We start from the raw sequence: 55952 nt of genomic DNA on the forward strand, positions 1-55952 counted from the left end.
CCCTCGGCCTTGGGCAGGCCGATGGCTTCGGCCACATCCTTGCCGACTTCGCCGATCTGCACGCCGACGCGGCCGCGCGTGACCTTGCCGGTGGCGCGCAGCTGGTCCACCACGCGCATGGCTTCATCGATGGGAATGGCCAGCGAAATGCCCATGAAGCCGCCGCTGCGCGAAATGATCTGGGAATTGATGCCCACCACCTCGCCCTGCAGGTTGATCAGCGGACCGCCCGAGTTGCCCGGGTTGACCGCAACGTCGGTCTGGATGAACGGCAGGTATTCGCCGGTATCGCGGCCGATGGCGCTGACGATGCCGGAGGTCACGGTGGAATCCAGGCCAAACGGCGAACCGATGGCCAGCACCCACTGTCCCTTCTTCAGCTGCTTGGGATCGCCGATGACCAGGGGGGTCATGTCCTTGGCTTCGATCTTGATCAGCGCCACGTCGGTGCGCTCGTCCGTGCCGATGACCTTGGCCTTGAACTCGCGGCCGTCGGTCAGCGTGACGTAAATGTCCGTCGCGTCCACCACCACGTGGTTATTGGTCAGGATGTAGCCGTCGTCGGAAATGAAGAAGCCGGAGCCCACGCCGCGCGGCACGGTGCGCTCTTCGGGCTGCGAAGGCTGCGGGCGCTGGCGTTGCGACGGGCCCGGCTGGCCGCCGCCGGGCGGTTGGAATTCGGGGCCGAAGAACCAACGGAACAGTTCGTAGGGATCGTTGCCACCGCCGGGACCCATGCCGCGCACCGGCACCGTGGCCGTCGTGCGGATGTTGACGACCGCAGGGTCGGCCTTTTCGACAATGCTCGTGAAATCAGGCAGCGCCACCGTCGGCGCCTGGGCGATGGCGGCAGGCGCGTAGGCGCCGGCCATCATGACGCTGGCCGCGGCCGCCACCAGAAAGCGCCGCAAAAAAGCACTCGACACTGTCATTGCTTTCATAAGTGTTACTCCGAAATTGCTGCTTGCCACACCCGGCCGATCACTTGGATTCGGCCCCGGGCGCTGCCGCCGCAGGCGCGGCGGGCACATATTCAGTGGCTTGCGCCAGCTGTTCCAACGTCGCGAGGGGCACTTCGCCCACGGCGGTCAGCCAGAAATCAGCGATGCGCGTGCCGTAGACCGTGATCGCCCCGCGCTGCGCGGCGCCATGGGGAGGACGGTGACCGCGCTGGCTGTCGTAGGGTTCGATGAACACGGAAATGGCCGCCAGTCCATCGGACAATACCATCTGGTTGACCGTGATGCCCTTCCCCATCGAACGGGCCACCTGCATGACGGCCTTGAACCCCTTGGGCGCCGGGATGCGCCAGCCTTGGGCGGCCAGATCCACCGGCTTCATGGAGGGTTCCAGCACCTTCCAGTCGCGCGTGCTCCAGCGCGAGGTCAGCAACTGGGGGTCGACTTCCGAACCCAGCCGCAGCGAGGTGAACGACACCTGCTCGACCACGCCGCGGGCGGCATTCAGCGTCTGGGCCTTGAGCAGCAGATTGGTTTCGACGTCCGCGCACAGCCGGTAGCCGTAACGCAGCTTGTCCAGCGGTTCGATCGTGATCAGGCGGCACTCGCGCCCGGCCACGCGGTGCAGGGCGGATTCGGCATGGATCTTGTAGTGTTCGGACAGGTTGGCCGCCTCGCCCAGCAGCAGGCCGGGGAAGCGGTCGCCGCGGCGGCGCTCCAGCAGCACGGTCTTGCGCTCGGGGAGGAGACACTGCACGTCTTCGTTGTGGCGCAGGTACTCGCGGGGTTGGCCGTCGAGGATTTCCAGGCGTTCGCGTTCGCCGGTGCCGTCTACCACGTGCACCAGGCGCGAGGACTGGATCGTTTCACCCTGCTGGTACATGAAGACGCCCGCGTAGTCCTGCTTGCGGGCGGCTTGTTGGATGCGCGTCAACAGCTGAACCACGTCATCGGTGGCAGCAGGCGCGGCATCGGCTGCGCGCGCGGGTTCGTGCGCAGCCAGGAAAGCGGTCAAGAGCGTTGCGGCAAACCAGCCGGCGCGGTGGGCCTGCAGCGTGGCGGCCCGGCCCAGCACCGGCCAGCGCGATGGAAGCACCAACGCCATCAGCGCCCCACCCCGGTGTCGAACGACACCTGGCGCACAGCGCTCGGGCCGGCCATCTGGCGATGCGCTTCCAGGTAGTCGCGCAAGCCCGAATCGTCGGCGGCCGCGGCCGGCGAGCTGGCATCGGCCAGTACGCGGACTTCGGTCGCCGGTTCGCCGGTCAGGTAAGGCTGCGCCACCCAGGCGACGGTCGCCACGGCGGCGGCCACCGCCAGGCCGGACAAGCCGACTCGCAATGGCGAGCGGCGCCGAGGCGCCGCAACAATGGGCAATTCCGCGTCCAGCGCCCGTGCCAGGCGGGCCTGGAAGGCCGCGCTGGGGGTCAGCGCCAGATCGGCGTTGCGCAGGGAATCACCGATCAGATGATAGGTGTCCCAGGTCTCGCGCCCCTCGCGGGACAACAAGCCGGGAAAGATGTCGTCGGATTCCTCTCCGTCCATCCAGGCGGAAACCGACTCCTCCCAGGAGGACTCGGCGATCACAACGGATTTGGCTGCTGTTTGCATGACTGCCACTCCTTACCAGCGACGCTCGGCATCGGTGCCTAGCAATGGACGCAACTTGACGGCGATGGCTTCGCGCGCACGAAAAATGCGGGAACGCACCGTACCGATCGGGCAATCCATGCTCTGGGCGATGTCTTCGTAACTCATACCTTCGATTTCACGCAGGACAATTGCGGTACGCAACTCTTCAGGCAATTCCTCAATCGCGGCGTTCACCGTCTCGGCGATTTCGCGGCTGGCGACCATGGACTCCGGCGTGCTTATATCGGTTAGGTTGTCGGTTTCGTTAAAAGTTTCACCGTCTTCCGTTTCTATCGCATTGGGCGCGCTGGGACGCCGGCCCTGCGAGGCCAGCCAATTGCGCGCCGTATTGATGGCGATCCGGTACAGCCAGGTGTAAAAGGCGCTTTCCCCGCGGAACTGGGGCAAGGCGCGGTAGGCCTTGATGAAAGCCTCCTGGGCCACGTCCTCGATTTCCGAGGGGTCGCGGATCATGCGGGCCAGCAGACGGAGAATCTTGCGCTGGTACTTGAGCACCAGCAGGTCGAAAGCCTTCTTGTCGCCCCGCTGGACGCGCGCGACAAGCTCGGCGTCGACTTCGCGCTCGCTCATGACGCCTCCCGCAGACTGGGCGCCGGACGGGCGGGCCGCACCGCGCCGGCCAGCAGGCACAGGCGCCGCCAGGACTCGGGGCGCAACGTCCGTTGCCAGACGGTGAGGGTGATTGTGCTGTTGGTAAAGGCCGTACTCCCGGTGGACAAGGGCTGCAAAGTGAGCGTCAGCCAGCGGGGACCGCGCTGTTCTTGCAACAGCCTTGCGTCCTGCCAGCCTTGCGGCAGGCGTACCTGCCAGCTCCCTGCCCCGGCTGCCGCACGCAATGCGGATACGGGGGACAGGCTGCTCCGTGCCGAGTGTAACAGCCTGGCCAGCACAAGCAGGAGCGCGATTGCCGCGCCCGCTGCCCATGCCATACCGTGCCAGAACGCCGCCATCAGCACGCAGGCGCCGGCCGCGGCCAGCGCCAGGCCCAAAAGCGCCATGGCGCTTCCTGGCCGCCTGACAGGCACGCGAAACGCCCAGCGTTCCCCGAGCGCCTCTTCCAAATCAGACCCGGCGAACGGCCATCGAGCCGTTGGTGCCGCCGAAGCCGAACGAGTTGGACAGGCCGACATCGATCTTCATCTGCCGCGCCTCGTTGGCGCAGTAATCCAGATCGCATTCGGGATCTTGATTGAAGATGTTGATCGTGGGCGGCGAGATCTGGTTGTAGACCGCCAGGGTCGTGAACACCGCCTCGATGCCGCCGGCCGCGCCGAGCAGGTGCCCGGTCATGGACTTGGTCGAATTGACCACCAGCTTCTTGGCGTGGTCGCCGAAAGCCAGCTTCAGCGCGTCGGTCTCGTTCTTGTCGCCCAGGGGCGTCGAAGTGCCGTGGGCGTTGACGTACTGCACGTCTTCGGCATTCAGGCCGCCATTGCGCAGCGCGTTCAGAACGCCGCGGCGCGGGCCGTCCTTGTCGGGAGCCGTGATGTGGTGAGCGTCCGAACTCATGCCATAGCCTGCCAGCTCGCCGTAGATGCGCGCGCCGCGCTTCTTGGCGTGTTCGTATTCTTCGAGCACCAGTACGCCTGCCCCCTCGCCCAACACGAAGCCGTCGCGGTCGCGGTCCCAGGGACGCGATGCCGTTTCAGGATCGTCATTGCGGGTCGACAAGGCGCGCATGGCGGCGAAACCGCCAATGCCCAGCGGCGACACGGTCGACTCGGCGCCGCCGGCCACCATGACGTCGGCATCGCCGTACTCGATCAAGCGCGCGGCATCGCCGATGCAATGCAGGCCAGTGGTGCAAGCCGACACCACCGCGTAGCTCGGCCCCTTCATGCCATACGTGATGGACAAGTGGCCGGAGATCAGGTTGATCAGCGAACCCGGCACGAAGAACGGCGAAATGCGGCGCGGTCCCTTGGCCAGATATTCAACCTGCGTTTCCTCGATGCGCGGCAGGCCGCCGATGCCCGAGCCCACGATCACGCCGATGCGTTCCGCGTTGGCTTCGGTGACTTCCAGACCGCAGTCGCGCCATGCCTGCATCCCGGCAGCCAGGCCGTAATGGATGAAGGTATCCATCTGGCGGGCTTCCTTGGCCGAGATATAGGTGCTGATGTCGAAGTCTTTGACTTCGCCGGCAATATGCGTGGTGATGGCCGAGGGATCGAAACGGGTGATACGGCTGATGCCAGAACGTCCGTTGACGATATTGTCCCAAGCGGTGGTCAAGTCGTTCCCGACGGGAGAAACGATACCCAGGCCAGTGATGACGACACGTCGCTTCACGGATGACTCCTCAAACAGACAAAAGAAAGGCGGTTTTCGGGATGCGCTGCACGTGCGGCCCACGCGAAAGCGGGTCGGGCATTACAACGCCCTTCCCGCATGCGGACCGCACGGCAAATTCCTGAAACCGCCCCGATTTCCCGGTTGGCTGCGACGGACGCCGCAAGGCAACCAGAAGGGTAAAAGCCCAGCTTACTGCTTGCCGTGCGAATTGATGTAGTCAATCGCTTGTTGCACGGTCGTGATCTTTTCGGCCTCTTCGTCGGGGATCTCGGTCTCGAATTCGTCTTCGAGCGCCATGACCAGTTCGACCATGTCGAGCGAATCGGCACCGAGGTCGTCAAGGAAGGAGGATTCGTTCTTGATCTCGGCTTCGTTGACGCCAAGTTGTTCAGCGACGATCTTCTTGACGCGCTGTTCGATGCTTTCCATGCAGATCTCCAATTGGGAAAAATCCCGCGAATTATAGCCAAGCGCGGAGTTTTGCGACGCCTGGCCGTGACAAAAATAACACCGCGCACTTGATCTGTCGCCGGGAGTGGCGCAGGAAACCGGTGTGCGGCGTTTCCGGTTGAACCTCGCGTTGCCTCGCCGTTTGTATCCGGCGACGGCTTGGCGGAACTGGCCGCCTACGCGCGATTCGTGACTTATTGCATGTACATCCCGCCGTTGACGTGCAGGGTGGTGCCGGTAATGTAACCCGCCTGCGGCCCGGACAAAAACGCCACGGCGTGGGCGATGTCGGCGGGCGAACCCAGGCGGCCCAGCGGAATCTGCTGCAGCAAGGCGGCAGTTTGATTTTCGCCCAGCGCGCGCGTCATGTCGGTATCGATGAAACCAGGCGCGACGCAGTTCACGGTGATATTGCGGCTGCCCAGTTCACGCGCCAGGGCGCGCGACATGCCTGCCACGCCGGCCTTGGCCGCCGCGTAGTTGGCTTGGCCCGGGTTGCCGCTGGAACCCACCACGGACGTAACGTTGATGATGCGTCCCCAGCGGGCCTTCATCATGCTGCGCAGCACGGCGCGCGACAGACGGAAAACCGAAGCCAGGTTGGTGTCGATGACGGCCGACCAGTCCTCATCCTTCATGCGCATTGCCAGCGTATCACGGGTGATGCCGGCGTTATTGACGAGGATGTGGGGACCGCCGCCTTCCCTGCCCAGCGCGTCGATCAGCGCATCGCAGGCAGCTGCGTCGGTCACGTCCAGCACCACGCCGCGGCCGCCCAGGGGCGCCAGCGCTTCGGTGATGGCGGCAGCGCCCGACTCGGACGTGGCGGTGCCGACGACGGTCGCGCCGCGCGCGGCCAGTTCCTGGGCGATGGCGCGGCCGATGCCGCGCGTGGCGCCGGTCACCAGCGCGATCTTGCCCTGCAGTTCGATCGAGGTGTTGTCCATGTTCTTAATTTCCGTTGACGGCGACCAACGCCGCTTCAAGCGAAGCAGGATCGGTAATGGCCATGCCCGTGAGTTCGGGGTCGATGCGCTTGGTCAGGCCGGCCAGCACCTTGCCGGGACCGCATTCGATGACGTGCGTGACGCCTTGCGCCTTCATCGCGCGCAGGGTTTCCACCCAGCGCACAGGATGCCACGCCTGACGCACCAGCGCATCCCGAATTGCATCAGGTTCGACAGGCGAAGCCACGTCGACGTTGTTGATCACTTGCACCTGCGGCGCGGACACCGTCACGCCGGCCAGCGCGCCGGCCAGCACGTCGGCGGCGGGCTTGAGCAGACTGGAGTGGAACGGCGCGGACACCGGCAGCAGCAGCGCGCGCTTGGCGCCTGCAGCCTTGGCCAGTTCGCATGCGCGCTCGACGGCGGCCTTGTGGCCCGCGATCACGACTTGCGCGGGCGCGTTGAAATTCACGGCTTCGACAACCTCGCCCTGGGCGGCGGCTTCGCAGGCGGCGCGCACGGCGTCGTCGTCCAGGCCCAGGATGGCGGCCATGGCGCCGGTGCCTACCGGCACGGCGGCCTGCATGGCGTCGGCGCGCACGCGCACCAGGCGCACGGCATCTTCAAGTGCGAGCGAGCCCGCAGCCGTCAGCGCGGCGTACTCGCCCAGGCTGTGGCCGGCCACGACGTCGGGCTTGCGGCCGCCGGCGGCACACCAGGCTGCGTAGAACGCGGCGCCGGCGGTCAGCATGGCGGGCTGGGTATTGGTGGTCAGGTTGAGCTGTTCCGCGGGGCCTTGCGCGATCAGCGCGCCCAGGTCCTGGCCCAGCGCCTGCGAAGCGCGCGCCACGGTGTCCGTGACCGCCGCGACGCCGGACCAGGCGTCCAGCATGCCGACAGCTTGGGAACCTTGGCCAGGGAAGACAAAAGCGATTTTCATGTTTGACCGTTTGGATTGATTCAGTGTCTGTGTGGAATGCCAGGCACATCGTTCCGGCGGCCGCGGCGCCAAGCGCCACGCCGCGCCGGAGCGCGCCCTTACATGCGGGCCAGTACCGAGCCCCAGGTGAATCCGCCGCCCACGCCTTGCATCAGGATCAACTGGCCCGGCTTGACGCGGCCGTCGCGACGCGCGGCGTCCAGGGCCAGCGGCACGCTGGCGGCGGACGTGTTGGCGTGGCTGTCGACGGTGACGACGACCTTCTCGACCGGCACGGCAAGCTTGCGCGCCAGGAAATTCAGGATGCGCACGTTGGCCTGGTGCGGGATCAGCCAATCGACGTCGGCGATCTCGATGCCCGCCTCGGCGCAGGTGTCGCGCGCGGAACGGTCCAGCACGGTGACGGCCTGCTTGAATACGGCCTGCCCGTCCATGCGCAGGAACGGATCGCCGGTCACGTCGCCGTAGGCAACGTTGCCCGCGGCGTTCAGGATCTTGGCCTGGCTGCCGTCGGCGTGCAGTTGCGCGGCCAGGATGCCGGGCTTGTCGGAAGCCTTGAGCACCACGGCGCCAGCGCCGTCGCCGAACAGCACGCAGGTGGAGCGGTCGTTCCAGTCCAGGATGCGCGAGAAGACTTCAGCGCCGATGACCAGCGCGCAACGCGCGCGGCCGGCCCGGATGAAGCTGTCGGCGGTGGTCATCGCGTAGACGAAACCGCTGCACACGGCCTGCACGTCGAATGCCGCCGACCCCTTGGCGCCGATATTGGACTGCACGATGCAGGCGGTGCTCGGGAACACGAAGTCGGGCGTCGAGGTGGCCAGGACGATCAGGTCGACCTCGGAGGCGTCCACGCCGGCGTCAGCCAGCGCGCGGCGCGAAGCCTCGGTCGCCAGCATGCTGGTGGTCACGCCGCGCTCAGCCAGATGGCGCTGGCGGATGCCGGTGCGTTCGACGATCCATTCGTCGGAGGTGGCGATGTCGCGCGTCGCCAGCTCCGCCGCCAGTTCGTCATTCGAAACCACGCGTTCCGGCAGGAAGCTGCCGGTGCCCGCGATCACGGAATATTTCATTGCGGTATCCATCAAGCGGTGTCCCCAGCCACGTTGGGCGACGACACCGAGGGGCCTTCGCCAGATTGAACGCGCTTGGTAATCTGAGCGACCGTCTCGGCGGTGCGCTCCAGCAGTTTACTCACTACGGCTTCGCGGGCGCGCTGCAACGCAAATCCATAGGCGTAGACGTCCGCGGAACCATGGCTCTTGATGACCACGCCGCGCAGGCCCAGCAGCGCGGCGCCGTTATAGCGCCGGTTGTCGACGCGGGTGCGCAGGCGGTTGAGCACCGGCTTGGCCACCGCGCCAGCCAGCAGCGTGATCAGATTGCGTTTGAACTCTTCGCGAATGACGCTGGACAACATCTTCGCCAGCCCTTCGACGGACTTGAGCACGACGTTGCCGACGAAACCGTCGCAGACGACGACGTCGACCGTGCCTTTGAATATGTCATTGCCTTCCACGTTGCCGTAGAAGTTGAGCGGGCTGTTGCGCAGAAGCTCGGCGGCTTCCTTGACGACTTCGTTGCCCTTGATGACTTCTTCGCCGATGTTGAGCAGGCCCACCGAGGGGCGCTCGCGATGGTCCACCGCCTGCGACAGCGCGGCGCCCATGATGGCGAACTGGAGCAGGTGCTCGGCCGTGCAGTCCACATTCGCGCCCAGGTCCAGCACCGTGGTGGCGCGGCCAGTCTGGTTCGGAATGGACGTGGCGATCGCGGGGCGGTCTATGCCGTCCAGCGTCTTGAGCACATAGCGTGAAATGGCCATCCACGCGCCGGTATTGCCCGCGGAAACGCAGGCGTCGGCGCGCCCGTCCTTGACGGACTGGGCGGCCAGGCGCATGGAGGAGTCTTTTTTGCGGCGCAGGGCGACCTCGACCGGGTCGTCCATGGTGACGACTTCGGAAGCCGCCACGATCTCAATGCGATCACGCGCCACGCCGCGGTGCTCGGAGAGCGCCGCTTCAATAGCGTCGGGAAGCCCGACCAGCAATAGCCGGGTATCCGGAAATTGCCGGGCGAACTCGATCGCAGCCGGAATCGTGACGGGCAGACCGAAGTCTCCGCCCATACAGTCTATGGCGATGCGTATCACGGGTGCCAGGTATCAGCGCTCAGCCGAAATGGTCCGAGTACGAGTTCGGCCCGGGGGCCTTATTCGTCGGCCTTGGTCTTCAGGACCTTGCGGCCGCGGTAGAAGCCGTTGGGGCTGATGTGGTGACGCAGATGCGCTTCGCCCGTGTTGGGTTCGATCGCGGTCGGCGGGTTCACCAGAAAATCGTGCGAGCGGTGCATACCGCGCTTGGACGGGGACTTCTTGTTTTGTTGAACGGCCATGATGACTCCTAGAAACGGGGCGCATTGTACGCGATGCGGCCCGATGTTGATCTCAATCTTTGTGCTTCAGTTGTTCCAGCACCGCAAACGGCGACGGACGCTTGACAGCGGGCTCCTCGGGAGAAGCTTCGCTGACCTTGGCCAGCGCGCCCGGGCATACATCATGCTTGGGCACATACGGAACGCTCAGAATGAGCTCATCTTCGATCTGGGCCAGCAGATCAAAATGATGCGAACCCACCACCTTTTCAGGCAGGTTGGACACAAAACCATTTCCTTCTTCGTCCTCGTCGCCCTCGCCGGATGGATCCCCGTAGGAAGCATCGTCGTCGAGATCGGCTTCGGACTTGACCAGCTGCAAAAGGACTTCGCTGTCGATCGGATACACGAACGGTTCATTGCACCGTTGGCACACCAGCACCGGATTCGCCTGCACGTGAATATGCAGGAGCGGCCGGCCCATCAGAAGACCAGTCCTACCCATTTCGCCGCGCACGGACCACGTCACGAGTCCGGCATCGCCCTGCGGTTGTTCGGGCAGCCCGTCAACCACGCGCGTAAGCCGCACAAGAGGTATGGTTCCTTGCGCTTCCTTGCCCATCTGGGCAAATGCGTATGCATCGATGCGCTTGATGTTCAGTCCTTTGCATTCGCGGGGCTGCTCATGGGGACTACTCATACCCATGATTTTGCCGAGGTCGCTAAGCTTCGCCATCGGCTTGCTCGCGCGCCCATTCATGCAAAAATCCCGCAAAACGTTAGATAATACTGTGACTTACGCTTTAACGTCAAATATCGCATGCCTTCCAAGCCCAGCCTGATCCTCGCGTCCAGCTCGCGTTACCGCAAAGAACTGCTGTCCCGCCTGCGCCTGCCTTTCACGGCGATTTCCCCCGATGTAGACGAAACGCCACACTCCGGTGAAACGCCCGAAGCCCTGGCGTTGCGCCTGTCCGTGGCCAAAGCCATGGCGGTCGCGGTCAATCACCCCGGCAGCATCGTGATCGGCTCGGACCAGGTGGCCACCGTGGACGGACAGCCCATCGGCAAACCGGGGGATTTCCCGCGCGCCTTGGCGCAATTGCGGGCCCTGTCGGGTCAAATCGTGGAATTCCACAGCGCCTTGGCGGTCACCGACGGCCAGCGGGTGGAAAAAGCCGACATCGTCACGCGCTGCCGTTTCCGGGCATTGTCGGACCGCGCAATCGAGGCCTATCTGCACGCCGAAGAACCCTACGATACCGCAGGCAGCGCCAAGGCGGAAAGCCTGGGCATCGCCCTGATGGAAAGCATCCAGAGCGACGATCCCACCGCCATCATCGGCCTGCCGTTGATCGCGCTGACCGGCATGCTGGCGCAGTTCGGCCTGGATCCGCTGGACGCCCTCGGAGCACCCGCATGAGCGGCGCGCTGCACCTGATCCCGGTCGGCCTGGGCGACGCCCCGCCCGAGCGCTGGCTCCCCGCCGAGGTCCGTACCCTGGCAGGCCGGCTGGACACCTACATCGCCGAAAACGCCAAGACCGCCCGCGCCTTCCTCAAGCTGATCGGCACCACCCGGCCGCTGCAGGAAATCACCATCCACACCCTGAACGACAAGGTCGACGCCGCCCAGATCAAGGCTTGGCTTGAGCCGGCGCTCAAGGGCGCCGAAATCGGCCTGGTCTCGGAGGCCGGCTGCCCCGCGGTCGCGGATCCAGGCGCCAAGGTCGCGGACGCCGCCCACCGCCTGGGCATCACGGTGAAGCCCTGGGTCGGCCCCTCCTCCATCCTGCTGGGGCTGATGGCCAGCGGACTGGACGGCCAGCGCTTCGCCTTCCACGGCTACGCGCCGGTGGACCCGGCGGAACGCGCCAAGCAACTGCGCGCCTGGGAGCAGCACTCGGCCAAGCACAACCAGACCCAGCTGCTGATCGAGACCCCCTATCGCAATGCCGCCATGTACGCCACGCTGCTGGCCAGCCTGAAAGGCGACACCAAGCTGTGCGTGGCGCGCTCGGTCACGACTGCCGACGAATGGATCGCCACCCGCAGCGTGGCGGACTGGAAGAAGCAGCCGGCGCCCCAGCTCGACAAGCTGCCGACACTGTTTCTCTTCCTGGCGCGCTGACCCATGCGCCGCCTATTGCTTGCGCCGCTTGCCGCGGCCGTTCTGGCAGGATGCGCCGCGCGCGGCCCCGCCGGCCTGGACCTGGACACCTCGATCACCGCGGTCGGCCAGGCCAGCCGGGTGCGCAGCATCGTGCTGCACTACACCAGCGTCGATGACGCCCGTTCGATGGAATTGCTCTCCAAGGGCAAGGTCAGCTCCCATTACCTGGTGTACGACTCCGGCCGCGTCTACCGGCTGGTCGACGAGAACCGCGCCGCCTGGCATGCCGGCGCCAGTTCCTGGTATGGCAACATCGCCATGAACAGCACGTCCATCGGCATAGAAATCGTCAACCCGGGCTGGACGGAGGGCCCCGACGGCAAGCCCGTCTGGCATCCCTATAACGACCGCCAATTGCGCGCATTGACCATATTGCTACGTGATATTGCGCAGCGCCACGGCATCACACCCGAAAACATCGTAGGCCATAGCGATATCGCGCCTCAGCGCAAGGTGGATCCCGGACCTCTATTCCCGTGGAAAATGCTGGCCGAGGCGGGAATCGGGCGCTGGTACGACGAAACCGGGGCTGCCGAGCACCTCGCGCGCCTGCAGGCCCAGGGCATCCCGGACGTGGCGTGGTTCCAGAAACAGTTGGCGCGGCTAGGCTATGCATGTCCACAGGACGGCACGCTGAACCCGGCCACGATCGGTGCGCTGGCGGCCTTCCAGATGCACTACCGGCCGGCGCTGTACGACGGCCAGCCGGACGCGGAGACCGCCGCCATCATGCTGGCGATGCTGTAGCAACGCGCGGCGCTATCGCCTGCCGCGCAGCCAGGCGACCAGCCGCCAGCCCAGCAGCAAGGCCAGCACCGCGGCGTACAGCGCGGGCTGCGCCAGGTCGTTCTTGCCGGCCTTGTGCCACCAGTAATGCAGCACCGCCAGCAGGCCGATGACATAGATGGCGCGATGCAGGCTTTGCCAGCGCTTGCCCAGCTTGCGCATGGCCCACTGCGTGGAGGTGGCCGCCAGAGCGGCCATCAGCACGAACGCCGCGAATCCCGCCATGATGAAGGGGCGTTCGCCAATATCGCGCAGCATGCCGGCCGGATCGAAGCCGCGGTCCCACCAGACCCAGGCCATGAAGTGCATGGAGCCATAGAAGAACGCGAACAGCCCGCACATGCGCCGCAGACGCACCAAGGCAGGTTGGCCTGTCAGCCGGCGCAGCGGCGTGATAGCCAGGGTCACGAGCAGGCAGACCAGGGTCCAGGTGCCCGATGAACGGGTCAGGAACTCGACCGGGTTCGCCGTCAGCCCGTTGTTCGCGCCCAGCCAGATCCAGCGCACGAACGGCGCCAGCCCCAGCAGGAACAGGAACGGTTTGAAGCGCCCCACGGTCTTGGCGGAAAGCGGGGTTTTGCGCGGCGGCGCGGCCGGAGCCGCCTGCGGAGTGCCGTCAGGCATGGAATCGCCTCAGTAGTTCGCCTTCAGGTCCATCCCCTGGTAGAGCGACGCCACCTGCTCGGCATAACCGTTGAACATCAAGGTCTTGCGCTTGGGCGAGAACAGCCCGTCCTCGCCGATGCGGCGCTCCGTGGCCTGGCTCCAGCGCGGATGTGGCACGTCGGGATTCACGTTGGCGTAAAAGCCATACTCCTGCGGCGCGGCCTTGATCCAGGACGACACGGGCGGCTTTTCAACCAGGCGGATCTTGACCAGGGACTTGGCCGACTTGAAACCGTACTTCCAGGGCACCGCCAACCTGAGCGGCGCGCCATTCTGGTTCGGTAGCACTTTTCCGTAGACGCCGAACACCAGCATGGCCAGGGGATTCATGGCCTCGTCGATGCGCAGGCCTTCCACATAAGGCCATTCCAGGATCGCGGCGCGCACGCCTGGCATGTTCTCGCGCTGCACCGCAGTCACGAATTCGACGTACTTGGCGTTGCCCGTGGGCTCGACCTGCTTGAGCAGCGCCGACAGCGAATAGCCCACCCACGGAATCACCATGGACCAGCCCTCGACGCAACGCAGCCGATAGACGCGCTCTTCCATCGGCGCCAGCTTGAGCAGTTCTTCGATGGAAAAGGTGCGCGGCTTGCCGACTTCGCCCTCAACGCTCACGCTCCAGGGGCGTGTCTGCAACTTGCCGGCATTGGCGGCCGGATCGCCCTTATCCACGCCGAACTCATAGTAGTTGTTGTAGGACGTTACGTCGGCCAGCGTCGTCTGCTTATCCATGACGCTCAAGCCTGCGTTGAGCTTGCCCGGCAGGGCGCCGGCCTCCTGGGCGTGCGCGCTGCGCATGCCCCACCCCGGCAGGCTCGCTGCGGCCGCGACCATCCCGGCGCGCAGCATCAATTCGCGGCGCGAACGCCAGACGGCCTCGGAGGTGATCTCTGACGGAAGAATATCGTCGGGCTTGCGTATCAACATCATGGTCTCCGGCGTGGCGCCCGCAGGATCATGGACGCGCCCTGCGCAAGCCATGGACGCCGCGCCGCCCCATGATATTCCGCAGCAGCCGGCGCTTGCGGGTATTTTCTATAGACCCGCACGGACGGCCGGCGTTCCGCGCCCGGACGGTGTGCGCCCGGAGAATCCCGGGCGCCAGGCGGCTAGACGCGCGGCAGCAGCCATTCGCGCACCTTGGGCACGCTCTCGAGCACCGCCTGCGGCGAACAACCCTCAAGTTCCTTCAGCGTATGAGCGCCATAGGTCACGCCCAGACCGTGTACGCCGGCATTGATCGCCATCTGCAGGTCGTGCGAGGTGTCGCCCACCATCACCACCCGGTCCGGCTCCACGTCCAGTTCCTGCATCAGTTCGTGCAGCATCGCGGGATGCGGCTTGCTGAAGGTTTCGTCGGCGGTGCGGGTGGCATCGAACAACGGCCCCAGGCCGGTCGCGGCCAGCGCGCGCGTCAGGCCCACCCGGCTCTTGCCGGTAGCCACCGCCAGGCGCACGTTCTGCCCCGCCAGTTCAGTCAGCAGTTCCTGCACGCCTTCGAACAGGCGCAATTCCGGATCGCGCAGCAGATAGTGCGTGCGGTAGCGCTCCAGGAAGCGCGGCAGCATCGCCTGGGTCAGTTCCGGCACCGCGCGGCGCAGGGCGCTTTCCAGGGACAGGCCTATCACCCAGCTGGCGTCGGATGCCGAAGGCACCGCCAGCTCCAGGTCGCGGCAGGCGCCCTGGATGGCGGCCACGATGCTATGCGTGGAATCCATCAGGGTGCCATCCCAGTCAAAAACGACCAGCGAATACGACATAATCAGACCGACTCCAGTTGTTTCAGTATTTTCCGGCAAGCTGGAGGCAGCTCGGCCGTAAGCGTCAGGGGCTCGCCCGTCACCGGGTGGGCCAGCGTCAATTGGTGGGCGTGCAGAAACATCCTGCCGAAGCCCATGCGCGCGAACTGCGCCCGCACTTCGTCGTGGCCGTACTTGTCGTCGCCCACGATGGGGAAGCCGCTGGCGGCCAGGTGCACCCGGATCTGATGGGTGCGGCCGGTGCGCAATTCGGCGTCGACCAGACTATAGCCACCAAACCGCTGCTTGAGCGTGACGATGGTGTGCGCCGACTGGCCGTCCGGGTCGACCTTGACCCGGCGTTCGCCGGACTGGGTGGTCCACTTGGACAGGCCCAGCTTGATGTGCTGCCGGTCATTGACCCAATCGCCCTCGACCAGCGCCAGGTAGTGTTTGTCCCCTTTTCCTTCTCGCAGCATGGCGTGCAAGGCCAGCAGGGCGCTGCGCTTCTTGGCCACCATCAAGAGACCCGAGGTCTCCCGGTCCAGACGATGGACCAGCTCCAGGAACTTGGCGCCGGGCCGGGCCGCCCGCAGCTGTTCGATCACGCCGAAGGACACGCCGCTGCCGCCGTGGACCGCCACCCCGGCGGGCTTGTCCACCACCAGCAGCGCCTCGTCCTCGAACACCACGGGGAATTCTGCGCCAGGCACTGGACGGGGCCTGCCCGGATCCGGCAAACGCAGGGGCGGAACGCGGACCACGTCCCCCTCGGCGACGCGGTAGTCGGCCGAAGTGCGTCCCTTGTTTACCCGCACTTCGCCGCCGCGTATGGCTTTGTAGATATGGGTTTTGGGGACGCCCTTGCACAAGCGCGCAAGATAGTTGTCCAGACGCTGGCCGGCATGCTCGGCGTCGACTTCCACCAGCCGGACGGCAGGGGGAGCTTTAGAGAGGGAAAGCGAGGGGGAAGTTTCTTTGCGCATTGCGAAAAGCGACATATAATCGGGACAGCCTAAAGGGGCTGAACTAGCCGCCTGACGTAGAGATGCAACGTTACGCAACTCCGTCGAGCGCGCGGGCCGCCATTGTACTGCCTGCTCATTCAACCCCCGGGGTCATTTGGTCGCCGGCGCAACCGCGCCCTGCCGGATAGTGGTGTGGCATTCATTTTGCCCGCTGTCCCAGCAGGTCCGTTGCATGCCGCAAGCGGCTCTGAAGCACCGCAAGAATCGTCGCATATTTAAAGCACCAGCTGCGCGTGGGCAACCAATCCGACCGCAACTGCCGTTCACAGCACTTTTCCGTCAAACCACATTCAGTGAAGCTGACCCTCCTGCTGACAGAACCCCGAGCCCCACGGCTCGACGTGCCCGCCTGACCCGCGGCGGATACGCCTGGGCGCCGCCCAGGTACGGTCCGCAACTCTTGCCCGCTTCAGCCCGCAGCCCGAGTGACCCGAGGTCACGCGCCGATATCGGCGCGTCATGACAACGGAGAACCCCTCTCATGAAGCGCATGCTGTTCAATGCGACGCATCAGGAAGAATTACGCGTCGCTATCGTCGATGGGCAAAAACTCATCGACCTCGACATCGAGACTGCCGGCCGCGAACAACGCAAAGGCAATATCTACAAAGGTGTCATCACCCGGATCGAACCCGGCCTCGAAGCCTGCTTCGTCAACTACGGTGAAGACCGTCACGGTTTCCTGCCTTTCAAGGAAGTGGCCCGCAGCTACTTCAAGGAAGGCGTGGACGTCCGCAGCGCCCGCATCCAGGACGCCCTGCGCGAAGGCCAGGAACTGATCGTCCAGGTTGAAAAGGAAGAGCGCGGCAACAAGGGCGCCGCCCTGACCACGTTCATCTCGCTGGCCGGCCGCTACCTGGTCCTGATGCCCAACAACCCCCGTGGCGGTGGCGTTTCGCGCCGCGTCGAGGGCGAGGACCGCCAGGAACTGCGCGACACGATGGAGCAGCTCGATCTGCCCCAGGGCATGAGCATCATCGCGCGCACCGCCGGCATCGGCCGCAACGTCGAAGAGCTCCAGTGGGACCTGTCCTACCTGTTGCAGCTCTGGACCGCGATCGACGGCGCCGCGCGCGACAACTCCGCGCCGATCCTGATCTACCTGGAATCCAGCCTGGTCATCCGGGCCATCCGCGACTACTTCTCCCCGGAAATCGGCGAGATCCTCATCGATACCGACGAGATCGCCGACCAGGCCACGGCCTTCATGAGCGTGGTGATGCCGGACAACGTCCAGCGCGTCAAACGCTACCGCGACGATATCCCGCTCTTCTCCCGCTTCCAGATCGAACACCAGATCGAGACGGCCTACTCGCGCACGGTCACGCTGCCCTCGGGCGGCGCCATCGTCATCGACCACACCGAAGCCCTGGTTTCCGTGGACGTCAACTCGGCCCGCTCCACGCGCGGCGCCGATATCGAGGAAACTGCGCTGCGCACCAACTCGGAAGCCGCCGACGAAGTGGCCCGTCAGTTGCGCCTGCGCGACCTGGGCGGCCTGATCGTCATCGACTTCATCGACATGGAGGACAGCAAGAACCAGCGCGCCGTCGAACAGCGCCTGCGTGACGCCCTCCACTTCGACCGCGCCCGCGTCCAGATGGGCAAGATTTCGCGCTTCGGCCTGATGGAACTGTCGCGCCAGCGCCTGCGCCCCGCCCTGAACGAAGGCTCGCACATCACCTGCCCGCGCTGCAACGGCACCGGCGTGATCCGCGACGCCGAGTCCAGCGCCCTGCACGTGCTGCGCCTGCTGCAGGAAGAGGCCATGAAGGAAAACACTGCCGCCGTGCACGCCCAAGTGCCGGTCGACGTTGCGACCTATCTGTTGAACGAAAAGCGCGCCGACATCACCAAGATGGAAGCCCGCCTCAAGGTCAACCTGATGCTGATCCCCAACAAGCATCTGGAAACGCCGCACCACCACATCGAGCGCCTGCGCCACGACGATCCGCGCCTGGAAGAACTGAAGACCAGCTTCGAACTGGTTGAAGCCCCGGCCACGGACGCTCCCTGGCAGCCGCGCGAGCACGAAATCAAGTCGCGTCCGGAAGCGCTGGTCAAGGGCATCACGCCCTCGCAGCCCGCTCCGGTTTCGACGCCCGCCCCCGCGCCGGCTCCCGCGCCGGCGGCAACCGGCGGCCTGGGCGGCCTGTTCAAGCGCCTGTTCGGCTGGCTGGGCGGCAGCTCCGAAGCGGCCAAGCCCGCTCCCGCCGCCCAGGAAGACAGCGCCAAGCGCGCCAGCTCCGGCCGCGGCAAGGGCCGCAGCGGCCATGACGGCCAGGAACGCCGTGGCGAACGCCATGGTTCGGACCGCAACCGCAACCGCCGCGGCGAATCGCGCGGCGAAGGCGCCGAGGCCAGCGAAGGCGGCCGCCACCACGTGCGCGGCAACCGCCGCGCCGAGGGCGACCGCCAGGAACGCGGCGACCGCAACAACCGCAACGACGCCCGCGGCGAACGCGACACCCAGGCCACGCAAGCGGCCCTGGCGTCCAACCGTCCCGAGCAAGCCGTGGAAGCCGGCGGCGAGGACAGCGGCGCCGGCCGCAACCGCCGCCGCGGCCGTGGCCGCAACCGCCGCGAGGAAGGCCAGTCCGACGCCCCGATGAGCGAACAGGAAAGCATGGTCGCCGCCCTGGCTCAAACGGTCGCCACTGCCCTGCCCGAGACCAAACCGGCTCCTGAAGCCGCCGCGGTGACCGCCGAGGCTGTCGAAGCCGAAGCCGTGGCCGAACAGACCGCCGATGGCGTACCCGCCGTGGAAGGCGCCGAAGGCGCTGCCGATCCCGAGCGCAAGCGCCGCCGCCGCCGCAGCCGCCGCGGCCGCCGCAGCCAGGAAGAAGCAGGTTTGGCCGGCAGCGACGATCAGCAGGAAGATGGCGCCGACGACGACAGCATCGATCAGCCGGAAGAAGCTGCCGCTCAACCCGCCGTGACCGCTGCGCAAGCCGTGGAACCTGCCGTACAGGTCCAAGCCGCTCCGGTGCAAGCCCAGCAGCCCGAAACCGCTAAGGCCGTGCCCGCCCAGGTTGCGGCTGCCCCGGTTGCGGCTGCTCCGGTTGAAGCCCAGCCGGCAACGCCCGTGCAGGTCCAAGCCGAGCAAGCCGTCGAACCCGTGGCCCAGCCCGTGCAGACGGCTGCCGCCGAGGTGACCCAGCCTGTGTCCGTGCAGGCCGCGAGCGAGGCTTCCGCCCCCGCAGCGACCGAGACGACGCCGGTGGAAGCCGCCGCCGTCGAGCCCGTGGTTGCTCCCGCCGCCGCGCCGGCCGCCCCGGTTGCTCCTGCCGCGCCTGTGGCACAGGAAGCGGCTGCCCCGGCGCCCGCAGCCAGCCAGCCCATCGTGCTGCCGGCTGCCGCCCCGTCGGCCAAGGCTCAGGCCCTGCACGACGTGGTGAACGCCGCCGGCCTGCAGTGGGTGGAGACCGATCCGGACCGCCACGCCCAGACCCAGCTGCGTATCGCCGCTGCACACACGCCGGTCCGCCTGGGCCGCGAGCGCAAGCCGGTCGCGCCCGTTTCCAACGAACCGCTGGTTCAGGTCGAAACGCGCCACTAAGCCGCAGGCCCGCAAGGGCTTGCGACCGGCAGCACGCCGCACCCCGGACGCTGGATACCGATCCAGCGTCCGGGGTGTTTTTCATGGAGGCTTGGCAGCGCGGCGGCGCCCGACGCGATCCGCAGCGCGCACGTCCTGGACGTTCACTCGTCCTCTATCGGCTCCGCAGGCAGGTTCAAGGCCAGACCGGCCTCTTCAACGAATGCTTCCGCCAACGCCGAATGCGGCATATGCCGGGCCCAGATGATCCCCATGCAGCGCAGCGGCGCGCGCCCCGGCAGCGGCACGCGCTTGACGCGCCGGCTGTCCACCCAATCGGGCGCCCAATCGGGCACCAGCGACACGCCCAGCCCTTCCGACACCATGCAGGCGATGCCCATCAGGCCATCGACCTCCAGACGCTCGCGCGGCACGATGCCGTGCTGGCGCAGGTACTGGTCCGCCAGCCGGCCGCCCCAGACATTGCGGTCATAGCGTATGAAAGGCTGCGTGCTCATGAGTTCGTGGGCGTCATTGCTCACGGTATCGGGCGGCGCCAGCACCACCAGCGGCTCTTCCGCCACCAATTTCCAGGCGTAGCCCTTGGACAGGTTGAATTGCGGTTTGACGATGAAGGCCGCGTCCAGGTCGCCGTTGATCACGCGGTGGTACAGGTGATTGGAGGTGCCCGGCTCCACGAACACCGCCAGTTTGGGCAGGCGCCGGTACAGGCGCGCCAGCACGGTGGGCATGATGCCCGTCAGCGCCGACACCGACACGCCCAGCCGCAATTCGCCCAGCGGCGCGTCGTCGCTGGCGCTGGCGCGCAGGTCCCGCACTTCGCGCAATACGCTGCGGGCCCGCTCCAGCACCTTCAGGCCCGCCTCGGTCGCCTTGACGCTGCGGCCGACGCGCTTGATGAGGGTGGCGCCCAGCTCCTCTTCCAGGGTGCGCACCCGCGCCGCGATCGCGGCGGGGGTCAGGTCCAGCCGGCGCGCGGCCTCCGCCAGCGATCCGCATTCGACCACCGACACAAAGCTCTGCACATATCGCGTATCCAAAGCGTCCCCCCTTTTTTCTGCATGCACGATTTGCGCCAGGGCAAACCACAACAATTTTATGGATTGAAGCAATTAAACAGCAGATGTTCAGCGGCCGCTTCGGTGCCAGAATCAGACGTTGCCGCCGCGCCGCCCGGCGCGTCCTTTTCATTCATCAGAAATCGAGTAGAGACAATGAGCACCCAAGCCAGCATTCCCGGCGTTTTTTCTCCGGTCCTGACGCCGTTCGACGCAGCCTATCGCCCGGCCCTGGGCCGCTATGTGAAGCACTGCCGCTGGCTGCGCGAACAATCCGTCGGGCTGGCCATATTCGGCACCAACTCGGAAGCCAACTCGCTGGCCCTGTCGGAAAAGCGCAGTCTGCTGGACGCGCTGCTGGAAGCGGGCGTGGAACCGTCCGCGCTGATGCCCGGCACTGGCGCCTGCGCGCTGCCCGATGCGATCGAACTGACCCGCCACGCCGTGCGCAGCGGCAGCATGGGCGTGCTGGTCCTGCCCCCCTTCTATTACAAGGGCGTAAGCGACGAAGGCCTGTTCCGCTACTACGCCGAACTGATCGAAGGCGTGGGCGATGACCGGTTGCGCATGTACCTGTATCACATCCCTCCCGTGAGCCAGGTGCCGCTGAGCCTGGACCTGATCAATCGGCTGCTGGACCGCTATCCTGACCAGGTCGCCGGCGTGAAGGACAGCGGCGGGGACTGGAACAACACGGCCGCCATGATCGAACGCTTCGCGCCGCGCGGCTTCAAAGTCTATGCGGGCAGCGAAGCCTTCCTGCTGCAAACCCTGCGCGCCGGCGGCGTGGGCTGCATCACCGCCACCGGCAACGTCAATCCTGGCCCCATCGTCGCCCTGCAACAGCGCTGGCAGGAAGCCGACGCCGACGCCCGCCAGGCCGGACTGAACGCGACCCGCAACGTGTTCGGTAAATTCCCCATGATTCCCGCGATGAAAGCCGCTATTGCCTGGAAATCCGGCGATCCGGCCTGGGCGACCGTGCGCCCGCCCCTGGTGGAACTGAACGCAGAGCAGCGCTCTGCCCTGCAGGCCGCGCTGGACGACAATGGCTTTGACATGCCGGGCGCGCAGACCCTGGCAGACAACTAGCCCCGGGCCCGCGGGCGCACCCGCGCCTGCGGCATCGAACGACGGAACAGCCCCGGCGCACGGCAACCTGAAGCCGTGCGCCGGGGCGCTTTCTTTGGCAGTGCCGCTCAGCTCACCACGCCGATGTTCCAGGGCACGAACTCGTGATCACCCAGTCCCAGGAGTTCGCTCTTGCTGCGCGTGCCGGAAGCCACCAGCAGGATTTCCTCGAAGATGCGCTGCGCCACTTCCTGCAGGGTCGCGGTGCCGTCCAGGATGTCGCCGCAATTGACGTCCATGTCCTCCGTCAGCCTTTCGTACATCGGCGTGTTGGTCGCCAGCTTGATCGAAGGCACGGGCTTGGCGCCGAACATCGAGCCGCGCCCGGTGGTGAAACAGATCATGTTGGCCCCGCCGGCGATCTGTCCGGTTGCGGACACCGGGTCGAAGCCCGGCGTATCCATGAACACCATGCCGGGCTGGCGCACCGGCTCCGCGTAGCGGTAGACCTCCATCAACGCCGTGGTGCCGCCCTTCATCGAGGAGCCCAGCGACTTCTCGAAGATGTTGGCCAATCCGCCCATCTGGTTGCCCGGGCTGACCTTGCCATTGATCTGCACATCGCGCCCCGGCGAATACTCTTCCTTCCACCAGCGGATGCGCTGCACCAGCTTTTCGCCGACCTCGCGGTTGCGGGCGCGCGAGGTCAAGGTGTGTTCCACGCCGTAGATCTCGGGCGTTTCGGACAGGATGGCGGTGCCGCCGTGGCGCACCAGGATGTCCATGGCCGCCCCCAATGCCGGATTGGCGGTAATGGACGAAAAGCCGTCCGAGCCGCCGCATTGCAGGCCCACCGTCAGGTGCCGCGCCGGCACCGGCACGCGCTCGACGTCATTGGCCTCGGGCAGCAGCGCCTGCACGGCGGCGACGCCCGCTTCGATGGTTTTGCGCGTGCCGCCGGTCTCCTGCATGATGAAAGTCTTCAGCCGCGCGCCCGCCTCCAAGCCCTGGTCCTTGAGCAAGGCATCCAGCTGGTTGCGCTCGCAGCCCAGCCCGACGATCAGCACGGCGGCAAAGTTGGCGTGGCAGGCGTAGCCGCCCATCGTCCGGCGCAACAGGTCCATGGGTTCGCCGGACATCTCCATGCCGCAGCCCATGCCATGGCTCAGCGCCACCACGCCGTCCACATTGGGATAGGCGGCCATCAGCTGCGGCGTGAAGGCCTCGGCGATGCGGTGCACCACCGTCGCCGAACAATTGACCGTCGCCATGACGCCGATGTAGTTGCGCGTGGCGACCTGTCCATTGGCGCGCACGATGCCGAGAAAGCGCGCCTGCTCGGACTCGGGCAGGACCGGCGTGGCCACGTAGTCGCGCGCATGCGCGTAGTCGCGGTCGAACTCCTGGAAGTCCATGTTGTGCGAATGGACGTAGGTGCCCGCCGGAATATCGCTCGCCGCAAAGCCGATACAGACGTTGTACTTGAGGATGGGCTCGCCGGCGCGCAGGTCGCGGGCCGCGATCTTATGCCCGGCCGGGATCTGGCTGCGGCTGACGATGCCTTCGGAGGGCACGGCCATGCCTATGCCGATGGGCACGCGCGCCACCACGACGTTGTCCGCGGAATGCAGCCGGATCACGGGTCCGGCCGCGCGTTTTTCAGTGAAATCGATCATGTCTGGATCTCGTAGAGAAAGGCCGCCCGCTCGGGCTGGCCGCTTATTCGGGTTTGATGCCTATGTCGCGGATCAGCACCGACCAGCGCGGCAGCTCCGTACCCACGAAACGCGTGAAGGCGTCGGAATCGCTGCCCACCACCGTGAAACCCTGCTCGCTGAGCTTGGCCTGCATATCGCTCTGCTGCACGGCGGCGCGAATGGAATCGGAGAGCTTGGCCACCACGGGCTTGGGCGTATTGGCCGGCGCAAACACGCCATACCAGGTCGACACTTCGAAGTCCTTGAAGCCGGACTCGGCCAGGGTCGGGATCTGCGGCGCCTTGGGGTCGCGCTTCAGGCTGGTGATGGCCAGCGGCCGGACCTTGCCCGAATTGATGTGCGGCAACGCCACCGGCAGATTGGCGAACATGTACGGCACATGGCCACCCAGCACGTCGGCCATGGCCGCCGATTCGCCCTTGTACGGCACGTGCGTCACCTTGGTACCCACCATGTGCGCAAACAGCTCGCCGGCAATGTGCTGCGGACCGCCCTGGCCCGACGAGGCATAGCTCATTGCGCCATCGCCGGCCTTGCGGATCTGTTCGGTCAGTTGCTGCACGGTCTTGGCGTCCACCAGGGCCGGATTGACCACCAGGATCAGCGGCATGGTCACGATCTGCGAAACCGGCGCAAAGTCCTTCTCGGGCTTGAACGGCAGGGACGGAAACAGCGAAGGCGCCACCACCATGGTGGACTGCGAACCCAGGAACAGCGAATAGCCGTCGGCAGGCGAACGCGCGACGTTGTCGGCGGCGATAGTGCCCGTGGCGCCCGCCCGGTTTTCGACCACCACCTGCTGCCCCAGGCTTTCGGCCATCTTGGCGCCAACCAGGCGCGCCACGATGTCCGCCCCGCCTCCCGGCGCAAAGCCCACGACCATGCGCAGCGGCTTATTCGGAAACTCCTCGGCCATGACGGCGGACGAGCCGCAGGAAAATGCGAGGGCCAGGCCTATGGCAACAGTCATGCGCGTCAGCGGACGCGCGGGCGTACAGGGGGTGTTCATGCGTTGGTCTCCGTATGCCATCGTCGCGCCCCTCCCCGGCCGCAGCGATGCGTGCCGGGATCGGAGCCGCGCGGCGGCTCGTTGTGTGTTGTGCGGTGCCAGAGCATTCTGGCCATTGCACTCCCTACCAACAAGTATGTATACGCAGCGTCAGCACATAATATTTTTGTGGTTTCAGATCGAGCCGGAAAGCACGGCGCGCGGCGCGCCCAAAAAAAAATCCACCCCGAGGGGTGGATCTGTCTGTGTGGCGCGCCCTGTGGCCGCGCCCCGTTCGCCGCAGGCGCGGCGCAATCAGAACTGGTAGGTGTAGGTCAGCTGCAGCACGTCCAGGCCCGGGTTCGGGCGCTTGATGCTGGCGTTCGAGAAGTGCGAATAGCGCAGGCCGATGCGGTTGTTCGGCGTCACGAGAAAGCCCATGCCGATGTGGTCGCCAAACTGGAAAGCGGTGCTGATGTTCTCGTCGGCGAAACGCGTGCTGGAGAAGAGCGTGGCGCCGATACCCGCTTCAATGTAGAAGCGTTCGCCAGTCCACCAGCGGAACATCGGGATGGCATTGAGCTGCCAGACATGGCCCGGGGAGCGCGAGCCGTTCGCCTTCCAGTAGGACGCGCCCAGTTCGGGCGTCAGGTCCAGGCGGCCCCAATTGCCGCCGAACTGGTAGGTCCAGACGGAAGCCGTTTCGTAGTTGATCGTCAGGCGCTGGTAGTGGTCGCCAATGCCGTAATGCATGCTGACACCGCCCTGGGTGCCCTCGGACGATTGGGCGCTTGCCAGCGACGCGGTTGCAGCCAGGGCAAGCCCCACAAGGCCGATAAGCATCTTCTTCTTGATCAACTGCATCGAAAAACTCCGTAGATTTCAAACCTAGTACGCAACATAGCAAAATCCGGGGCGGAAGGCTCACGCTTTGTCGCACGCAGGCAACATCGTGGATGGAAAACACTGTTCCGCAAATCATTCGCCATGGGCCGCCGCGGGGCCGCATATGACAATGCCGCCGGCAGCCCTGGGCTACCGGCGGCATCTTGGCGCAGTTGGCCCGGCCCGCCCCGAGGGCACGGGCCGGCGCAAACTCAAGCCGTAACCACGTCCGCCGGTTGATTGGTCAGCAAGGCCAGCAGGCGGGCGATTTCCTCGCGCAGTTGGCGGCGGTCCACGACCATGTCGATGGCGCCCTTCTGCAGCAGGAACTCGGCGCGCTGGAAGCCTTCTGGCAGCTTTTCGCGCACGGTCTGTTCGATCACGCGCGGGCCGGCAAAGCCGATCAGCGCCTTGGGCTCGGCAATGACCACGTCGCCCATGAAGGCGAAGCTGGCCGACACGCCGCCCATGGTGGGGTCGGTCAACACGCTGATGAACGGCAGGCCGGCCGCCGACAGGCGAGTCAGCATGGCGTTGGTCTTGGCCATCTGCATCAGCGACAGCAGGCTTTCCTGCATGCGCGCGCCGCCCGAGGCAGCCACGCAGATGAAGGGCGTCTTGTTGTCCAGCGCGGCCTGGGCGCCGCGCGCGAAGCGCTCGCCCACCACCGAGCCCATGGAGCCGCCCATGAATTCGAATTCAAAGCAGGCCAGCGTAGCGGATACGCCGCGGATCGAACCGCTCATGACCACCAGCGCGTCGGTTTCGCCGGTTTGCTTGACCGCTTCCTGCAGGCGCTCGGGGTACTTGCGCGTGTCCTTGAACTTCAGCGTATCGACCGAACGCGTGGTCTGGCCGATCTCGACGCGGCCCTCGACATCCAGCAGCGAATCGATGCGGGCACGGGCCCCGATGCGCATGTGGTGGTCGCACTTGGGGCAGACGTGCAGATTGGCCGCCAGGTCTTCGCTGTACAGCACCGATTCGCACGACGGGCATTTCACCCATAGGCCTTCGGGAACGCGGCGGGGGCCGCTTTCGCTGGTTTTATTGATGCGAGGAGGCAGGAGTTTTTCGATCCAGCTCATTGATTATTCATCCCGTATGAGGTCACGCCCGCCGCTCAGGCCGACGCGCTTGCTCGTTTTACTTGATCCAGCGCTTGCCGGATGGTGCGCAGCCAGCCGCTGGCGGCGGTGACTGCGGCGTCTGTTTTCTGGGCCGCGGGGGCATTCGCCGCCGCCTGCTCCATGGTTTCAATCAGCTTGCTGCCGATCACGACGGCGTCGGCCGCGCGCGCCACGCGCTGGGCGCTTTCGGCGTCGCGGATGCCGAAGCCCACGCCGACCGGAATGTCGCGCACGTGGCGGCGGATCACGGCCAGACGCTCGGCGACGTCGTCGGTGTTGAGCGAGCCCGAACCCGTGACGCCCTTGAGCGACACGTAGTACACGTAACCCCGCGCCACTTCGGCGACGGCCTTGATGCGCGCTTCCGTGGACGTGGGCGCCAACAGGAAGATCGGCGCAATGCCGTGCTCACCCAGCGTGGCGGCGAACTCGACGACCTCTTCGGGCGGATAGTCCACCACCAGCACGCCGTCCACGCCCGCCTGCTCGGCGCGGCGCGCGAAATCGGCCTGGCCCATGCGTTCGATGGGGTTGGCATAACCCATGAGCACCACCGGCGTGGATGCGTCGCGCTGGCGGAATTCAGCCACCAGCTCCAGCACGCGGGCCAGGCCCACGCCCTGCGCGATGGCGCGGTCGGCGGCACGCTGGATCACCGGGCCGTCGGCCATGGGATCCGAGAACGGCACACCCAGCTCGATGACGTCGGCGCCGGCCTCGACCAGCGCGTGCATCAGGGGTACGGTCGCGGCGGGCGAAGGGTCGCCCGCGGCAATATAGGGAATCAGCGCCGCGGCGCGGCCGGATTCGGCGGTGCGCGCAAAAGCGGCGGCGATGCGGTCGGTGCGAGTGGTCATGGACAGGGCCTCAGAGCTCGATGCCGGCCTGTTCGGCCACGGTATGCATGTCTTTGTCGCCACGGCCCGACAAATTGACCAGGATGACGGCGTCGCGCGGCAGCGTGGCGGCCATCTTCACGGCTTGCGCGATGGCGTGCGACGACTCCAGCGCGGGCATGATGCCTTCGATGCGGCAGCAGTCGTGGAAAGCCTTGAGGGCTTCCGCGTCGGTGATGCCGACGTACTCGGCGCGGCCGGAGTCCTTCAGCCAGGCATGTTCCGGACCGACGCCCGGGTAGTCCAGGCCGGCGGAGACAGAATGGGTTTCCTGGACCTGGCCATCGGCGTCCTGCATGACGTAGGTGCGGTTGCCGTGCAGCACGCCCACCTGGCCCGCGGCCAGGGAGGCGGCGTGGCGGCCGCTGTCCATGCCCTCGCCCGCCGCCTCGACGCCGATCAGGCGCACGTTTTCGTACGGGATGTAGGGATGGAAGATGCCCATGGCGTTGGAGCCGCCGCCCACCGCCGCCACGACGTAGTCGGGCTGGCGGCCGGTGGCTTCGGGCATCTGCGTCAGGCATTCGTTGCCGATGACGGTCTGGAAATCGCGCACCATGCGGGGATAGGGGTCGGGACCCGCCACCGTGCCGATGATGTAGAAAGTGTTCTCGATGTTGGTGACCCAGTCGCGCATGGCTTCGTTCAACGCGTCCTTCAGGGTGCGCGAACCGGACGTGACCGGCACCACCGTCGCGCCCAACAGCTTCATGCGGTAGACATTCGACGCTTGGCGACGGACGTCCTCGCTGCCCATGTAGACCACGCATTCCATGCCATAGCGGGCCGCCACCGTGGCGGTGGCCACGCCGTGCTGGCCGGCGCCGGTTTCAGCGATGACGCGGGGCTTGCCCATGCGCTTGGCCAGCAATGCCTGGCCGATGCAATTGTTGACCTTGTGGGCGCCGGTGTGGTTCAGGTCTTCGCGCTTGAACCAGATCTGGGCGCCGCCCACCATTTCCGACCAGCGGCGTGCGTGGTAGACCGGGCTGGGCCGGCCGACGAAATGCTTGAGTTCATAGTTGAACTCTTCCTGGAAGGCGGGGTCGACACGGTAATGGTCATAGGCCGCGCGCAGCTCGTCGAGCGCGTGCATCAGCGTTTCCGCCACGAAAACACCGCCATAAGGGCCGAAATGGCCCTGGGCATCCGGAAAGTCGTAAGGTTTCACCAAGCATCTCCCCCGGGTATCGCGGCAGGCCACTGCCGGCCGCAAATCCGGTTTGCAACCCGTCATTTTACCTGACGCCGGCAGCGGCCGGGGGCACCGCCCCAGCCGCCCCGGGAACCGTCAGCCTGCGCTCAGAGCGACTGCCCCAGGCGGCGCAGGAAGGTGTCGCAGGCGGCCAGCTGGTCCAGCGCGACGTACTCGTTGGGCTTGTGGGCCTGTTCGATATGGCCGGGGCCGCAGACCACGGTGGGGATGCCGATGCCCTGGAACAGGCCGGCCTCGGTGCCGTAGGCGACCTTGCGGGTGGCGCGGTCTTCGGTCAGGGCGCGCACCAGCTGGGTGATGGCGGCTTCCTCGGACGCTTCCAGGGCGGGAGCAGCGGCGCCGGTTTCGATTTCGATGCTGGCGCCGTCGAACTCGGCCTTCATGCGCGGCAGGAGCTCTTCGCGCACGTATTTTTCAACTTCTGCCTGGATCTCGTCGGGTTGCATGCCGGGCAGGTTGCGGAATTCGTAGGTGAATTCGCACAGTTCGGGGATGGTATTGACCGCGATGCCGCCCCGGATCTGGTTGGTGGTCATCGTGGAGAACGGCACGTCGTAGAACTGATCGTAGGGACCGTTGGCCTTGAAGCTGTCGGCCAGGTCGCGGATGCGGCAGATCAGGCGGGCGGCATATTCGATGGCGTTGCAGCCACGCGGAGTCAGCGACGAGTGCGCCGCCTTGCCGTGCACCTTGCAGCGGAACAGGTTGATGCCCTTGTGCGCCACCACCACCTGCATGCCGGTGGGCTCGCCCACCACGCAGCCTTCGGGGCGGATGCCGCGTTCGTGCAGGTCGGCCAGCATGTAGGGCGCGCCGGCGCAGCCGACTTCCTCGTCATACGAGAACGCCAGGTGCATCGGCTTCTTGCGCGGCATGGCCAGGAATTCCGGCACCATCGCCAGCGAACTGGCGATGAAACCCTTCATGTCGCAACTGCCGCGGCCGTAGAGCAGGCCGTCTTTTTCAACGAGCTTGAACGGATCCGTGCTCCATTCCTGGCCGTCGACCGGCACCACGTCGGTGTGGCCGGACAGCACGATGCCGCCCTGCATGCCGCCGTCCTGGGCGGGCAAGGTCGCGAACAGGTTGGCCTTGGTGCGCTCCGGATTGTGCGCCAGCCATGCGTCGACGCCCTGGCCCTTGAGCCAATCCCGTACGGTTTCGATCAGGGCAAGATTGGAATTGCGGCTGGTGGTGTCAAAGCCAACCAGCGTTTCCAGCCAGGTGCGCGCGTTCATGTCACTACTCTCTTGGGGAAAAACAGGAGTGTAAGGCCAGCGCGCCTCCGCGTCTCGGCGTGGTCCGGCGCGCGAAGCGCCTAGAATGTCGCCCGGATAGGAAAACCCCAAGGAGAAACCGTGCAGCACAAAGCAGTTCCCACACGCAACATCGTGGCGGCAGTAATAGGCAATGCCCTCGAATGGTATGACTTCCTGGTGTTCGCGTTCATGACGCCGATCATCTCGAAGCTGTTCTTCCCCACCGATCCCAGCGTTCCCGGCAGCGAGCTGAACGCCATCCTGATGACCACCGCCATTTTCGGCGTCGGCTTCTTCATGCGCCCCGTGGGCGGCATCATCCTCGGCCTGTACGGCGACAAGAAAGGCCGCAAGGCCGCCATGGTCATGGTGACCTCGCTGATGGCCGTGTCGATCGCGCTGATCACCGTGGCCCCGACCTACCACGCGGCCGGCATCCTGGCCCCGATCTTCATCCTGATCGCGCGCCTCCTGCAGGGTTTCTCCGCCGGCGGCGAATTCGGCACCTCGACCGCGCTGCTGATCGAGATGGCGCCCAACGGCAAGCGTGGCTTCTATGGTTCCTGGCAGATGGCCGGCCAGATGCTGGCGCTGCTGATCGGCGCGGCCTGCGGCACGCTCATCACCGAGTTCTTCACCCCGCAACAGATCGCCGACTGGGCATGGCGCCTGCCGTTCGCCTTCGGCCTGGTCATTGTCCCCATCGCCATCTACATCCGCCGCAACGTCGATGAAACCGACGCTTTCAAGCAGATCAAGGAAGAAGAGCGCCAGGCCGCCGCCCGCGGCGACGTGCAGCGCCTGAGCCTGGGCCAGATGCTGAAGACGCATACCCGCGAAGCGCTGATCGGCGTGGGCCTGGTCGTGACCGCGACCGTGTCCATCTACATCACCTTCACGTATCTGGTGACCTACTCCACGCAGATCCTGAAGCTGCCGCTGAACCAGACCTTCCTGGTGCAGATGGCGGGCGCGGCGCTGATGGTGCTGCTGACGCCCTTCATGGGTGCCTGGTCCGACCGCATCGGCCGCCGCCCCCTGGTGATCGGCTCGCTCATCGGCTACCTGATCGTGCTGTATCCGCTGTACTACTGGCTGTCGGATGCGCCCTCCATCGGCCGCCTGCTGGCCGTGCAGGTCGTGGTCTGCCTGTTCGTATCGGCGTTCTTCGGCGTGTTCAGCACGGTGATGGCGGAACTGTTCCCCGCGCGCGTGCGCTCGGTGGGCCTGTCGCTGGCCTATAACGTGGCGGTGATGATCTTCGGCGGCTTCGCACAGTTCATCGTGACCTGGCTGATCAAGACCACCGGCTCGCCGATGGCTCCCGCCTACTACGTGATGTTCGGCGTGGCGCTGGGCCTGATCGCCGCCTTCTACATGCGCGACCGCGCGCACGAAGAGCTGGACAACTGAGTTCCGCTCCCACCCGGGCCGCCCGGCCCGGGTTTCCCGCCTAGCGGCGTGTCGCCGACGACACGCCCGGCACTTCGGCCAGGGCGTCCAGCGCGCGGGACAGCGATTCCCCCCCGCGCACTTCCACCGTGAACACCATATGAGCCAGCGACTGCTTGCTTTGCGTGTTCACGCCCACCACGTTCAGGCGCAGCCGCGCAAAGACTTCGGACAGGTCCCGCAACAGGCCGGAACGGTCGTGCGCGCGCACGCTGATGTCCACGGGGTAGAACGTGTCGCCGGTCTCGCCCCAGGCCACCTCGATGACGCGCTCCGGCTCGCGGGCGGCCAGCGCCAGATAGCTGTGGCAATCGCTGCGGTGGATCGACACGCCGCGTCCGCGCGTGACAAAGCCCGCGATGGGGTCCGGCGGCGCCGGACGGCAGCAGCGCGCAAGCTGCGTCAGGAGCGACCCCACCCCCACCACCAGCACGCCGCTCTTGCCGCTTTTCTCGGCGCTGCCGGCGCTGGCGTGGCGCAAAGCGGCCGGTTGCGGCTCGACGGCCGGTCCGGGCTGCTGGAACAGGGTATCGATCTGCCGCAGGCTGAATTCTTCCTTGGCCGCCGCCACGTACAGGTCGTCGGCGCGGGCGAACCCCAGGTTCTGCGCCAACTGCTCCAGGTTGACGGCGGTCTTGCCCAGGCGCTGCAATTCCTTTTCGACCAGGGTCTGGCCCTGGGTGATGCGCTGCTGCAGTTCGATCGCGTTGAACCACATGCGCACCTTGGCGCGGGCCCGCGGACTGGCCAGAAAGCCGAGCTGCGGGTTGAGCCAGTCGCGCGAGGGCCCGCCGGACTTGGCGGAGATGATCTCCACGGTCTGGCCGGTGGACAGATGCGTCTGCAGCGGCACCATCTGCCCGTCGACGCGGGCGCCGCGGCAGCGGTGGCCCAGGTCGGTATGCAGGTGATAGGCGAAATCCACCGGCGTGGCGCCGGCTGGCAGTTCGATCACGCGCGCCTGCGGCGTCAGCACGTAGATGCGCTCATCGGTATGGACCGGCGCCGTCGCCGCGCCGCGCTGCTTGCCCGATGCCGGCTTGGCGGGCGCGGGCTGGGCGGGTTCGCCGCCACCCTCGACATCGCTGTTCCAGGCCAGCAGCTGGCGCATCCACGCCAGTTGCCGGTCGTATTCGCTGGAGGCCGCCACCTGGCCGCCCTTGGCGCCCGCTTCCTTGTAGCGCCAATGCGCAGCCATGCCGTATTCGGCGAACTGGTGCATCTCGCGTGTGCGGATCTGCACTTCGAAGGGACGGCCGTCGTCGTCGGCCACCACTGTGTGCAGCGAGCGGTAGCCGTTGGGTTTGGGCCGGGAAATATAGTCGTCGAACTCCTCGGAGATCGGCGTCCACATTTCGTGCACCATGCCCAGCGCCGTATAGCAGGCGCGCACGTCATCAACGATGATGCGCAGCGCGCGCAGGTCGTACATCTGCGAGAAATCCAGCCGTTTCACGCGCATCTTGTTCCAGATGCTGTAGATGTGCTTGGGCCGGCCGCTGACCTCGGCCTCGACGCCCGCCTTGGCCAGTCCCGTCTGCAGGCGCTCGATGGCGCCGGCGATGAAGGCTTCGCGCTCCACCCGCTTCTCTTCCAGCAGGCGGGCGATCTGCTTGTACTTGTCGGGCTCCAGGAAGCGGAACGCCAGATCTTCCATTTCCCACTTGATCTGCCAGATCCCCAGGCGGTTCGCCAGCGGCGCATACAGGTCCAGGGTTTCGCGGGCGAAATCGGTGGAGCACGGCGCCTTGCTTTCCGCGTGCCAGCGCAAGGTGCGCAGGCGCGAGGCCAGCCGCATCAGCACGATGCGCAGGTCGGCCGCCATGGCCAGCAGCATCTTGCGCTGCATCTCCTTTTGCGAGCCGCTTTCGGCGGCGGCGTCGCTTGCCTGCCGCGCCACCACGCCCAGGCGCAGCAGCGCGCGCGTGCCCTGCACCAGCCGCGCGATTTCAGGGCCGAATGCCGCCGCGACCGGATCGCTGCGCAGGGACGGCGCGGGCGCCATCAGGTCGGTCGGCAAGGCAGCCAGCAGCGCCGCGGCGCGGGTGGCGGCATCGGTATGCAGAGCCGCCAGGATGCGGACCACGCCCGCGCCATGCCCGGCCAGGGGTTCGCCGGTCAGCGCCTGCTGCCCTTCGAAACGCGGTTCGGCCCAGGCCACGGCCTGGTCGATCAGCGCCATGCCGTCGGCATCCAGGCCGGCGCCTACCTCCTGGCGCCAGGTAGCGTCGAAAGGCGTAGGCGCGTCGGGAACAGGCGGGGCGGACATGACGGACGGCAGGCGGAGGTAGTTTGATATCCCGACACTCTACACTAGGGTTTGTAGACACCAAAAGCAGCCGCTAGCCCCGGCATATGGAAGGAACCGAAGCTTATGTTGCGCTGGCTCAAGGGCCGGGGCGCCCGCCCCTCCGCGGTGGCCGAAATGCAGGCCCGCATCTCCCCGGAACTGTGGCAACGGGTGCTGGACGCCCACCCGTTCCTGGCGGCTTTGAACGCCGATGAAGCCGCCCAGCTGCAGGCGCGCTCGGCCTGGCTGCTGGCCAGCAAGCACATCAATGGCGCGCAAGGACTGGAGGTCTCGGACTTCATGCGCCTGAGCATCGCGGCCCAGGCCAGCCTGCCCATCCTCAACCTGGCGCCCGAACTGTACGAAGGCTGGGACGAGATCATCGTGTACCCGGCCAGCTTCCGCATCCCGCGCTCGCGCCAGGACGATGACGGCGTGGTGCACGAATACCTGGAGGACGCCGCCGGCGAAGCCTGGGAAGGCGGGCCGCTGGTGCTGTCCTGGGAAGACACGCAGTTCTCCGAGGGCGGCTTCAACGTGGTCATCCACGAGTTCGCCCACAAGCTGGACCTGCGGTCGGGCCATGCCGACGGCATGCCCTCGCTGGCCGCGCACCCCGAACTCAAGCCCCAGGCATGGCGCCGCATCCTGGACGACAGCCTGGACCGCTTCATCGCGGCCGTGGACGCGGTCGAAGCCGCCATCCCGCACGACGTGGATCCGGAAAGCGAGGCCGCCGACGCCTGGTACGGCCAACTGCCGATGGACCCGTATGCCGCCACCGACGAAGCCGAGTTCTTCGCGGTCAGCTCGGAACACTTCTTCGTGGATCCCTATCCCATGCACGAAGCACTGCCGCAATGGTATGGACTGCTGCGGGCCTACTACCGGCAGGATCCCCTGGAACGCTACGCATGAAACAGCTGCTGATCGTGTGGCATTCGCGTACCGGCGCCGCGCGGCAGATGGCCGAAGCCGCGGCGCGCGGCGCGCTCGCGGCCGCCGCGCAGCTGGAACAGGCGGCAGACCTGAACGTGGTCCTGCGGCGGGCCGCCGATACGCAGGCTGATGCAATGCTCGCCAGCCAGGCCTACCTGTTCTGCGCCCCCGAAAACCTGGCCTCGCTGAGCGGCGAGATGAAGGAGTTCTTCGACCGCAACTACTACGCCGTGCTGGACCGGATACAAGGGCTGCCCTACGCCTGCGCCATCAGCGCGGGCAGCGACGGCTCGGGCGCGGCGCGGCAGGTGGAACGCATCTGCACCGGCTGGCGGCTCAACGCGCTGGCGCCGCCGCTCATCGTCAATATGGGCGCGCAGACGGCGCAGCAGATCCTGGCGCCCAAGACCGTGGCCAGTGCGGAACTTGCGAAATGCGAGGAATTGGGCGGCCTGCTGGCCGCGACGCTGTTGCTCGGGCAGTAGCCGGCACAACGCGGGAAGAAGAGACGGATGGCGGACGCGATGGCCCGCCACCCGCGCACGCGTCGGACGCCCAGGGCGCCCAACGCGGCAAACATCTCAGACGGCAGCCGTCACGACGATTTCGACCTTGAAATCCGGGTTGGCCAAACGGGCCTCGACGGTGGCGCGCGGAGGCGAATTGCCGTCGGCGACCCAGGCGTCCCAGGCCTTGTTCATGCCATCGAATTCCTTCATGTTGGCCACATAGATCTGGGCCATCAGGATCTTGGTCTTGTCGGTGCCGGCTTCGGCCAGCAGGCGGTCGATCGTGGCGAGCACCTGTTCGGTCTGGCCGGTGATGTCCAGCGTGGAATCGTCCGGCACCTGGCCGGCCAGGTACGCGACGCCGTTGTACACGGCCATGTCGGACAGGCGCTTGGCCACGTGGAAGCGCTTGATGCTGCTCATGAATAGTCCCCTAGATTCGAGTGGGTTGGGTGGAACAATGCAGAAGAACCCGCAATTTACCCCGAGCCGCCGTCAGGCGGGAGGCAGCTGGAACACCTGGCGCAGATAGGCCAGGTAGGCCGGATCGTCGCACATGGTCTTTTCCGGCGCGTCGGACACCTTTGCCACCGGCTGGCCATTGCAGCGGACCATCTTCATGACGATCTGCAAGGGCTCGTGGCCCAGGTCGTTGGTCAGGTTGGTGCCGATGCCGAAGGACACCTTGCAGCGGCCGGAAAACTGGCGGGCCAGCTCGATGGCGCGCGGGAAGGTCAACGAATCCGAAAACACCAGCGTCTTGGCGCGCGGATCCACGCGGTTCTTGCGGTAGTGCTCGAGCAGGCGTTCGCCCCAGACGAAGGGATCGCCGGAATCATGCCGCGCGCCGTCGAACAGCTTGCAGAAATACATGTCGAAATCGCGCAGGAAGGCATCCATACCATAGACGTCCGACAGCGCAATGCCCAGGTCGCCACGGTATTCCTTGGCCCACACCTCCAGCGCGTACACCTGCGAATCGCGCAGCCGCGGACCCAGCGCCTGGCAGGCTTGCAGGTATTCGTGGCCCATGGTTCCCAGGGGTAGCACCTCGTGCTGCTTGGCCAGCAGCACATTGCTGGTGCCGGCGAAATGCACGCCCATCTGCGACTTCATGGTGGACACGATTTCTTCGTGCCAGATCTTGGAAAAGCGGCGCCGCGTGCCGTATTCGGCCACGCGGAAATCGGCCAGCGCCGGATCGTCCAGCACCAGGTGCATCTTGGAATGCAGGCGCTTGCGGCCCTCTTCCCAGTCGGGATTCTTGCGCGTGTTGCGGAAATAGACCTCGTTGACGATGGCCAGCACCGGGATCTCGAACAGGATCGTATGCAGCCACGGGCCTTTGACCTCGATGCTGATTTCGCCCGGCCCCTCGCCTACGCCGATGTGGATGCAGCGCTCCGGCAGATGGAAGAGTTCGAGGAAATCGACGAAGTCGCTTTTGATAAAGCGCAAGCCGCCCAGATATTTAAGTTCGTCCTCGGTGAAGCGCAGCTGGCATAGCTGATGCACTTCCTCGCGGATTTCGTCCAGGTAGGGACGCAGGTCGACCCCGGGCGTGCGGCATTTGTAACGGTACTCGACCTGGGCAGCGGGAAAATGATGCAGAACCACCTGCATCATGCTGAATTTATACAGATCGGTGTCGAGCAGCGAAGTGATTATCATGATGGCGCGTTTCGTTTCGCGACACCATAGCATAGAGCCCCCGCTGTTCAGGGCGAAGGGCCACTATGTCAATACGGGTATTGCCGGCACATCGGCGCGGCATTGGGTAAAATCCGCCCAACAAGACACAAAAGCCGCCGCTCCCGGAGTTCCTGAATGACCCACGTTGTCACCGAAAACTGTATTAAGTGCAAGTACACCGATTGCGTAGACGTGTGCCCGGTGGACTGTTTTCGTGAGGGTCCGAACTTCCTCGTGATCGATCCCGACGAATGCATCGACTGCGCCGTCTGCATCCCGGAATGCCCGGCCAATGCCATCTACGCCGAAGAAGACGTGCCGCAGGACCAGCTGAATTTCATCGCCCTGAATGCCGAACTCTCGCCCGAGTTCGCCAGCATCAGCCGTGCCAAGAAGCCCCTGCCCGACGCCGACGAATGGAACGGCAAGCAGGACAAGCTGCAATACCTGGAAAAATAATCCGCGAACGCCGGCCCCACCCTGGCGGCCGGCTTCGCGCGATGTACCGATGACCGACGACTCCAAATACACGCGCCAGACCGTTACCCACGTCCATACCTGGGTGCCTGACAAGCTGTTCTCCGTGCGCGTGACGCGCGACGACGCGTATACGTTCCAGCCGGGCCAGTTCGCCCGGGTCGGTCTGCCGGAAGCCGGCGCCTCGGAAGGCGAACCCACGTTGTGGCGCGCCTATTCCATGGTGTCGGCGCCGCACGAACCCTGGCTGGAGTTCTATTCCATCGTGGTCCCCGAAGGCCTGTTCAGTCCGCGCATGGCGCGGCTGCAGCCCGGCGACTCCCTGTATGTGGAGAAGACGCCCTACGGGTTTCTGACCCTGGAGCGCTTCGCGCCCGGCGGCGATCTCTGGCTATTGGCTTCGGGTACCGGCCTGTCTGCCTATCTGTCGATCCTGCGCGACCCGGCAGTTTGGCGGGCCTACCGCCGCATCATCCTGGTGCACGGGGTGCGCACCGCCGCGGAGCTCGCCTACCGCACCGAAATCGAATCCTGGCGCAACCAGCCGGCCCTGGCCGAGTTTTTCGCGGCGGATCCGCAGAAACTCGTCTACCTGCCCATCGCCACCCGCGAAGCCCTGCCCGGCATGCCGCAGGAACGCCTGACCACGCTGATCGCCGACGGCCGCCTTGAGCAGTTGGCCGGCCAGCCGCTGGATCCCGAGCAGGCCAAGATCATGCTTTGCGGCAACCCCGACATGCTGGCCGACGCCCGCAAGCTGCTGGGCGAACGCGGCTTCAAGCCTGGACGCCGCGGCATTCCCGGCAATCTGGCGGTAGAAAACTACTGGTAGTTCTCTCCGTCCGACTTAGTGCATAAATCCTCCCTTTGATATGGCTTCCGGGTGTAAAAAGCGCCCTAAACTGGTGCCCAATGGGTAGTCGGGTCGCTTTTTAGCAACAGATTTGCTTTTTTTGTCGGCGTTTCTTCAGGCTGTTTAGAAATATCGTTAGTGCCCGGAGCAATAATCGGGACACACGCACGACCCAGAAGGACTTTTCTCAAATGCTGTATCAATTGCACGAAATGCAGCGCGCCTTCCTGACTCCGTTCGCTGCATTCACGGACGCCGGTTCCCAGCTGTTTTCCAGTCCCTACAGCCCTCTCGCCTATACCCCGATTTCGCGCCAGATGGCAGCCGGGTATGAGCTGATGACCCGCATCGGCAAGGAATACCAGAAGCCTGCCTGGCACCTGCCCACCACCGAAATCAACGGCAAGTCCGTCCGCGTCATCGAAGGCGTGGCCATGGACAAGCCGTTCTGCCGCCTGCTGCATTTCCAGCGCGATGTCCGCCACACGGGCCGCGACGATCCCAAGGTCCTGCTGGTCGCGCCGCTGTCCGGCCACCACGCCACCCTGCTGCGCGACACCGTGCGCGCCCTGCTGCCGGCCCACGACGTCTACGTCACCGACTGGGTCGACGCCCGCATGGTGCCGCTGTCGGCCGGTCCGTTCCATCTGAACGACTACGTGCGCTACGTGCAGGACTTCATCCGCCACCTGGGTCCGGACGTCCACGTGATTTCCGTGTGCCAGCCCACGGTGCCGGTGCTGGCCGCCGTCTCGCTGATGGCCTCCGCCAACGATCCCTGTCAGCCGCGCAGCATGGTGATGATGGGCGGCCCCATCGACCCGCGCCAGTCGCCCACGCAGGTCAACCGCCTGGCCACGACCAAGCCCTACAGCTGGTTCGAGAACCAGGTCATCCATCCGGTGCCGCCCCGCTATCCGGGCGCTGGCCGCAAGGTGTACCCGGGTTTCCTGCAGCACGCGGGGTTCATGGCCATGAACCCCGACCGCCACATGAAGTCGCATTACGACTTCTACCTGGACCTGCTGCGCGGCGACGACAGCGACGCCGAAGCGCACCGCCGCTTCTACGACGAATACAACGCCGTGCTGGACATGCCGGCCGAGTTCTACCTGGACACGATCCGCATGGTGTTCCAGGAATTCCAGCTGCCCAACGGCACCTGGGAAGTGGACGGCAAGCTGGTGCGGCCGGCTGACATCAAGAAGGTCGCCCTGCTCACCATCGAAGGCGAACTGGACGACATCTCGGGCCAGGGCCAGACTCGCGCCGCCATCAAGCTGTGCAAGAACATTCCGGCCGAGCGCAAGACGCATTACACGGCGCCCAATTGCGGCCACTACGGCATTTTCTCGGGCCGCCGCTGGCGCGAAATGATCTGTCCTAAAATTGCCGAGTTCATCCGGCAATCTGCGTAGGATGGGTGTAGCGCGGGTCAAGCCGGCCTAGAATCCGGACCTCCGACGCGCGCAACCCTTCAAACAGCGGTGGCTAGAAATATCACTGCTGTCTGAACGGTTGCGCGCGATTCGCATTTGGAGCCCCTGGTTCCTGTCTTGCACGCCCTCCCCCCGTCCCACGATTTCTTCTACACATTCATGTCCTGTCGCTCATTAGCCGACCGCATCGATGCCTTGCTGCCCCAGACGCAATGCACCAAGTGCGGGTACGACGGCTGCCGGCCCTACGCCGACGCCATCGCGGACGGCTCCGCTCCAATCAACCGCTGCCCGCCCGGAGGCGATGACGGTATCGCCGCGCTGGCGGTCCTGCTTGATACCCCCATCCTGCCGTTGGACGCCACCCGCGGCGAACCCGGCCCGCTGCTGGTCGCGCGCATCGACGAAGCGCACTGCATCGGCTGTACGCTGTGCATCCAGGCCTGTCCCGTGGATGCCATCGTCGGCGCCAACAAGCACATGCACACCGTGCTGGCCGACTGGTGCACCGGCTGCGACCTGTGCGTGGCGCCCTGTCCGGTCGACTGCATCCAGATGGTGCCGGCCGGCCGCGCCTGGAGCGCGCAAGACGCCACGATCAGCCGCCAGCGCCACCGCAGCCATCTGGCGCGCACCGAACGCCTGGCCGCCGACAACGCGCGCCTGATGGCGCCCGAAGCGGCTGCCGCGCCCAGCGCTCCCGCCGTCGACGAGGCGCGCAACGAGGACCGCAAGCGTTCCGCCATTGAATCCGCGCTGGCCCGCGCCCGGGCCCGCCGCAACCCCACGCAATCATGAACGCCGCCAAACGCCGAGAGATCTTCGCCCGCCTGCAGGCCGCCAACCCGCATCCGACCACCGAGCTCGAGTACGACACGCCGTTCCAGCTGCTGATCGCCGTGCTGCTGTCGGCGCAGGCGACCGACAAATCGGTCAACATCGCCACGCGCAAGTTCTTCCCCGCCTACGGCACGCCGCAAGCCCTGCTGGCCCTGGGCGAAGAAGGCCTGGCGGATTACATCAAGACCATCGGCCTGTACCGCACCAAGGCGAAGAACACCATCGCCACCTGCAAGATCCTGATCGAGCAGCACGGCGGCGAAGTGCCGCAGACGCGCGAAGCGCTCGAAGCCCTGCCCGGCGTGGGGCGCAAGACCGCCAACGTGGTGCTCAACACGGCGTTCGGACAACCCACGATGGCCGTGGACACGCACATCTTCCGCGTATCGAACCGCACCGGCATCGCGCCCGGCAAGAACGTGCTGGAAGTCGAACAGAAACTCGAAAAGTTCGTGCCGCGCGAATACATGCAGGACGCTCACCACTGGCTGATCCTGCTGGGCCGCTACGTCTGCGTGGCGCGCAAACCCAAATGCCCTCAATGCGGCATTTCCGATCTCTGCGAATTCAAGCAGAAAACACCCGCCTGATCGCGCACAAGCTTATGCGCCGGCGCGGCATTCGGCGCGCCGCAAACCGGGTTTTCCCTCGCCAATAAATCCATGACGCGTTGATGACGATCAACGCGTATTTGCTGCATTGCGTTTCCATTATGGAAAGCCTCTATTCCCTTGTGGCGCAAGCATTGTCAGCCTGCCGACAATTGCCCATTCCGCACTGCAAAACCTATGACAAACCCTCATGGAATTTTGATAAATAGGTGCGCATACTCGCCGGCAACTCAGAAGAAAACTGCGATTTCCTGAACAGTTTTCCGGACCCTGCGGGGACCTGGCGCAACGACGGCAGGTGGAGACCGAAATAAATACAACGCCGGTGCAGCGAACATGGACGACACGATCCTGGAGACAAAAGGCCTCACCAAGGAATTCCGCGGATTCGTCGCGGTCAATGGGGTCGATTTGCGTATCAAGCGGGGCGAGATTCATGCCTTGATCGGGCCGAACGGCGCGGGCAAGACCACTTGCTTCAACCTGCTTACCAAGTTTCTTTCTCCCACGTCGGGAAGCATCAAGTTCAACGGTATCGACATTACCGGCGAGCGCCCCGCGCAGATCGCGCGCCGCGGCGTGATCCGTTCATTCCAGATCTCGGCAGTGTTCCCGCACCTGACCGTGCTGGAGAACGTGCGCATCGGGCTGCAGCGCAGGACCGGCCTGTCGTTCCATTTCTGGAAAAGCGACAAGCAGCTCGCCGTGCTGAATCAGCCGGCGCGCGACCTGCTGGAACAAGTGGACCTGGGCGCCTTCGCCAACGAAACCACCGTCAACCTGCCCTATGGCCGCAAGCGCGCGCTTGAAATCGCCACCACGCTGGCGATGGAACCCGAACTGATGCTGCTTGACGAGCCCACGCAGGGCATGGGCCACGAGGACGTGGACCGCGTCACGCAACTGATCAAGCGCGTCAGCGCCGGACGCACCATCCTGATGGTGGAACACAACATGAATGTCGTGTCCTCCATCGCCAACACCATTACTGTGCTGGCGCGCGGCAGCGTGCTGGCCGAAGGATCGTACGCCGAAGTCTCCCGCCATCCGGCCGTGATGCAGGCTTACATGGGCACCACCGAGGGCGAACTTCAAGGAGCGCACGCATGAGCACCCCGGCACTGGAAATTTCGGGCCTGCAGGCCTGGTACGGGGAATCGCATATCCTGCACGGCGTGGATATGCGCGTTGGACAAGGCGAAGTGGTCACGCTGCTCGGACGCAACGGCGCCGGGCGCACCACCACCCTGCGGGCCATCCTGGGCCTGACGGGATCGCGCAAGGGTTCGGTACGCATCCATGGCACCGAAGCCATCGACCTGCCCACCTACAAGATCGCCCACCTGGGCGTGGGCTATTGCCCCGAGGAACGCGGCATCTTCGCCAGCCTGTCCTGCGAAGAAAACCTGCTGCTGCCTCCGGTCGTCGGTTCGCTGGGCGGCGGCATGTCGCTGGCCGAAATCTACGACATGTTCCCCAATCTGCAGGAGCGCCGGAATTCTCCCGGCACGCGCCTGTCTGGCGGCGAACAGCAAATGCTGGCCGTGGCGCGCATCCTGCGCACCGGCGCCAACCTGCTGCTGCTCGACGAAATCTCCGAAGGCCTCGCCCCTGTCATCGTGCAGGCGCTGGCTCGCATGATCACGGCGCTGAAGCAGCGCGGCTACACCATCGTCATGGTGGAGCAGAACTTCCGCTTCGCAGCGCCCTTGGCCGACCGCTTCTACGTCATGGAGCACGGCCAGATCGTCGAGCACTTCGAAGCCGCAGAACTTTCAGAAAAACAGGACACGCTCAACGAACTGCTGGGCGTCTAGAACCTGTGTCATCCGCCGGAATTCCGGCAACACTACACCGTAGGGAAGAGAGGAGTCATCCCATGAAGCTGCACACCATCACTGCTGCACTGGCCATGGCGGGCCTGGGATTTGCTGGGGCACCCGCCCACGCGCAAGGTATCTCCGACGATGTCATCCGCATCGGCTTCATCACTGACATGTCCGGCGTGTATTCGGACATCGACGGCAAGGCCGGTCTGGAAGCCGTGCGCATGGCGATCGAGGACGCCGGCGGTTCGATCAACGGCAAGAAGATCGAAGTCGTCTCCGCGGACCACCAGAACAAGGCCGACGTTGCCTCGGCGCGCGTGCGCGAATGGTTCGACGAGCAGAAGGTGGACGTCATCATCGCCGGCACCAACTCGTCGACCAGCCTGGCCATGGCCGGCGTGGCCGCCGCGAAGAAGAAGCCCTTCATGGCGATCGGCGCGGGCGCGTCGGACCTGACCAACGCCCAGTGTTCGCCCTATACCGTGCACTACGCCTACGACACCGTCGCCCTGGCGCGCGGCACCGGTTCCGCCGTGGTGAAAGACGGCGGCAAGAGCTGGTTCTTCCTGACCGCCGACTATGCCTTCGGCCATGCGCTGGAGCGCGACACCATGGCCGTGGTCAAGGCCGCGGGCGGCGAGGTCAAGGGCCAGGTGCGGGCGCCGCTGGGCGCCTCGGACTTCTCGTCCTTCCTGCTGCAGGCGCAAGCCTCCAAGGCGCAGATCCTGGGCCTGGCCAACGCGGGCGGCGACACCATCAACTCGATCAAGGCCGCCAATGAATTCGGCGTGACCAAGACCATGAAGATGGCCGGCCTGCTGGTCTTCATCAACGACGTCCACGCACTGGGCCTGCAAGCCACGCAAGGCATGTACCTGACCGACGGCTGGTACTGGGACCAATCCGACGCCTCGCGCGCCTGGTCCAAGAAGTTCGAAGCCAAGGTCGGCCGCAAGCCTTCCATGCTGCAGGCGGGCGACTATTCGGCCACGGCCTTCTATCTGAACGCCATCAAGGCCACCGGCACGGACGACGGCGACGCCGTCATGAAGTGGATGAAGTCGAACAAGGTCAACGACTTCTTCGCGCAAGGCGGTTACGTGCGCGAAGACGGCCGCATGATCCACGACATGTATCTGATGCAGGTCAAGACGCCGGCCGAATCCAAGGCCCCGTGGGACTACTACAAGGTCGTGGCGACGCTGCCTGGCGACGAGGTCTACACCAAGTTGTCCGAGTCCACCTGCAAGCTGGTCAAGAAGTAATCCAGCCCACGTGCCCCCAGACGCGACCCGGCGAACCTATGCGCCGGGCCGCGTTTTGGCCGGGCCGCGTCTTGGCCGAGCCACGTTTTGGCCGGGCCGCGTTTTGATTAGCTCGCTTCCCTCCGTACGCGCAGGATTTTCATAAGATGACTGACATTTTCGGCATCCCCATACAGGCCTTGTTCGGCCAGCTATTGCTAGGCCTGGTCAACGGCTCCTTCTACGCCATGCTGTCGCTCGGGCTGGCCGTCATCTTCGGGCTGCTGAACGTCATCAACTTCGCGCACGGCGCGCTCTACATGCTGGGCGCGTTCATCGCCTGGATGGGGCTGTCGTACCTGGGGTTGAACTATTGGATCATGCTGATCCTGGCGCCGCTGGTCGTCGGGCTGTTCGGCATCATCATAGAAAAGCTGTTGCTGCGGCACCTGTACAAGCTGGATCACCTGTACGGGCTGCTGCTGACCTTCGGCCTGACGCTGCTGATAGAAGGCCTGTTCCGCAGCTTCTACGGCGTCTCGGGTCAGCCCTACCCCACGCCTGACGCGCTGCGCGGCGCCACCAACCTGGGCTTCATGATCCTGCCGAATTACCGCGGCTGGGTCGTGGCAGCCTCCCTGACAGTGTGTCTGGCAACCTGGTTCGTCATCGAACGCACCCGCCTTGGCGCCCTGCTGCGCGCCGGCACCGAAAACCCCCGCCTGGTCGAGGCCTTCGGCGTGAACGTGCCGCGCATGATCACCCTGACCTATGGCTTCGGGGTGGCGCTGGCGGGCTTTGCCGGCGTGCTGGCCGCGCCCGTGCTGCAGATTTCTCCGCTGATGGGCTCCAACCTCATCATCGTCGTGTTCGCCGTGGTCGTGATCGGTGGCATGGGGTCCATCATGGGCGCCATCGTGACCGGTCTGGGCCTGGGCGTGATCGAAGGACTGACCAAGGTGTTCTGGCCCGAGGCCTCCAGCACGGTCGTGTTCATCATCATGGCCATCGTTCTGTTGATCCGCCCGGCCGGGCTGTTCGGAAAAGAAAAATGAATCGTCAATTCCTGGGCTATGCGGTACTGGCCATCGTGGTGGCCATTCTTCCCTTCATCGGGGTCTATCCGATCTTCGCCATGAAGATCATGTGCTACGCGCTCTTCGCCTGCGCATTCAACCTGCTGCTGGGTTTCACCGGGCTGCTGTCGTTCGGCCACGCCGCCTTCCTGGGCAGCGCGGCCTACGCCACCGGCCACGCGCTCAAGGTGTGGGGCTTCCCCACCGAGATCGGCCTGCTGTTCGGCGTGGCCGTGGCGGGGCTGCTGGGTCTGGCGATGGGCGCCATCGCTATCCGCCGCAGCGGCATCTATTTCGCCATGATCACCCTGGCCCTGTCGCAGATGGTGTTCTTCTTCTTCCTCCAGGCGAAGTTCACCGGCGGCGAGGACGGCCTGCAGAGCGTGCCGCGCGGCACCCTGTTCGGGCTGATCGACCTGTCCAAGGACCTGAACCTGTACTACGTGGTGATGGCCATCTTCATCATTGGCTACTTCATCATCTGGCGCACGGTGAACTCGCCCTTCGGCCAGGTGCTGCAGGCGCTGCGCGAAAACGAACCACGCGCCATCTCGCTGGGCTACGACGTCGACCGCTTCAAGCTGCTGGCCTTCGTGCTGTCGGCAGCGCTGGCCGGCCTGGCGGGCGCCACCAAGACCCTGGTCTTCGTGTCGGCCACCTTGTCCGATGCCACCTGGCAGATGTCCGGCCTGGTCATCCTGATGACGCTGATCGGCGGACTCGGCACCTTGACCGGTCCCATCCTCGGCGCCTTCATCGTGGTGCTGATGGAAAACAAGGTGGGCGACTTCGGCCAGATGATGGCCAACCTGACCGGCGTGGACTGGTTCCTGCGCCTGGGCGAATCGGTCACCATCGTGATCGGCCTGATCTTCGTGATCTGCGTGCTGGCCTTCCGCCGCGGCATCGTGGGCGAGGTCGGCGCCTTCATCGATCGCCGGCGCGCCGCCCGCGCCTGATCCTGGCAGCGCAAGCACGGGGCCGCGTTATGCGGCCCCGTTTCATTTGGCGAGGCCGCTGCCGCCCGTACAATGAACGGCACCCAACCAAACAGGTGCCTGACCATGCGCAAACCGCATCCGCTCGCCCCCGTCCTTGGCGCCCTGGCGCTGGCCGCCGCCCTTCTTCCCCCGGCTGCGCAAGCCGCGGATGCCGCCGCGCCCGTATGCGAAGTCAAACGGCCGGTCCGCTTCAGCGGCCTGAACTGGGAATCCAACCTGGTGCTGGCCGGCATCGAACGCTACGTGCTGGAACACGGCTACGGCTGCAAGACCACGGTCGAAATCGGCGAAACCCTGCCCATGCTGGCGGCGCTGCAACGCGGTGACGTCGACGTCACCCCGGAAGTGTGGCCCGGCCAGATCGAGGGCGCATGGAAGAAGGCCCTGGCCAGCGGCAAGGTGCTGGGCGTGGGCCACGTCTACGACGCCGGCGAAGGCTGGTACGTGCCCCGCTACACCGTCGAGCGCCATCCCGGCTTGAAGTCGGCAGCCGACCTGGCACGCTTCAAGGACGTCTTCGCCGATCCCGAGGAACCCGGCCGCGGCCGGATCTACGGTTGTCCGGCAGGATGGGCCTGCGGCACCCTGAACGAGAACCTGCTGCGCGCCTTGAAGCTTGAAAAGGACTATGCGATGTTCGCGCCCGGCTCCGGCGCTGCGCAGAAAGCCGCCATCGTGTCCGCCTACAAGCGCAAGCGCGACATCGTTTTCTACTACTGGACGCCCACTTCGCTGGTCGGCGCGCTGGATCTGGTGAAGCTGGAACTGCCCGCGTTCGACCAGGCCGCCTACACCTGCATGACCGATCCCAAGTGCGCGAATCCCGTGCCCACCGAGTTCAAACCCAACCCCGTCGTCACGGGCGTGAATGCCGAGTTCGCGAAACAGGCGCCGCAGATCGCCGAATTCCTGGGCAAGCTGACGGTACCCGGCGACGCCATCGACGCCACCCTGGGCTGGCTGGAAAACGAAGGCAAAGAACCCGAGGACGCCGCGCGCTATTTCCTCAAGCAATACGGCCCGGTCTGGCGGCAATGGATGCCGGCCCAGGCAGCCGACCGCGTGCAAGCGGCGCTGGCGCGCGAATGATGCCGGGAAGCCGGCAGCCGCCTCATGTATCCTGACGTTTCGGCGCGCCGATAGCGCCACCCCAATTCAAGTGAAGGAAGACAACCATGGATGCCTTGTTCTGGCACAACGGTCACTGGACCACTGAAAACCCCAAACTGCTCGGCCCCGCCGACCACGCCTTCTGGATGGCCAGCATGGTGTTCGACGGCGCGCGCGCATTCCGCGGCCTGACGCCCGACCTGGATCTGCACTGCCAACGCGTGGTGCGCTCGGCCGAAAAAATGCTGATGAAGCCCCAGATCGGCTGGGAAGAGATCCAAAAGCTCTGCCTGCAGGCGGTGGCGAAGTTCCCGCAGGGCAGCGAACTCTACATCAAACCGATGTTCTATTGCGCCGACGGCTTCCTGCTGCCGGACGCCGACAAGACCCAGTTCGTGCTGCACGTGTTCAAGGTGCCGATGCCGGGCGACCAGGGCTTCTCCGCCTGCTTCTCCAGCTTTGCGCGTTCCTGGCCCAACATGGCGCCCACCGACGCCAAGGCGTCCTGCCTGTACCCCAACGGCCAGCGCGCCATCCGCGAAGCCGCCGAGAAGGGTTTCGACAACGCCATCATGCTGGACGGCGCGGGCAACATCGCCGAGTTCGCCACCAGCAACCTGTGGATCGCCAAGAACGGCGTGGTGTCCACGCCGGCCGACAACGGCACCTTTCTGAATGGCATCACGCGCCGCCGCGTGCTGGCGCTGCTGAAGGCCGACGGCGTCGACGTGCAGGAACGCAGCCTGACCCGCGCCGACATCGAGGAAGCCGACGAAGTATTCTCGTCCGGCAACTACGGCAAGGTGGTGCACGTGAACCGCGTGGAAGACCGCAAGCTCGAATACGGCCCCATGGCCCGCCGCGCGCACAAGCTGTATATGGATTACGCGGAGCAAACCGGCCGTCATTGAGGCTCGCGGCTCACGCCACGGGCGGGATCAGGGCTGGAATCAGTCCGCCCGTGGCGGCAGATGCAGCGCCGCCACATGCGGCGAACCCTGCCAGGAAGGATAGCGCTCCAGCACCTGAGGATCATGGCCCGGAACGACGTGTTCCTCCGATTGCGCAGCCCCGACCAGCCTGGCGTATCCCGACAACATTTCCGCTGTGTTGTAGACGATGGGAAAAGGGCGGCCCGCGTCCATGTTCTCGTAGTAGTGGCTGGCATCCGATGCCAGCACCACCCAGCCTCTCGCGGTGTGCACCCGCACGGCCTGCAAGCCCTTGGTATGGCCGCCGATCTTCAGCAGCCCGATGCCGGGCAACAGCGCTGAATCGCCATCGTGGAATACGACCCTGTCCTCGTAGACATGCCGGACCAGGCTGACCACGTCCTCGACGGCATAGGCATGCCGCAACGGTTCAAAGCACATGCAGCGGCCGGTCGCGTAGTCCATTTCGCCATCCTGCACATGGAAACGCGCCCGCGGCAAACGATCCAGATTGCCGGCATGGTCGTAATGCAGATGGGTCAGGACCACGTGCTGAACGTCCTCGGGCCGCACGCCCAGCGGCGCCAAGGCCGCTATCGGACAATGGATCAGCTCGCGGTGGCGCTTATGCGCCGTCTCGGCATTGAATCCGGTGTCGACCAGCACGACGCGTCCGGCGCCACGCACCAGCCAGACGAAGAAGTCCATCGGCATGTCGGCGTCGTGGGGGTCGCCACCCAGAAAATTGTCGCGCCGCCGACGCGGCATGCGCGCGTAGCGGATGGCGTACACCTCGTACTCCGGCAGCACATCCCGCCTTGGATCGCCCATATCAAACTCCCAAATAGGCTTTCTGCACGAACGGATCCTCCAGCAGTTCGGACCCCTTGCCGCTGCGCACCACGACGCCATGCTCGAATGCGTGCGCCTGGTGAGCCAGGCGCAGCGCCAGGCGGGCGTTCTGCTCCACCAGAACGATGGCAATGCCGCTGTCCCGGTTGATGCGCTCGATGGCGCCGGCGATCTCCGCCACGATCTTGGGCGCGATGCCCAACGAGGGTTCATCCAACATCAACAGCCGCGGCTGCGCCATCAGCGCCCGCCCGATGGCGACCATCTGCTGCTCTCCGCCCGACAACGACCCCGCCAGTTGCGAACGCCGCTCCCGCACTCTGGGAAACAGAGCATAGATTTCGTCCAGCCGGCGACGTATTGCCGGGCGCGAACGCACCGCATGTGCACCCGCCATCAGGTTGTCCAACACGCTCATGCGCCCGAACAGGCGGCGTCCTTCGGGCGACAACGACAGGCCGGCGGCGACACGGGCGGCAGAGCCTTGCCGCGCCAGATCCCGGCCATCGAGGAGAATGCGGCCGCCAGCAACCGGCGCCAACCCGATGAGCGCCTTCAAGGTCGAACTTTTGCCCGCGCCGTTGGAACCGACCAGCGCCACGATCTGGCCTGTCTCCACCGCAAAGCTGACACCACGCACGGCCTCCAACTGGCCGTAGCGCACGCTCATATCCTGGACTTCAAGCATGGGCATAATCGGGCGCTCCCAGATAGGCTTCAATGACGGCGGGATTTTCGCGGATGGCCTGCGGCGCGCCTTCGGCGATCTTCTCGCCCTGGACCAGCACCACGATGCGGTGGCAGAGTTCCATGACCAGCGCCATATGGTGCTCCACCAGCAGCATGGTCAACCCCTCTTCCGACTGCAGGCGGCGCAACAGCCTTCCCAACTCGTTGCATTCCTCGTGATTCAGCCCGGCGGCTGGCTCATCCAGCAGCAGCATGCGCGGGCGGCAAGCCAGCGCCACGGCGATCCCCAACTTCTTCTGCAAGCCATAGGCCAGCGCCCCAGCCGGCGCATCGCGCCAGGCCTGCAGGTCCAGCAGGCTCAACAGCCGGTTGACCTCCTGTGCGATCTGCTTGTCGGTAAGCAGGTCGTGGCTGCGCCCTGCCAAGCGGCGCAACCATGATTGCCGCGCGCGCGCCAGCATGCCGCGGCGGATGTTCTCGGCCACCGAGACGTCGGGATAAGTCGAGGTGGACTGGAACGTGCGTGCCAGCCCTTGCACGACCACTCGGCTGGGTGGACCGCCAGCGATATCGCGGCCATCGAACCGCACGCTACCGGAGGTCGGCGGCATGGTGCCGCTGATGACGTTGAACGCCGTGGTCTTGCCCGCCCCATTAGGACCGATCAACCCGACGATCTCGCCCTGAGAGACGGAAAAGCTCAACTCCCTCAGGGCGGCCAGGCCGCCGAAACTGCGCGACAGGCCCTGCACTTGCAGCAGCGCTTGGTTCATTGGGACTCCTTGCGGCGACGCGCCTGCCAGGGCCCCGGCAAGCTGGCCAGGCCCGCGGGCAGAAAGCGCAGGATGAGGATCAACGCCGCGCCGTAGAAAATATGCTGCGTCTGCACCGCGCCACGAAACAGCTCAGGCAGCGGAGTCAACACCATGGCGCCGATCAGGCCTCCCCACACCGAACGTCGTCCGCCGATGACCAGCATGATGATGAAGCCGATGGAAATGCTGGCGTTGAAGGATTCCGGCGACACGTAGCCGACATAGCGCGCCAGCAACGAGCCTCCTGCCGCAGCCAGGGCGCAGCCGGCAATGAAAGCGCATAGCTGGATGCGGCGCACGCTCAGGCCGGTGGATTCGGCCAGTGCCGGGTTGTCGGCCACGGCGTCGATGGCATGTCCGAATGGCCGTCGCGCCAAGGCGCTCAGCAGTGCCACCGAGCCCAGCGCAGCGCACAGCGCCAATCCGTAGAAACGCGCGCGAGAGTCGAACACCAGGCCCGCCAACGCGGCAGGCTCGATCCCGGCGATGCCATTGGCACCGCCCGACCACGATGAACCGTCGAGCAGGATCAGGCGCAGCAGCTCGCCAAACGCGAAAGTGACCAGCACGAAATACACGCCTTTGAGCCGCAGGATCACCGCTCCGAGAGCCAGCGCAACCAACGCCGTCAAGGCGATTCCCGCCAACGCGGCGGGCAAAAAGCTCCAACCCAGGTAGCGTCCCGCCAGCACCGAACCATAGGCGCCTATGGCGACAAAAGCGGCATGTCCCAGCGACAGCTGGCCGCAACGCGAGATCAGCGCCAGACCGTTGACGATGAGCACGTTCAGGCAGGTCAGCACCGCCAGATGCTGAACAAAGGGCCCGGCGAACCAGGGCGCCGCCGCCACCGCGGCCAGCATGGCCCACAGCAGCCAACGCAACGGCGCGGGCCGCGGCAAGCCGGATTCAAGCGATAGTTCTGTCATGGCCTATGCCTCCCCGCGGCCTAGCAGCCCCTTGGGCCGCACCACCAGCATCACGATGACCACGGCGAAGATGAGCATGTCCGCCGTGCTGCTTTCAAACAGCAGGCTGCCGTAGCTCTCCGCCAGCCCCAGCGCCAGTCCGGCGACCGCCGCGCCCGGGATGCTGCCCAGCCCACCCAGGATCACCACGATGAACGCCTTGAGCAACGGTGTTGCGCCCACGAACGGCGACACCGAGAACAAGGGCGCCATCAACGCGCCCGCCACCGCCGCCAGCCCTACGCCCAAGCCGAAACCCAGGGGGTAATACATGCGCGAGCGTATGCCCTGGATCGCCGCGATTTCGAAATCCTCCACCACCGCGCGCAGCGCCCGTCCCGGCCGTGAATAACGCAGGAACCCATATAGCAGCGCCAGCGCCAACAAGGCGAAAGCGACGACGTAGACGCGCGACAGCGGCACGACCAGCTTGTCCAGGCGCACCGTGCCCCGCGCCACGGCCGGCATGGAAAGCGGATCCGGGCCGAAGAACATCAGCGCCAGGTTCTGCAGGATCATCGCCAGCCCGATGGTCGCGATCATGCCGTTGAGTTCATCGCGCCGAAACGGCTTCAGCACGCCCCATTCCAGCGCCGCGCCACCGGCCACCGCAAACACGAAGGTCAGCGCCACGGCCGGCAGGAACGAGAAGCCCGCCTGGGTCGTCAGGTAGTACGCGCCGAATGCCCCCAGCATGTAGAACTCGCCATGAGCGAAGTTCACCATCCGCATCACGCCGAACACCAGCGTGAAACCCACGGCCATCAACAGATACAGCAGCCCCACGATCAAGCCGTTGACCGTGGCCTGCGCCAGCAAAATGCTCCAATCCACGTCGCGCTCCCCCCGGGCCGCGCTAGCGGCACTCCGCCACGGTGCAGCGCGCGCGGATCACCTCGAGGCCGTCCTTGACCTCGGCTACGTAGAACGGCGCGTTGAGCTGGTGATCGATCCCGTACATGGCCCGCCCAGTCCAGCTCAGTTTTCCCAGCGCACCCTCGAAGCCATCGAGCTTTTCCAATTCGACACGGACGCGCTCGGTGTCTTCCACGCTGCCGGCGCGGCGCATGGCCTCGAACAGCATCTGCGTGCCATCGTAGAAAGCCGGGCTGAAGCCGTTCATCGGATGCTTGTACTTGGCCGCATAGCGGTCCGCGTAGGCCTTGGTGGCGGCCAGTTGCGGGTCGATCGGCGTATGCACCAGCATGCCTTCGGCCGCCTGTTTGCCCGCCACGTTCACGATTTCCTGCGTGGCCGGTCCGCCCGTGCGCACGATGCGCCCCTCGAAACCGAGTTCGCGCGCCTGCTTGACGATGAGACCCGCGGTGGCGGGCGAATTGCCGTCCAGCTCGATGGCGTCGATGCCGCGAGCCATCATGCGGGTCAGCAGCGGCACGAAATCCACTCGGTCGCGTTCGAAGAATTCCTTGGCGGACAGCGCCGCGCCCGCCTTCTTGTAGGCGGCCTCCAGATCGAGGGCGATCTGCTGCCCGGTTTCATCATTCGGAAACAAGGCCCCCACCTTGCGCAGCCCCTGCGACTTGACCAGCCAGTCTATCTGCGGCTGCGAAACCTCGGCGGTGGTGACGTTGGGACGGAAGGTATAGGGCTTGTCCGCGGCCAACGCCTTGGCGGTAAAGCCCAGCGTCAGCAGAATGACCTTGTTCTTCTCCGTAATCGGCTGGATGGCAAGCACGGGCGCCGAACCGACGGGCCCGACGATGTAGCGGACCTTGTCCTCGAATACCAAGCGATTGGCGACGGTCACGGCCTCGTTGGCCTGGTACTTGTCATCGTAGGCGACAACCTGCACCCGATACTTCTTGCCACCGACGTCCAGGCCGCCGGCCTCATTGACCTGGTCCGCCGCGACCTCGGCGGCGTTCTTCATGCCTTGCCCCCACGCGGCCCCGGCGCCGGACAGCGTAACCAGCGCGCCCAGTTTCAGGGTCTCCTGGGCCTGTGCCGCGGACGCGGTCCCCAAGGCAACGAGGCCAGCCAGAATGATCGGATAACGCATGATGTCTCCTGTGAGTACGCGGGCAGTGCCTGCCCGTCTGTTGCGCCCGCTCTACAGGCGGGCGATGGCGTCAAGCACCGGCAGCACGTAGCGACGGAACTGCCGCGGGTTTTCGCTCATCGGGAAATGTCCCAATTCGCGCATCACGGCGACCTGCGCGCCGGGTATGCCAGCGGCCGTGCGCAAGGTGTCTTCGGGCGTGCAGGAGAAGTCGTATTCCCCCGTCAGCAGATAGAGCGGACACAGATCGGCGCGGATGCCTTCGAGCTTTCCCCGCAGGTCCGCGTCGACGCGATAGAAGTACAGGTCCCCGCGGAATACGCCTGGCCCGCCTTGCATGTATTGCCAGAGCGTTTCGTGCCGATGCACGGCCGGCGATTGCGGCGCAACCAGACCGGACACCAGAGCGGCGCATACCTCGCCGCCATGCACGTCGCCGCGGTGCAGCCAGGCGGTGTCGTACCACGGCTCCTGAAAGTCCGCGGCTTCAACGCCGATCAGCGCGCGAAAGCGCTCGGCATGTTGGTGGGCAAGCTGCAGCACGATGCGACCGCCTATCGAGCAGCCAATCAGGGCGGGCCGCGGCAGCGCCAGCGCGTCGCAAAAGGCGAGTATGGTTGCCACGTAGAGTTCAGTGGAAAGCCGGTATTCCTCGTCCTGCCAACCTTCGGGGGGATAGGACTTGCCATGCCATGGCAGGTCGAACGCGATGACCCGGTAACGCGAGGTGATGTCGGGATCGCACATCATGTGACGGTATTGCCGGCTGTCCGCGCCCGCCGTATGCAAGCAGACCAGCGGTATGCCCTCGCCCGCCTCTTCGAAGTAGACACGGTTGCTCCTGCCGGCGATGTTCAACGACACATAACGGCCGACGATGGGTTCCAGAGCGGCGCTCATGCTTGCGTCTCCCGGCCCGTGGCCAGCAGGTCCTTGATGAATTGCAGATGCGCCATCAGCGGCTGGAGGTTGCCTTCGATGGTCAGCTCGCGCCGCTTGCTGAGCGCGAAGAGGTCATGCCAGCCTGCCGGCGGCACCGGCTGCCAGAAGCGCGACCAGGCATCCGCGGACGCGCTCAAGGAAAAATCGCAGGACGGCATGGGTGTGGCGGGCGCGGCGGCCGCTACCACCCGCCCGCCGCGCACGCCCACCAGCACGGGGCTGGCCCCGAAGCGCAGCAGCAGATTCATATCGACCTGGCGCTGACGCGAAAACGACAGCGCGCGAGCACTGAAGCGCTGCGCCAGCCGCGCGCCATCGGCAGGTTTGGCAACTGGTTCCATTGTCTCTCCGCTTTCTTTTTTGTTCTTATAGACAGAACATTTGTTCTTTCTGTAAGAACATTCTATATATTGAAAAGTCCCGGTGTCAACATGGCGAGAATCCGGAGAAATGCCTATCTGACCGTCAGCGTCCGGCAATCAGCGGCCAGCCTCAGCGGGCATCCGGTCAGTCCCTGCAAGACCTCGAAATCCAGGCCCGCCACCATCGCCCTCACCGACAGCCCGGCAGGCGAAACGTCGATGATCGCCAGATCGGAATAGATGCGATCCACCACCCCTGTGCCCGTCAGCGGATAGGAGCATTCGCGGACTATCTTGGGCTGGCCGTCCTTGGTGACGTGTTCCATGGTGATGTAGACCTGCCGGGCGCCCGCCACCAGGTCCATCGCGCCGCCCACGGCGGGTATCGTGCCCGGCGCGCCCGTGTCCCAGTTGGCCAGATCGCCCCGCTCCGACACCTGAAATGCCCCCAGCACCGTCAAATCCAGATGGCCGCCACGCATCATGGCGAACGACACCACGTGATCGGTGATGGACGCTCCCGGCAGCAGGGTGACAGGCTCTTTGCTGGCGTTGATCAGATCCAGGTCCAGCGGCGCCTCGGCGTCGCCCGGCCCCATGCCCACAATGCCGTTCTCGGTATGCAGGATCACGTCGCGGCCGGGCGGTAGAAACGCCGACACCAGCGTGGGGATGCCGATGCCCAGATTGACGTAGGCGCCATCCTCGATATCGGCCGCGACCAGCCGCGCGATCTGCTGCCGCGTGAGTTTTTCAAATGCCATGGCCAGCTCCTGTCCGCACCACCCGCTTGACGAAGATGCCCGGCGTCATGACGTGCTCGGGCGCAATGCCGCCCAGGTCCACGATGTCGTCGACCTGCGCCACCGTGGTGGCGGCGGCCATGCACATGACCGGGGAAAAATTGCGGCCCGCGTAGCGGTACATCAGGTTGCCCCAACGGTCCGCGACGCGGGCCTTGACGAAGGCATAGTCCCCCTTCAAAGGCGCTTCCAGCACATAGCCCACGCCATCTATGACGCGCGTCTCCTTGCCGGCCGCCAGCGGCGTGCCGTAGGCGGTGGGCGTGAAAAACGGTCCCAGCCCGGCGCCCGCGGCGCGCATGCGCTCGGCCATGGTGCCCTGGGGCACGCACTCCAGCTCGATTCTCCCGGCGCGGTAGGCGTCCGCGAAAGCCGCCGCATTCGGGTTCTTGCGGTCGGAGGAACGCGCGAAGGA

The 55952-nt window shown here is 65.5% G+C and carries 58 protein-coding genes (2 of these 58 running past the window's edge); 20 read left to right on the plus strand and 38 right to left on the minus strand.

Annotated elements, in window-relative coordinates:
- From NGK62_RS03115 to NGK62_RS03175, 13 genes are all read right to left on the minus strand, one after another.
- On the minus strand, window positions 1-875 hold the 5' portion of the coding sequence (locus NGK62_RS03115; protein ID WP_373429154.1) for a DegQ family serine endoprotease. 544 nt of this gene lie to the left of the window's left edge; only the first 875 of its 1419 coding nucleotides appear in the window; its start codon is at window positions 873-875; its stop codon lies beyond the left edge, outside the window.
- Window positions 876-981: 106 nt separating this feature from the next.
- On the minus strand, window positions 982-2064 hold the full coding sequence (locus NGK62_RS03120) for a MucB/RseB C-terminal domain-containing protein (protein ID WP_251877384.1): 1083 nt from the start codon (window positions 2062-2064) through the stop codon (window positions 982-984).
- The gene (locus NGK62_RS03125; RefSeq protein ID WP_054450617.1) at window positions 2064-2570 is read right to left on the minus strand and encodes a sigma-E factor negative regulatory protein; all 507 of its coding nucleotides are present in this window, start codon (window positions 2568-2570) and stop codon (window positions 2064-2066) included. Before NGK62_RS03125 ends, NGK62_RS03120 begins: the two co-directional genes overlap by 1 nt.
- A gap of 12 nt (window positions 2571-2582) precedes the next feature.
- Window positions 2583-3182: an RNA polymerase sigma factor RpoE gene (gene rpoE / locus NGK62_RS03130; protein WP_013392230.1), complete on the minus strand. Its 600-nt coding sequence runs from the start codon at window positions 3180-3182 to the stop codon at window positions 2583-2585.
- Entirely contained in the window at window positions 3179-3610 is a 432-nt protein-coding gene (locus tag NGK62_RS03135) for a hypothetical protein (protein WP_251877386.1), read from the minus strand. The genes rpoE and NGK62_RS03135 overlap by 4 nt, the downstream gene beginning before the upstream one ends.
- A gap of 64 nt (window positions 3611-3674) precedes the next feature.
- Window positions 3675-4904, minus strand: coding sequence for a beta-ketoacyl-ACP synthase II (gene fabF / locus NGK62_RS03140; RefSeq protein WP_059374776.1), 1230 nt, complete (start codon window positions 4902-4904; stop codon window positions 3675-3677).
- A gap of 192 nt (window positions 4905-5096) precedes the next feature.
- The gene (acpP, locus tag NGK62_RS03145) at window positions 5097-5336 is read right to left on the minus strand and encodes an acyl carrier protein (RefSeq protein WP_003813816.1); all 240 of its coding nucleotides are present in this window, start codon (window positions 5334-5336) and stop codon (window positions 5097-5099) included.
- 215 nt (window positions 5337-5551) lie between these two features.
- The gene (gene fabG, locus NGK62_RS03150; protein WP_251877389.1) at window positions 5552-6304 is read right to left on the minus strand and encodes a 3-oxoacyl-ACP reductase FabG; all 753 of its coding nucleotides are present in this window, start codon (window positions 6302-6304) and stop codon (window positions 5552-5554) included.
- Between the two features lie 4 nt (window positions 6305-6308).
- A complete protein-coding gene (gene fabD / locus NGK62_RS03155) occupies window positions 6309-7244 on the minus strand; it encodes an ACP S-malonyltransferase (protein WP_251877391.1) in 936 nt (311 codons plus the stop codon).
- Window positions 7245-7342: 98 nt separating this feature from the next.
- The gene (locus NGK62_RS03160) at window positions 7343-8329 is read right to left on the minus strand and encodes a beta-ketoacyl-ACP synthase III (protein WP_118931844.1); all 987 of its coding nucleotides are present in this window, start codon (window positions 8327-8329) and stop codon (window positions 7343-7345) included.
- Window positions 8329-9396: a phosphate acyltransferase PlsX gene (gene plsX / locus NGK62_RS03165; protein ID WP_059374784.1), complete on the minus strand. Its 1068-nt coding sequence runs from the start codon at window positions 9394-9396 to the stop codon at window positions 8329-8331. The genes NGK62_RS03160 and plsX overlap by 1 nt, the downstream gene beginning before the upstream one ends.
- 59 nt (window positions 9397-9455) lie before the next feature.
- The gene (gene rpmF / locus NGK62_RS03170) at window positions 9456-9638 is read right to left on the minus strand and encodes a 50S ribosomal protein L32 (protein WP_013392223.1); all 183 of its coding nucleotides are present in this window, start codon (window positions 9636-9638) and stop codon (window positions 9456-9458) included.
- A 52-nt stretch (window positions 9639-9690) separates the two neighbouring features.
- Window positions 9691-10317 carry a YceD family protein gene (locus tag NGK62_RS03175; RefSeq protein WP_251879516.1) on the minus strand — a complete coding sequence of 209 codons (627 nt, stop codon included), beginning with the start codon at window positions 10315-10317 and terminating at the stop codon, window positions 9691-9693.
- Window positions 10318-10437: 120 nt separating this feature from the next.
- On the opposite strand from NGK62_RS03175, the gene NGK62_RS03180 reads away from it, so the two are divergent.
- Genes NGK62_RS03180 through NGK62_RS03190 form a run of 3 tightly spaced genes read left to right on the plus strand, consistent with a single transcriptional unit; the run spans window position 10438 to window position 12536 of the window.
- Window positions 10438-11040 carry a Maf-like protein gene (locus tag NGK62_RS03180; RefSeq protein ID WP_251877393.1) on the plus strand — a complete coding sequence of 201 codons (603 nt, stop codon included), beginning with the start codon at window positions 10438-10440 and terminating at the stop codon, window positions 11038-11040.
- Window positions 11037-11747 carry an SAM-dependent methyltransferase gene (locus NGK62_RS03185; protein WP_251877395.1) on the plus strand — a complete coding sequence of 237 codons (711 nt, stop codon included), beginning with the start codon at window positions 11037-11039 and terminating at the stop codon, window positions 11745-11747. Before NGK62_RS03180 ends, NGK62_RS03185 begins: the two co-directional genes overlap by 4 nt.
- 3 nt (window positions 11748-11750) lie before the next feature.
- Complete coding sequence (locus NGK62_RS03190) at window positions 11751-12536, plus strand: N-acetylmuramoyl-L-alanine amidase (protein WP_118931846.1); 786 nt, start codon at window positions 11751-11753, stop codon at window positions 12534-12536.
- Window positions 12537-12548: 12 nt separating this feature from the next.
- On the opposite strand, the gene msrQ is transcribed toward NGK62_RS03190, so the two are convergent.
- The 4 genes from msrQ to NGK62_RS03210 all read right to left on the minus strand — a co-directional run bounded on the left by msrQ (window position 12549) and on the right by NGK62_RS03210 (window position 15984).
- Window positions 12549-13199 (minus strand): protein-methionine-sulfoxide reductase heme-binding subunit MsrQ, encoded by a 651-nt coding sequence (gene msrQ / locus NGK62_RS03195; protein ID WP_251877397.1) that lies wholly within the window; start codon window positions 13197-13199, stop codon window positions 12549-12551.
- Between the two features lie 9 nt (window positions 13200-13208).
- Window positions 13209-14171: a protein-methionine-sulfoxide reductase catalytic subunit MsrP gene (msrP, locus tag NGK62_RS03200; RefSeq protein WP_118931848.1), complete on the minus strand. Its 963-nt coding sequence runs from the start codon at window positions 14169-14171 to the stop codon at window positions 13209-13211.
- A gap of 182 nt (window positions 14172-14353) precedes the next feature.
- Window positions 14354-15004 (minus strand): HAD family hydrolase, encoded by a 651-nt coding sequence (locus NGK62_RS03205; RefSeq protein WP_059374797.1) that lies wholly within the window; start codon window positions 15002-15004, stop codon window positions 14354-14356.
- Between the two features lie 2 nt (window positions 15005-15006).
- Window positions 15007-15984 (minus strand): RluA family pseudouridine synthase, encoded by a 978-nt coding sequence (locus NGK62_RS03210; RefSeq protein ID WP_502802949.1) that lies wholly within the window; start codon window positions 15982-15984, stop codon window positions 15007-15009.
- A 508-nt stretch (window positions 15985-16492) separates the two neighbouring features.
- Between NGK62_RS03210 and NGK62_RS03215 the strand changes: the two genes are divergently transcribed.
- Complete coding sequence (locus NGK62_RS03215; RefSeq protein ID WP_251877401.1) at window positions 16493-19570, plus strand: Rne/Rng family ribonuclease; 3078 nt, start codon at window positions 16493-16495, stop codon at window positions 19568-19570.
- Between the two features lie 143 nt (window positions 19571-19713).
- Here NGK62_RS03215 and NGK62_RS03220 read toward each other — a convergent pair whose 3' ends face one another.
- Window positions 19714-20610 (minus strand): LysR family transcriptional regulator, encoded by an 897-nt coding sequence (locus tag NGK62_RS03220; protein WP_054450590.1) that lies wholly within the window; start codon window positions 20608-20610, stop codon window positions 19714-19716.
- A 174-nt stretch (window positions 20611-20784) separates the two neighbouring features.
- On the opposite strand from NGK62_RS03220, the gene NGK62_RS03225 reads away from it, so the two are divergent.
- Complete coding sequence (locus NGK62_RS03225) at window positions 20785-21720, plus strand: dihydrodipicolinate synthase family protein (protein ID WP_251877403.1); 936 nt, start codon at window positions 20785-20787, stop codon at window positions 21718-21720.
- A 107-nt stretch (window positions 21721-21827) separates the two neighbouring features.
- On the opposite strand, the gene NGK62_RS03230 is transcribed toward NGK62_RS03225, so the two are convergent.
- The 7 genes from NGK62_RS03230 to argE form a co-directional block, all read right to left on the minus strand.
- On the minus strand, window positions 21828-23375 hold the full coding sequence (locus tag NGK62_RS03230; protein WP_251877405.1) for a UxaA family hydrolase: 1548 nt from the start codon (window positions 23373-23375) through the stop codon (window positions 21828-21830).
- A 43-nt stretch (window positions 23376-23418) separates the two neighbouring features.
- A complete protein-coding gene (locus tag NGK62_RS03235; RefSeq protein WP_059374804.1) occupies window positions 23419-24426 on the minus strand; it encodes a Bug family tripartite tricarboxylate transporter substrate binding protein in 1008 nt (335 codons plus the stop codon).
- A 294-nt stretch (window positions 24427-24720) separates the two neighbouring features.
- Window positions 24721-25269, minus strand: coding sequence for an acyloxyacyl hydrolase (locus NGK62_RS03240; RefSeq protein ID WP_251877407.1), 549 nt, complete (start codon window positions 25267-25269; stop codon window positions 24721-24723).
- Window positions 25270-25502: 233 nt separating this feature from the next.
- Window positions 25503-26378 carry an acetyl-CoA carboxylase, carboxyltransferase subunit beta gene (gene accD / locus NGK62_RS03245; RefSeq protein WP_054450581.1) on the minus strand — a complete coding sequence of 292 codons (876 nt, stop codon included), beginning with the start codon at window positions 26376-26378 and terminating at the stop codon, window positions 25503-25505.
- 35 nt (window positions 26379-26413) lie between these two features.
- Window positions 26414-27277 (minus strand): tryptophan synthase subunit alpha, encoded by an 864-nt coding sequence (gene trpA / locus NGK62_RS03250; RefSeq protein ID WP_059374808.1) that lies wholly within the window; start codon window positions 27275-27277, stop codon window positions 26414-26416.
- A gap of 10 nt (window positions 27278-27287) precedes the next feature.
- Window positions 27288-28487: a tryptophan synthase subunit beta gene (trpB, locus tag NGK62_RS03255; RefSeq protein WP_054451311.1), complete on the minus strand. Its 1200-nt coding sequence runs from the start codon at window positions 28485-28487 to the stop codon at window positions 27288-27290.
- 131 nt (window positions 28488-28618) lie between these two features.
- Window positions 28619-29770 carry an acetylornithine deacetylase gene (gene argE / locus NGK62_RS03260; RefSeq protein ID WP_054450578.1) on the minus strand — a complete coding sequence of 384 codons (1152 nt, stop codon included), beginning with the start codon at window positions 29768-29770 and terminating at the stop codon, window positions 28619-28621.
- A 120-nt stretch (window positions 29771-29890) separates the two neighbouring features.
- Between argE and NGK62_RS03265 the strand changes: the two genes are divergently transcribed.
- Window positions 29891-31204: an MFS transporter gene (locus NGK62_RS03265; RefSeq protein ID WP_059374811.1), complete on the plus strand. Its 1314-nt coding sequence runs from the start codon at window positions 29891-29893 to the stop codon at window positions 31202-31204.
- A 40-nt stretch (window positions 31205-31244) separates the two neighbouring features.
- Here the strand turns inward: NGK62_RS03265 and NGK62_RS03270 are convergent, their stop codons facing one another.
- The gene (locus tag NGK62_RS03270) at window positions 31245-33512 is read right to left on the minus strand and encodes a RelA/SpoT family protein (protein ID WP_251877409.1); all 2268 of its coding nucleotides are present in this window, start codon (window positions 33510-33512) and stop codon (window positions 31245-31247) included.
- Between the two features lie 105 nt (window positions 33513-33617).
- Between NGK62_RS03270 and NGK62_RS03275 the strand changes: the two genes are divergently transcribed.
- Together NGK62_RS03275 and NGK62_RS03280 are read left to right on the plus strand one after the other, a co-directional pair.
- A complete protein-coding gene (locus tag NGK62_RS03275) occupies window positions 33618-34451 on the plus strand; it encodes a M90 family metallopeptidase (protein WP_059374814.1) in 834 nt (277 codons plus the stop codon).
- Complete coding sequence (locus NGK62_RS03280; RefSeq protein WP_059374816.1) at window positions 34448-34957, plus strand: NAD(P)H-dependent oxidoreductase; 510 nt, start codon at window positions 34448-34450, stop codon at window positions 34955-34957. The genes NGK62_RS03275 and NGK62_RS03280 overlap by 4 nt, the downstream gene beginning before the upstream one ends.
- A gap of 96 nt (window positions 34958-35053) precedes the next feature.
- On the opposite strand, the gene NGK62_RS03285 is transcribed toward NGK62_RS03280, so the two are convergent.
- Both NGK62_RS03285 and pncB read right to left on the minus strand, forming a co-directional pair.
- A complete protein-coding gene (locus NGK62_RS03285) occupies window positions 35054-35404 on the minus strand; it encodes a RidA family protein (protein WP_013392200.1) in 351 nt (116 codons plus the stop codon).
- 72 nt (window positions 35405-35476) lie between these two features.
- A complete protein-coding gene (gene pncB / locus NGK62_RS03290) occupies window positions 35477-36652 on the minus strand; it encodes a nicotinate phosphoribosyltransferase (protein ID WP_059374817.1) in 1176 nt (391 codons plus the stop codon).
- 156 nt (window positions 36653-36808) lie between these two features.
- Between pncB and fdxA the strand changes: the two genes are divergently transcribed.
- The 12 genes from fdxA to NGK62_RS03350 all read left to right on the plus strand — a co-directional run bounded on the left by fdxA (window position 36809) and on the right by NGK62_RS03350 (window position 48064).
- Window positions 36809-37132: a ferredoxin FdxA gene (gene fdxA, locus NGK62_RS03295; RefSeq protein WP_006389264.1), complete on the plus strand. Its 324-nt coding sequence runs from the start codon at window positions 36809-36811 to the stop codon at window positions 37130-37132.
- Window positions 37133-37181: 49 nt separating this feature from the next.
- A complete protein-coding gene (locus NGK62_RS03300; protein WP_054450568.1) occupies window positions 37182-37982 on the plus strand; it encodes a ferredoxin--NADP reductase in 801 nt (266 codons plus the stop codon).
- Between the two features lie 212 nt (window positions 37983-38194).
- Window positions 38195-39421 (plus strand): polyhydroxyalkanoate depolymerase, encoded by a 1227-nt coding sequence (locus tag NGK62_RS03305; RefSeq protein ID WP_251877411.1) that lies wholly within the window; start codon window positions 38195-38197, stop codon window positions 39419-39421.
- 180 nt (window positions 39422-39601) lie between these two features.
- Entirely contained in the window at window positions 39602-40240 is a 639-nt protein-coding gene (rsxB, locus tag NGK62_RS03310; protein ID WP_251879518.1) for an electron transport complex subunit RsxB, read from the plus strand.
- A complete protein-coding gene (nth, locus tag NGK62_RS03315; protein ID WP_054450563.1) occupies window positions 40237-40872 on the plus strand; it encodes an endonuclease III in 636 nt (211 codons plus the stop codon). The genes rsxB and nth overlap by 4 nt, the downstream gene beginning before the upstream one ends.
- A 357-nt stretch (window positions 40873-41229) precedes the next feature.
- Window positions 41230-42003 carry an ABC transporter ATP-binding protein gene (locus NGK62_RS03320; RefSeq protein WP_059374827.1) on the plus strand — a complete coding sequence of 258 codons (774 nt, stop codon included), beginning with the start codon at window positions 41230-41232 and terminating at the stop codon, window positions 42001-42003.
- Entirely contained in the window at window positions 42000-42710 is a 711-nt protein-coding gene (locus tag NGK62_RS03325; RefSeq protein ID WP_013392192.1) for an ABC transporter ATP-binding protein, read from the plus strand. The genes NGK62_RS03320 and NGK62_RS03325 overlap by 4 nt, the downstream gene beginning before the upstream one ends.
- Window positions 42711-42772: 62 nt before the next feature.
- Window positions 42773-43987, plus strand: a complete 1215-nt coding sequence (locus tag NGK62_RS03330) for an ABC transporter substrate-binding protein (RefSeq protein ID WP_059374829.1) — start codon at window positions 42773-42775, stop codon at window positions 43985-43987.
- A 146-nt stretch (window positions 43988-44133) separates the two neighbouring features.
- Entirely contained in the window at window positions 44134-45021 is an 888-nt protein-coding gene (locus NGK62_RS03335) for a branched-chain amino acid ABC transporter permease (protein WP_118931855.1), read from the plus strand.
- Complete coding sequence (locus tag NGK62_RS03340; protein ID WP_059374833.1) at window positions 45018-46001, plus strand: branched-chain amino acid ABC transporter permease; 984 nt, start codon at window positions 45018-45020, stop codon at window positions 45999-46001. Before NGK62_RS03335 ends, NGK62_RS03340 begins: the two co-directional genes overlap by 4 nt.
- 105 nt (window positions 46002-46106) lie before the next feature.
- Window positions 46107-47132, plus strand: a complete 1026-nt coding sequence (locus NGK62_RS03345) for an ABC transporter substrate-binding protein (RefSeq protein WP_059374835.1) — start codon at window positions 46107-46109, stop codon at window positions 47130-47132.
- 86 nt (window positions 47133-47218) lie between these two features.
- Window positions 47219-48064 carry a branched-chain amino acid aminotransferase gene (locus NGK62_RS03350; protein WP_118931856.1) on the plus strand — a complete coding sequence of 282 codons (846 nt, stop codon included), beginning with the start codon at window positions 47219-47221 and terminating at the stop codon, window positions 48062-48064.
- Between the two features lie 39 nt (window positions 48065-48103).
- On the opposite strand, the gene NGK62_RS03355 is transcribed toward NGK62_RS03350, so the two are convergent.
- The 10 genes from NGK62_RS03355 to NGK62_RS03400 all read right to left on the minus strand — a co-directional run.
- Entirely contained in the window at window positions 48104-48916 is an 813-nt protein-coding gene (locus NGK62_RS03355) for an N-acyl homoserine lactonase family protein (protein WP_251877413.1), read from the minus strand.
- Between the two features lies 1 nt (window position 48917).
- On the minus strand, window positions 48918-49631 hold the full coding sequence (locus NGK62_RS03360) for an ABC transporter ATP-binding protein (RefSeq protein ID WP_059374842.1): 714 nt from the start codon (window positions 49629-49631) through the stop codon (window positions 48918-48920).
- Window positions 49618-50400 carry an ABC transporter ATP-binding protein gene (locus NGK62_RS03365; protein ID WP_251877415.1) on the minus strand — a complete coding sequence of 261 codons (783 nt, stop codon included), beginning with the start codon at window positions 50398-50400 and terminating at the stop codon, window positions 49618-49620. The genes NGK62_RS03360 and NGK62_RS03365 overlap by 14 nt, the downstream gene beginning before the upstream one ends.
- Window positions 50397-51371 carry a branched-chain amino acid ABC transporter permease gene (locus NGK62_RS03370; RefSeq protein WP_059374846.1) on the minus strand — a complete coding sequence of 325 codons (975 nt, stop codon included), beginning with the start codon at window positions 51369-51371 and terminating at the stop codon, window positions 50397-50399. Before NGK62_RS03370 ends, NGK62_RS03365 begins: the two co-directional genes overlap by 4 nt.
- Before the next feature lie 3 nt (window positions 51372-51374).
- Window positions 51375-52244 (minus strand): branched-chain amino acid ABC transporter permease, encoded by an 870-nt coding sequence (locus NGK62_RS03375; protein ID WP_059374849.1) that lies wholly within the window; start codon window positions 52242-52244, stop codon window positions 51375-51377.
- A 22-nt stretch (window positions 52245-52266) separates the two neighbouring features.
- Window positions 52267-53430, minus strand: a complete 1164-nt coding sequence (locus NGK62_RS03380) for an ABC transporter substrate-binding protein (RefSeq protein WP_251877417.1) — start codon at window positions 53428-53430, stop codon at window positions 52267-52269.
- A gap of 51 nt (window positions 53431-53481) precedes the next feature.
- A complete protein-coding gene (locus NGK62_RS03385; RefSeq protein WP_251877419.1) occupies window positions 53482-54330 on the minus strand; it encodes an alpha/beta fold hydrolase in 849 nt (282 codons plus the stop codon).
- Window positions 54327-54713, minus strand: coding sequence for a hypothetical protein (locus NGK62_RS03390; protein ID WP_059374855.1), 387 nt, complete (start codon window positions 54711-54713; stop codon window positions 54327-54329). The genes NGK62_RS03385 and NGK62_RS03390 overlap by 4 nt, the downstream gene beginning before the upstream one ends.
- Window positions 54714-54826: 113 nt before the next feature.
- Window positions 54827-55498: a 3-oxoacid CoA-transferase subunit B gene (locus NGK62_RS03395; RefSeq protein WP_251877421.1), complete on the minus strand. Its 672-nt coding sequence runs from the start codon at window positions 55496-55498 to the stop codon at window positions 54827-54829.
- Window positions 55488-55952: the 3' portion of a 3-oxoacid CoA-transferase subunit A gene (locus tag NGK62_RS03400; protein ID WP_059374858.1), read on the minus strand. The gene runs 228 nt beyond the window's last position; 465 of the gene's 693 nt are visible here — the last part of the coding sequence; its start codon lies off the right edge, out of view; its stop codon occupies window positions 55488-55490. The genes NGK62_RS03395 and NGK62_RS03400 overlap by 11 nt, the downstream gene beginning before the upstream one ends.

Origin of the sequence: Achromobacter sp. Marseille-Q4954 (assembly GCF_943737025.1) — a bacterium.
In the GTDB taxonomy this organism is placed as follows: domain Bacteria; phylum Pseudomonadota; class Gammaproteobacteria; order Burkholderiales; family Burkholderiaceae_B; genus Achromobacter; species Achromobacter bronchisepticus_A.

Coding starts and splice junctions, on each gene's coding strand:
- NGK62_RS03305 (WP_251877411.1), top strand. CDS start 38,195: ATGCTGTATCAATTGCACGAAATGCAGCGCGCCTTCCTGACTCCGTTC.
- msrP (WP_118931848.1), bottom strand. CDS start 14,171: ATGTTGATACGCAAGCCCGACGATATTCTTCCGTCAGAGATCACCTCC.
- accD (WP_054450581.1), bottom strand. CDS start 26,378: ATGAGCTGGATCGAAAAACTCCTGCCTCCTCGCATCAATAAAACCAGC.
- NGK62_RS03350 (WP_118931856.1), top strand. CDS start 47,219: ATGGATGCCTTGTTCTGGCACAACGGTCACTGGACCACTGAAAACCCC.
- NGK62_RS03395 (WP_251877421.1), bottom strand. CDS start 55,498: ATGGCATTTGAAAAACTCACGCGGCAGCAGATCGCGCGGCTGGTCGCG.
- NGK62_RS03210 (WP_502802949.1), bottom strand. CDS start 15,984: ATGTCGCTTTTCGCAATGCGCAAAGAAACTTCCCCCTCGCTTTCCCTC.
- argE (WP_054450578.1), bottom strand. CDS start 29,770: ATGAACGCGCGCACCTGGCTGGAAACGCTGGTTGGCTTTGACACCACC.
- NGK62_RS03360 (WP_059374842.1), bottom strand. CDS start 49,631: ATGCCCATGCTTGAAGTCCAGGATATGAGCGTGCGCTACGGCCAGTTG.
- NGK62_RS03340 (WP_059374833.1), top strand. CDS start 45,018: ATGAATCGTCAATTCCTGGGCTATGCGGTACTGGCCATCGTGGTGGCC.
- NGK62_RS03335 (WP_118931855.1), top strand. CDS start 44,134: ATGACTGACATTTTCGGCATCCCCATACAGGCCTTGTTCGGCCAGCTA.
- NGK62_RS03355 (WP_251877413.1), bottom strand. CDS start 48,916: ATGGGCGATCCAAGGCGGGATGTGCTGCCGGAGTACGAGGTGTACGCC.
- NGK62_RS03320 (WP_059374827.1), top strand. CDS start 41,230: ATGGACGACACGATCCTGGAGACAAAAGGCCTCACCAAGGAATTCCGC.
- nth (WP_054450563.1), top strand. CDS start 40,237: ATGAACGCCGCCAAACGCCGAGAGATCTTCGCCCGCCTGCAGGCCGCC.
- NGK62_RS03160 (WP_118931844.1), bottom strand. CDS start 8,329: ATGGATACCGCAATGAAATATTCCGTGATCGCGGGCACCGGCAGCTTC.
- NGK62_RS03235 (WP_059374804.1), bottom strand. CDS start 24,426: ATGAACACCCCCTGTACGCCCGCGCGTCCGCTGACGCGCATGACTGTT.
- NGK62_RS03385 (WP_251877419.1), bottom strand. CDS start 54,330: ATGAGCGCCGCTCTGGAACCCATCGTCGGCCGTTATGTGTCGTTGAAC.
- NGK62_RS03135 (WP_251877386.1), bottom strand. CDS start 3,610: ATGGCGCTTTTGGGCCTGGCGCTGGCCGCGGCCGGCGCCTGCGTGCTG.
- NGK62_RS03370 (WP_059374846.1), bottom strand. CDS start 51,371: ATGACAGAACTATCGCTTGAATCCGGCTTGCCGCGGCCCGCGCCGTTG.
- NGK62_RS03215 (WP_251877401.1), top strand. CDS start 16,493: ATGAAGCGCATGCTGTTCAATGCGACGCATCAGGAAGAATTACGCGTC.
- trpA (WP_059374808.1), bottom strand. CDS start 27,277: ATGACCACTCGCACCGACCGCATCGCCGCCGCTTTTGCGCGCACCGCC.
- NGK62_RS03190 (WP_118931846.1), top strand. CDS start 11,751: ATGCGCCGCCTATTGCTTGCGCCGCTTGCCGCGGCCGTTCTGGCAGGA.
- fabG (WP_251877389.1), bottom strand. CDS start 6,304: ATGGACAACACCTCGATCGAACTGCAGGGCAAGATCGCGCTGGTGACC.
- NGK62_RS03240 (WP_251877407.1), bottom strand. CDS start 25,269: ATGCAGTTGATCAAGAAGAAGATGCTTATCGGCCTTGTGGGGCTTGCC.
- NGK62_RS03390 (WP_059374855.1), bottom strand. CDS start 54,713: ATGGAACCAGTTGCCAAACCTGCCGATGGCGCGCGGCTGGCGCAGCGC.
- NGK62_RS03325 (WP_013392192.1), top strand. CDS start 42,000: ATGAGCACCCCGGCACTGGAAATTTCGGGCCTGCAGGCCTGGTACGGG.
- pncB (WP_059374817.1), bottom strand. CDS start 36,652: ATGATAATCACTTCGCTGCTCGACACCGATCTGTATAAATTCAGCATG.
- fabD (WP_251877391.1), bottom strand. CDS start 7,244: ATGAAAATCGCTTTTGTCTTCCCTGGCCAAGGTTCCCAAGCTGTCGGC.
- NGK62_RS03300 (WP_054450568.1), top strand. CDS start 37,182: ATGACCGACGACTCCAAATACACGCGCCAGACCGTTACCCACGTCCAT.
- NGK62_RS03345 (WP_059374835.1), top strand. CDS start 46,107: ATGCGCAAACCGCATCCGCTCGCCCCCGTCCTTGGCGCCCTGGCGCTG.
- NGK62_RS03185 (WP_251877395.1), top strand. CDS start 11,037: ATGAGCGGCGCGCTGCACCTGATCCCGGTCGGCCTGGGCGACGCCCCG.
- NGK62_RS03180 (WP_251877393.1), top strand. CDS start 10,438: ATGCCTTCCAAGCCCAGCCTGATCCTCGCGTCCAGCTCGCGTTACCGC.
- rpoE (WP_013392230.1), bottom strand. CDS start 3,182: ATGAGCGAGCGCGAAGTCGACGCCGAGCTTGTCGCGCGCGTCCAGCGG.
- msrQ (WP_251877397.1), bottom strand. CDS start 13,199: ATGCCTGACGGCACTCCGCAGGCGGCTCCGGCCGCGCCGCCGCGCAAA.
- rpmF (WP_013392223.1), bottom strand. CDS start 9,638: ATGGCCGTTCAACAAAACAAGAAGTCCCCGTCCAAGCGCGGTATGCAC.
- NGK62_RS03275 (WP_059374814.1), top strand. CDS start 33,618: ATGTTGCGCTGGCTCAAGGGCCGGGGCGCCCGCCCCTCCGCGGTGGCC.
- NGK62_RS03230 (WP_251877405.1), bottom strand. CDS start 23,375: ATGATCGATTTCACTGAAAAACGCGCGGCCGGACCCGTGATCCGGCTG.
- NGK62_RS03125 (WP_054450617.1), bottom strand. CDS start 2,570: ATGCAAACAGCAGCCAAATCCGTTGTGATCGCCGAGTCCTCCTGGGAG.
- NGK62_RS03270 (WP_251877409.1), bottom strand. CDS start 33,512: ATGTCCGCCCCGCCTGTTCCCGACGCGCCTACGCCTTTCGACGCTACC.
- NGK62_RS03365 (WP_251877415.1), bottom strand. CDS start 50,400: ATGAACCAAGCGCTGCTGCAAGTGCAGGGCCTGTCGCGCAGTTTCGGC.
- NGK62_RS03280 (WP_059374816.1), top strand. CDS start 34,448: ATGAAACAGCTGCTGATCGTGTGGCATTCGCGTACCGGCGCCGCGCGG.
- rsxB (WP_251879518.1), top strand. CDS start 39,602: ATGTCCTGTCGCTCATTAGCCGACCGCATCGATGCCTTGCTGCCCCAG.
- NGK62_RS03175 (WP_251879516.1), bottom strand. CDS start 10,317: ATGAGTAGTCCCCATGAGCAGCCCCGCGAATGCAAAGGACTGAACATC.
- NGK62_RS03120 (WP_251877384.1), bottom strand. CDS start 2,064: ATGGCGTTGGTGCTTCCATCGCGCTGGCCGGTGCTGGGCCGGGCCGCC.
- NGK62_RS03225 (WP_251877403.1), top strand. CDS start 20,785: ATGAGCACCCAAGCCAGCATTCCCGGCGTTTTTTCTCCGGTCCTGACG.
- fdxA (WP_006389264.1), top strand. CDS start 36,809: ATGACCCACGTTGTCACCGAAAACTGTATTAAGTGCAAGTACACCGAT.
- NGK62_RS03380 (WP_251877417.1), bottom strand. CDS start 53,430: ATGCGTTATCCGATCATTCTGGCTGGCCTCGTTGCCTTGGGGACCGCG.
- NGK62_RS03205 (WP_059374797.1), bottom strand. CDS start 15,004: ATGTCGTATTCGCTGGTCGTTTTTGACTGGGATGGCACCCTGATGGAT.
- NGK62_RS03330 (WP_059374829.1), top strand. CDS start 42,773: ATGAAGCTGCACACCATCACTGCTGCACTGGCCATGGCGGGCCTGGGA.
- acpP (WP_003813816.1), bottom strand. CDS start 5,336: ATGGAAAGCATCGAACAGCGCGTCAAGAAGATCGTCGCTGAACAACTT.
- NGK62_RS03285 (WP_013392200.1), bottom strand. CDS start 35,404: ATGAGCAGCATCAAGCGCTTCCACGTGGCCAAGCGCCTGTCCGACATG.